Annotated in this window: 54 protein-coding genes; 25 read left to right on the top strand and 29 right to left on the bottom strand. The window is 50.6% G+C overall.

Translation table 11 applies throughout. The features are described from left to right. The first annotated feature begins 56 nt into the window (after window positions 1-56). Window positions 57-716, top strand: a complete 660-nt coding sequence (hxpB, locus tag B0I18_RS12405; protein WP_106523042.1) for a hexitol phosphatase HxpB — start codon at window positions 57-59, stop codon at window positions 714-716. A 125-nt stretch (window positions 717-841) separates the two neighbouring features. On the opposite strand, the gene B0I18_RS12400 is transcribed toward hxpB, so the two are convergent. From B0I18_RS12400 to B0I18_RS12360, 9 genes are all read right to left on the bottom strand, one after another. Further along, on the bottom strand, window positions 842-1,828 hold the full coding sequence (locus B0I18_RS12400) for a hypothetical protein (protein WP_106523041.1): 987 nt from the start codon (window positions 1,826-1,828) through the stop codon (window positions 842-844). Between the two features lie 10 nt (window positions 1,829-1,838). After that, window positions 1,839-4,943: a thioredoxin domain-containing protein gene (locus tag B0I18_RS12395; protein WP_106523040.1), complete on the bottom strand. Its 3,105-nt coding sequence runs from the start codon at window positions 4,941-4,943 to the stop codon at window positions 1,839-1,841. 21 nt (window positions 4,944-4,964) lie between these two features. After that, window positions 4,965-5,435 carry a DUF4280 domain-containing protein gene (locus B0I18_RS12390; protein ID WP_106523039.1) on the bottom strand — a complete coding sequence of 157 codons (471 nt, stop codon included), beginning with the start codon at window positions 5,433-5,435 and terminating at the stop codon, window positions 4,965-4,967. 4 nt (window positions 5,436-5,439) lie between these two features. Further along, window positions 5,440-6,393, bottom strand: a complete 954-nt coding sequence (locus tag B0I18_RS12385) for a hypothetical protein (RefSeq protein WP_106523038.1) — start codon at window positions 6,391-6,393, stop codon at window positions 5,440-5,442. 35 nt (window positions 6,394-6,428) lie between these two features. Beyond that, on the bottom strand, window positions 6,429-7,385 hold the full coding sequence (locus B0I18_RS12380) for a DUF2931 family protein (RefSeq protein ID WP_219905970.1): 957 nt from the start codon (window positions 7,383-7,385) through the stop codon (window positions 6,429-6,431). Window positions 7,386-7,496: 111 nt separating this feature from the next. Beyond that, entirely contained in the window at window positions 7,497-8,870 is a 1,374-nt protein-coding gene (locus B0I18_RS12375) for a T6SS phospholipase effector Tle1-like catalytic domain-containing protein (protein WP_106523036.1), read from the bottom strand. A gap of 58 nt (window positions 8,871-8,928) precedes the next feature. Continuing rightward, window positions 8,929-10,812 (bottom strand): phage baseplate assembly protein V, encoded by a 1,884-nt coding sequence (locus B0I18_RS12370; protein WP_106523035.1) that lies wholly within the window; start codon window positions 10,810-10,812, stop codon window positions 8,929-8,931. A 289-nt stretch (window positions 10,813-11,101) separates the two neighbouring features. Further along, on the bottom strand, window positions 11,102-11,440 hold the full coding sequence (locus tag B0I18_RS12365) for an MmcQ/YjbR family DNA-binding protein (RefSeq protein ID WP_106523034.1): 339 nt from the start codon (window positions 11,438-11,440) through the stop codon (window positions 11,102-11,104). An 81-nt stretch (window positions 11,441-11,521) separates the two neighbouring features. Further along, window positions 11,522-13,030: a phytoene desaturase family protein gene (locus tag B0I18_RS12360; RefSeq protein ID WP_106523033.1), complete on the bottom strand. Its 1,509-nt coding sequence runs from the start codon at window positions 13,028-13,030 to the stop codon at window positions 11,522-11,524. Window positions 13,031-13,217: 187 nt separating this feature from the next. On the opposite strand from B0I18_RS12360, the gene B0I18_RS12355 reads away from it, so the two are divergent. Then, complete coding sequence (locus B0I18_RS12355; RefSeq protein ID WP_106523032.1) at window positions 13,218-14,252, top strand: PhoH family protein; 1,035 nt, start codon at window positions 13,218-13,220, stop codon at window positions 14,250-14,252. A 34-nt stretch (window positions 14,253-14,286) separates the two neighbouring features. On the opposite strand, the gene B0I18_RS12350 is transcribed toward B0I18_RS12355, so the two are convergent. The 6 genes from B0I18_RS12350 to nusB form a co-directional block, all read right to left on the bottom strand. Beyond that, the gene (locus B0I18_RS12350; protein WP_106523031.1) at window positions 14,287-15,120 is read right to left on the bottom strand and encodes an endonuclease/exonuclease/phosphatase family protein; all 834 of its coding nucleotides are present in this window, start codon (window positions 15,118-15,120) and stop codon (window positions 14,287-14,289) included. A 131-nt stretch (window positions 15,121-15,251) separates the two neighbouring features. Then, a complete protein-coding gene (locus B0I18_RS12345; protein WP_106523030.1) occupies window positions 15,252-16,016 on the bottom strand; it encodes a methyltransferase domain-containing protein in 765 nt (254 codons plus the stop codon). A 40-nt stretch (window positions 16,017-16,056) separates the two neighbouring features. Continuing rightward, window positions 16,057-16,554, bottom strand: coding sequence for a 6,7-dimethyl-8-ribityllumazine synthase (gene ribH / locus B0I18_RS12340; protein ID WP_106523029.1), 498 nt, complete (start codon window positions 16,552-16,554; stop codon window positions 16,057-16,059). Between the two features lie 83 nt (window positions 16,555-16,637). Next, complete coding sequence (coaE, locus tag B0I18_RS12335; protein ID WP_106523028.1) at window positions 16,638-17,234, bottom strand: dephospho-CoA kinase; 597 nt, start codon at window positions 17,232-17,234, stop codon at window positions 16,638-16,640. A 34-nt stretch (window positions 17,235-17,268) separates the two neighbouring features. Beyond that, window positions 17,269-17,625, bottom strand: a complete 357-nt coding sequence (yajC, locus tag B0I18_RS12330) for a preprotein translocase subunit YajC (RefSeq protein WP_106523027.1) — start codon at window positions 17,623-17,625, stop codon at window positions 17,269-17,271. 206 nt (window positions 17,626-17,831) lie between these two features. Next, window positions 17,832-18,764 carry a transcription antitermination factor NusB gene (gene nusB, locus B0I18_RS12325; protein ID WP_245882096.1) on the bottom strand — a complete coding sequence of 311 codons (933 nt, stop codon included), beginning with the start codon at window positions 18,762-18,764 and terminating at the stop codon, window positions 17,832-17,834. Between the two features lie 156 nt (window positions 18,765-18,920). Between nusB and B0I18_RS12320 the strand changes: the two genes are divergently transcribed. The 6 genes from B0I18_RS12320 (at window position 18,921) to B0I18_RS12295 (ending at window position 24,278) form a co-directional block, all read left to right on the top strand. After that, complete coding sequence (locus B0I18_RS12320; RefSeq protein ID WP_106523025.1) at window positions 18,921-20,195, top strand: hemolysin family protein; 1,275 nt, start codon at window positions 18,921-18,923, stop codon at window positions 20,193-20,195. 18 nt (window positions 20,196-20,213) lie between these two features. Further along, window positions 20,214-20,675, top strand: coding sequence for a peroxiredoxin family protein (locus tag B0I18_RS12315; RefSeq protein ID WP_106523024.1), 462 nt, complete (start codon window positions 20,214-20,216; stop codon window positions 20,673-20,675). Between the two features lie 72 nt (window positions 20,676-20,747). After that, window positions 20,748-21,125 (top strand): hypothetical protein, encoded by a 378-nt coding sequence (locus B0I18_RS12310; RefSeq protein WP_106523023.1) that lies wholly within the window; start codon window positions 20,748-20,750, stop codon window positions 21,123-21,125. A 352-nt stretch (window positions 21,126-21,477) separates the two neighbouring features. Beyond that, a complete protein-coding gene (locus B0I18_RS12305) occupies window positions 21,478-22,293 on the top strand; it encodes an MbnP family protein (RefSeq protein ID WP_106523022.1) in 816 nt (271 codons plus the stop codon). Window positions 22,294-22,298: 5 nt separating this feature from the next. Then, window positions 22,299-23,345, top strand: coding sequence for a cytochrome-c peroxidase (locus tag B0I18_RS12300; protein WP_106523021.1), 1,047 nt, complete (start codon window positions 22,299-22,301; stop codon window positions 23,343-23,345). A gap of 12 nt (window positions 23,346-23,357) precedes the next feature. Next, window positions 23,358-24,278 (top strand): hypothetical protein, encoded by a 921-nt coding sequence (locus B0I18_RS12295; RefSeq protein WP_106523020.1) that lies wholly within the window; start codon window positions 23,358-23,360, stop codon window positions 24,276-24,278. 86 nt (window positions 24,279-24,364) lie between these two features. Here B0I18_RS12295 and B0I18_RS12290 read toward each other — a convergent pair whose 3' ends face one another. Beyond that, entirely contained in the window at window positions 24,365-24,994 is a 630-nt protein-coding gene (locus B0I18_RS12290; RefSeq protein ID WP_181358444.1) for a murein L,D-transpeptidase catalytic domain-containing protein, read from the bottom strand. A 166-nt stretch (window positions 24,995-25,160) separates the two neighbouring features. On the opposite strand from B0I18_RS12290, the gene B0I18_RS12285 reads away from it, so the two are divergent. The 4 genes from B0I18_RS12285 (at window position 25,161) to B0I18_RS12270 (ending at window position 28,442) form a co-directional block, all read left to right on the top strand. Continuing rightward, complete coding sequence (locus tag B0I18_RS12285; RefSeq protein ID WP_106523018.1) at window positions 25,161-25,946, top strand: M48 family metallopeptidase; 786 nt, start codon at window positions 25,161-25,163, stop codon at window positions 25,944-25,946. 139 nt (window positions 25,947-26,085) lie between these two features. Beyond that, window positions 26,086-26,682 carry a hypothetical protein gene (locus B0I18_RS12280; RefSeq protein ID WP_106523017.1) on the top strand — a complete coding sequence of 199 codons (597 nt, stop codon included), beginning with the start codon at window positions 26,086-26,088 and terminating at the stop codon, window positions 26,680-26,682. A 28-nt stretch (window positions 26,683-26,710) separates the two neighbouring features. After that, window positions 26,711-27,934: a beta-ketoacyl-[acyl-carrier-protein] synthase family protein gene (locus B0I18_RS12275; RefSeq protein WP_106523016.1), complete on the top strand. Its 1,224-nt coding sequence runs from the start codon at window positions 26,711-26,713 to the stop codon at window positions 27,932-27,934. A 73-nt stretch (window positions 27,935-28,007) separates the two neighbouring features. After that, complete coding sequence (locus B0I18_RS12270) at window positions 28,008-28,442, top strand: hypothetical protein (protein ID WP_106523015.1); 435 nt, start codon at window positions 28,008-28,010, stop codon at window positions 28,440-28,442. Between the two features lie 89 nt (window positions 28,443-28,531). Here B0I18_RS12270 and B0I18_RS12265 read toward each other — a convergent pair whose 3' ends face one another. The 8 genes from B0I18_RS12265 to B0I18_RS12230 form a co-directional block, all read right to left on the bottom strand. Beyond that, window positions 28,532-31,054, bottom strand: coding sequence for a TonB-dependent receptor (locus tag B0I18_RS12265; protein ID WP_106523014.1), 2,523 nt, complete (start codon window positions 31,052-31,054; stop codon window positions 28,532-28,534). A 147-nt stretch (window positions 31,055-31,201) separates the two neighbouring features. Then, the gene (gene lysA, locus B0I18_RS12260) at window positions 31,202-32,413 is read right to left on the bottom strand and encodes a diaminopimelate decarboxylase (protein WP_106523013.1); all 1,212 of its coding nucleotides are present in this window, start codon (window positions 32,411-32,413) and stop codon (window positions 31,202-31,204) included. Between the two features lie 239 nt (window positions 32,414-32,652). Further along, on the bottom strand, window positions 32,653-33,282 hold the full coding sequence (locus B0I18_RS12255; RefSeq protein WP_146146732.1) for a toxin-antitoxin system YwqK family antitoxin: 630 nt from the start codon (window positions 33,280-33,282) through the stop codon (window positions 32,653-32,655). A gap of 83 nt (window positions 33,283-33,365) precedes the next feature. Then, on the bottom strand, window positions 33,366-33,713 hold the full coding sequence (locus B0I18_RS12250) for a HesB/IscA family protein (RefSeq protein WP_106523011.1): 348 nt from the start codon (window positions 33,711-33,713) through the stop codon (window positions 33,366-33,368). A gap of 27 nt (window positions 33,714-33,740) precedes the next feature. Beyond that, window positions 33,741-34,232, bottom strand: a complete 492-nt coding sequence (locus B0I18_RS12245) for a hypothetical protein (RefSeq protein WP_106523010.1) — start codon at window positions 34,230-34,232, stop codon at window positions 33,741-33,743. A gap of 35 nt (window positions 34,233-34,267) precedes the next feature. Then, entirely contained in the window at window positions 34,268-34,921 is a 654-nt protein-coding gene (locus B0I18_RS12240) for a phosphatidylserine decarboxylase family protein (RefSeq protein ID WP_106523009.1), read from the bottom strand. Window positions 34,922-35,003: 82 nt separating this feature from the next. Then, entirely contained in the window at window positions 35,004-35,837 is an 834-nt protein-coding gene (locus tag B0I18_RS12235) for a phosphatidate cytidylyltransferase (RefSeq protein WP_106523008.1), read from the bottom strand. Between the two features lie 19 nt (window positions 35,838-35,856). Further along, the gene (locus tag B0I18_RS12230) at window positions 35,857-36,807 is read right to left on the bottom strand and encodes a CPBP family intramembrane glutamic endopeptidase (protein ID WP_106523007.1); all 951 of its coding nucleotides are present in this window, start codon (window positions 36,805-36,807) and stop codon (window positions 35,857-35,859) included. A gap of 291 nt (window positions 36,808-37,098) precedes the next feature. Here B0I18_RS12230 and B0I18_RS12220 point away from each other — a divergent pair, with 291 nt between their 5' ends. The 3 genes from B0I18_RS12220 to B0I18_RS12210 all read left to right on the top strand — a co-directional run bounded on the left by B0I18_RS12220 (window position 37,099) and on the right by B0I18_RS12210 (window position 42,458). Continuing rightward, window positions 37,099-39,309, top strand: coding sequence for a hypothetical protein (locus tag B0I18_RS12220; protein WP_106523005.1), 2,211 nt, complete (start codon window positions 37,099-37,101; stop codon window positions 39,307-39,309). Between the two features lie 9 nt (window positions 39,310-39,318). After that, the gene (locus tag B0I18_RS12215) at window positions 39,319-41,544 is read left to right on the top strand and encodes a hypothetical protein (RefSeq protein ID WP_146146731.1); all 2,226 of its coding nucleotides are present in this window, start codon (window positions 39,319-39,321) and stop codon (window positions 41,542-41,544) included. 125 nt (window positions 41,545-41,669) lie between these two features. Continuing rightward, on the top strand, window positions 41,670-42,458 hold the full coding sequence (locus tag B0I18_RS12210) for a PPK2 family polyphosphate kinase (RefSeq protein ID WP_106523003.1): 789 nt from the start codon (window positions 41,670-41,672) through the stop codon (window positions 42,456-42,458). 557 nt (window positions 42,459-43,015) lie between these two features. Here B0I18_RS12210 and B0I18_RS12205 read toward each other — a convergent pair. Continuing rightward, window positions 43,016-44,347, bottom strand: a complete 1,332-nt coding sequence (locus B0I18_RS12205) for an MATE family efflux transporter (RefSeq protein ID WP_106523002.1) — start codon at window positions 44,345-44,347, stop codon at window positions 43,016-43,018. Between the two features lie 114 nt (window positions 44,348-44,461). Here B0I18_RS12205 and B0I18_RS12200 point away from each other — a divergent pair, with 114 nt between their 5' ends. Next, window positions 44,462-45,271: a DUF3822 family protein gene (locus B0I18_RS12200; RefSeq protein ID WP_106523001.1), complete on the top strand. Its 810-nt coding sequence runs from the start codon at window positions 44,462-44,464 to the stop codon at window positions 45,269-45,271. After that, window positions 45,259-45,816 (top strand): RsmD family RNA methyltransferase, encoded by a 558-nt coding sequence (locus tag B0I18_RS12195; RefSeq protein ID WP_106523000.1) that lies wholly within the window; start codon window positions 45,259-45,261, stop codon window positions 45,814-45,816. The genes B0I18_RS12200 and B0I18_RS12195 overlap by 13 nt, the downstream gene beginning before the upstream one ends. Window positions 45,817-46,436: 620 nt before the next feature. On the opposite strand, the gene B0I18_RS12190 is transcribed toward B0I18_RS12195, so the two are convergent. Further along, entirely contained in the window at window positions 46,437-47,714 is a 1,278-nt protein-coding gene (locus tag B0I18_RS12190; protein WP_106522999.1) for a DUF2130 domain-containing protein, read from the bottom strand. 214 nt (window positions 47,715-47,928) lie between these two features. Between B0I18_RS12190 and coaD the strand changes: the two genes are divergently transcribed. Next, a complete protein-coding gene (gene coaD / locus B0I18_RS12185; protein ID WP_106522998.1) occupies window positions 47,929-48,387 on the top strand; it encodes a pantetheine-phosphate adenylyltransferase in 459 nt (152 codons plus the stop codon). Window positions 48,388-48,405: 18 nt separating this feature from the next. On the opposite strand, the gene B0I18_RS12180 is transcribed toward coaD, so the two are convergent. After that, a complete protein-coding gene (locus B0I18_RS12180) occupies window positions 48,406-49,041 on the bottom strand; it encodes an NUDIX hydrolase (protein WP_181358443.1) in 636 nt (211 codons plus the stop codon). Window positions 49,042-49,166: 125 nt separating this feature from the next. Here B0I18_RS12180 and pyrE point away from each other — a divergent pair, with 125 nt between their 5' ends. Next, window positions 49,167-49,796: an orotate phosphoribosyltransferase gene (pyrE, locus tag B0I18_RS12175; protein WP_106522996.1), complete on the top strand. Its 630-nt coding sequence runs from the start codon at window positions 49,167-49,169 to the stop codon at window positions 49,794-49,796. 186 nt (window positions 49,797-49,982) lie between these two features. Here the strand turns inward: pyrE and rpsP are convergent, their stop codons facing one another. After that, on the bottom strand, window positions 49,983-50,513 hold the full coding sequence (rpsP, locus tag B0I18_RS25420; protein WP_106522995.1) for a 30S ribosomal protein S16: 531 nt from the start codon (window positions 50,511-50,513) through the stop codon (window positions 49,983-49,985). Window positions 50,514-50,651: 138 nt separating this feature from the next. Further along, window positions 50,652-51,494 (bottom strand): pantoate--beta-alanine ligase, encoded by an 843-nt coding sequence (gene panC / locus B0I18_RS12165; RefSeq protein ID WP_106522994.1) that lies wholly within the window; start codon window positions 51,492-51,494, stop codon window positions 50,652-50,654. Window positions 51,495-51,773: 279 nt separating this feature from the next. On the opposite strand from panC, the gene B0I18_RS12160 reads away from it, so the two are divergent. The 6 genes from B0I18_RS12160 to rplS all read left to right on the top strand — a co-directional run bounded on the left by B0I18_RS12160 (window position 51,774) and on the right by rplS (window position 57,027). Beyond that, window positions 51,774-52,601: a glycogen/starch synthase gene (locus B0I18_RS12160; RefSeq protein ID WP_245882090.1), complete on the top strand. Its 828-nt coding sequence runs from the start codon at window positions 51,774-51,776 to the stop codon at window positions 52,599-52,601. A 118-nt stretch (window positions 52,602-52,719) separates the two neighbouring features. Further along, on the top strand, window positions 52,720-54,042 hold the full coding sequence (locus B0I18_RS12155) for a DUF4270 family protein (protein ID WP_181358442.1): 1,323 nt from the start codon (window positions 52,720-52,722) through the stop codon (window positions 54,040-54,042). Between the two features lie 12 nt (window positions 54,043-54,054). After that, complete coding sequence (glmS, locus tag B0I18_RS12150) at window positions 54,055-55,896, top strand: glutamine--fructose-6-phosphate transaminase (isomerizing) (protein ID WP_106522992.1); 1,842 nt, start codon at window positions 54,055-54,057, stop codon at window positions 55,894-55,896. A gap of 135 nt (window positions 55,897-56,031) precedes the next feature. Beyond that, window positions 56,032-56,229 carry a 50S ribosomal protein L35 gene (gene rpmI / locus B0I18_RS12145; protein ID WP_106522991.1) on the top strand — a complete coding sequence of 66 codons (198 nt, stop codon included), beginning with the start codon at window positions 56,032-56,034 and terminating at the stop codon, window positions 56,227-56,229. Between the two features lie 51 nt (window positions 56,230-56,280). After that, entirely contained in the window at window positions 56,281-56,625 is a 345-nt protein-coding gene (rplT, locus tag B0I18_RS12140; RefSeq protein WP_106522990.1) for a 50S ribosomal protein L20, read from the top strand. A 45-nt stretch (window positions 56,626-56,670) separates the two neighbouring features. Then, window positions 56,671-57,027 carry a 50S ribosomal protein L19 gene (gene rplS, locus B0I18_RS12135; RefSeq protein ID WP_106522989.1) on the top strand — a complete coding sequence of 119 codons (357 nt, stop codon included), beginning with the start codon at window positions 56,671-56,673 and terminating at the stop codon, window positions 57,025-57,027. The last annotated feature ends 644 nt before the right edge of the window (window positions 57,028-57,671 follow it).

The raw sequence follows: 57,671 nt of genomic DNA, 5'->3' as shown, positions 1-57,671 counted from the left end.
CGGCGCGGCTTAGCGCCCATTTATCTTATCTAAAAAAATTACCGTAAACATTGATCATGGCCGCGATATTCGACATGGATGGTCTGTTGCTCGACACAGAACCATTATGGGGCGTCAGCATGCTTAAAATAGCAGAACAATACCAGGTACCGGTAGGTCCCGACTTTTTTAAATATACCACGGGTCTGCGGATCTACGAGGTAACCGAATTCTGGAAAGAGCGTTTTCCCTGGCCCGGTGCGGCAAGCGCCCGGCAACTGGCCGATGATATACTCGACGATATCATAGCCCTCTCAAAGGCCGAAGGCGGCGTAATGCCGGGCGCCCTGCAAAGCCTGCAATGGTTGCGCAGCGCAGGTATCAAGATCGGCCTGGCCACCTCCTCGCCTACCCGTATGCTGGATGCGCTGATCGACCATTTCGACCTGCGCAGTTATTTCGATGTACTGACCTCGGCCGATACCGCGCTGTTTGGCAAACCACATCCCGAAGTGTATATGCAATGCGCCCATGCCCTGAACGAAGCCACCTGGAATTGCGTGGCGCTCGAAGATTCGGTAAATGGTATGATATCGGCCAAAGCCGCAAGGATGAAAGTGATCGTGGTACCTGAAGAGGCCCGGTTCGACGATCCGCGGTTTGGCCTGGCCGATGCCAAACTGCATTCGCTGGAAACATTCGGAGCGCAGGTATGGCGCGAAGTACAACTAAAATAAAAAACGACAGCCGGAGTAAAAACTCCGGCTGCGCTATGAAAAAGACCCGGCCCCTATTCCGGTCTGTCATATACTATCCTGTACTGGCCTGCTAAGGGGGCTCCCGGCCCCGCCTGGCCCGTATTTTAACTATGATCAGTCATGTAATACCAGATGGCCTCCAGGCGATCGGAACCTGCGGGCTTATGGAAATAGACATCATAGATCATCACCCGGTCACGGTTCATCTGGCGGTAGGGGAAGCGTATCACCCCTTCGCCCCGGTTATCGCCATCTGTACGCCGGAGGTGCACCAGGCGGCCATTTCCGCCTATTTCCAGTTCGTAGTTTTCCAGCGGGGCGATCGGTTTGTCGCCGCTGTTTACAAAGGCGATCCATTCGGCACGTTTTTGTTTGGCCTCTTCGGGCCGCAGGTAACTGGCCTGGAACACCATCATATCCGCTACATCAAAGGTGCCCATAAAGGCTGCGCCGTCTTTTCTCCGGTAAGCATCGATCATGCGGTTATACGCAGCCACCACTTCTTCTTTCAGCCGGACATCGTTGCGTAAAGGCTGGCTGTTGGCCCAGCCCGGCAGTTTATACGGCACCGTGGCCTCGAAGCTCAGGGTATGACTGAACACCTGGTCGTTGCCTTTAAACTGCACCTGTTTACCATCGCTGAGCTCCGGCAATGCATAACCGGCCACCGGTACCGGCGTGGTCATACCGCCGCCCTTTTGCCAGGCGGTACGGGTAATATCGATCTTAAAATCTTTACTGTCTGAAAGCCTGGCCTGGCCCGGGCGGGGCATTAAACGTACCGTCAGGCTCTGGCTGCCGCTTTGCATAATCGCTGCGGTAATAAAAAGGGTAATGGTACCGCCATATCGCCCCGAATGGGTATATATCGTAACATCGTTCACCAGTACCTGGTAACCGAAGCTTTCGCTGTTCACTTCCATCTGGTAGATCGGTTCCTGGTCGTATTGTTTTAAACGGTTAAAGTCAAGTACGGGTTTAGCCGTTTCTGTTTGTGCCATAGTGGTATTGTGTTTCGCTTGCTGGTCTTTATTTTGCGCGCACCCCGCCAGTGCATGCAGGGACAGCAGTATAAAGAGGGTTCGCTTCATTGATATATGCTTAAGATTTGAATAAAGGTATCTTCCAATCCGTAAGGGGCCATTCGTAGGCATCCATTACGATCACTTCGCCGCTGGCCGTATAATGAATGCCATCGCGGCTTTCGGCGCTTTTCTTCTCTGCACCGGGGGTACTGAATCCCACACCGCCTTTCGCATCGAACTTCATCGTTACCCCCAGGAATTTGATCGAGGGTTCGAGATAAAGACCATCGTCAAAGGCTTTGGCATTGCCTTCGCAACTGATCCCGCTTTTCACTTCCCCGGATACGGCGCCATAGGCTTCATATTTACCAAACAGGAAATTGCCGATCTCAGCAGAGCCTTTTACTTCGGCCTTAAAGGCGATCTCTATTTTGCCTTCGATCTTAAAGGGACTTTCCTTGTCGGCTTTAAGGCGGTTGCTGTAAGAGCTTTCTGCCACGGTGCTCATACGCCCCTGCCCTTCTGCACTCAGTTCGCCGCTCACGGTCATATCGATACTGATGTCGAAGTTATCGCCCAGCACATAATCTGCAGCCTGTATAAACAACACCACCGCTTTAACGACAGGGTGCGGGATTTTGCCCAGGAGGTTGAAGATATCGTACTTGATTTCGAAGCCCATAAGCGGCTCTGCCTTTATGATACCCTCGATCATCATACCCATAGCAGGCGTACTGACATCGGGCGGATGCTCGGCATACCAGCCTATCGACCAGGCCACGCTCGGAGGTTTGAACTCGAAGCTCCAGGCCGATTCTTTCTTGCCCGCCTTTTTCATTTCCTCCAGCTTCTTGCGCATATTGGCCATGCGCTTTGCATCTTCCTTCGGCGTTTTCTTGGTGGCCTGCTCATCTACCCCGTTGATGATGTTGTCGATCTTCTCTTTGATCTCGGCCAGCTTTTTAAAGAAAGCCGTGATTTTCGGAAAGGCCGACGATACTTCCATGCTTTCGTAAGGCCGGTCGAACTCGCATACCAAAGCGCCCTTACACTCTATAATGCCTTCTATCAGGGCATTCTGGGGGTTCAGCAGTTCGTAGTGTTTCTGCGTCATACCGTTCCAGCCGGTCTTATTGCGGGCATCGCGGATAATGGCATCCTGTGCTGCCACACGTTTTCTGACACCTTCTGCGGTACCCAGTTTCTGTCGTTGCAAACGCCGCTTCTCCTGCTCCGCCATCATTTCCTTTACCTTGTAATCGTCGTGGTAGGCTTCTTTTACTTCTTTAAAGCGCTTGCCATCGTAGTTGAACGCCAGTTGGAATACCCACTTCACATCGGGATATACCAGGATGTTCATGGGCTTGGAATAACGGCAGGTATCGAGCGTTACGGGATAGCGCTGTACGATACGGCTATTGGTAGGCCATAAAGCCGCAGCCAGCCCTACAAGCGGGTCTACGCTATTGCCATGCGAATAGTCGTAAGCCACCTGCATATTAAACTTCTGATCCGACGACTCGAACACAAAGGGCGTATACTTTTCCAGTATTTTATAGGCCGACTGTATCTTGATATCCGTGCCCTCCGATTTGATGCTCAGCGTTTCCTTGATCTTATTGATACCCGACAGGCTGGTATCTTTTTTATCGCTGGAATAGGTGGGCTTGGCATCTTTCTTTTCTTCTTTCTTGAGCGGTATGCCCATTTCTTTCAGCACATCTTCCGTATCGTAGGTACGGTACTGTCCCGAGGCCTTGCCCCGCCCGTTGCGCAGCAGGTAAGCGATTGCCGAAAGATTGATCACATGATCCTTATGAAACACCTTGGGTTCCTTGACATACCGGCATTCGTCGGTAATAGGATCCAGCTGTACCACCAGGCTGGCGATCGCTTTGTTTACCCCGGCTACGATCGGGAACTCGAGCAGCTCCGCCATCTTGCTATGGATGTCTTTTTCATCGAAGATCGTGACGTCCTGTATCGTTTCCGAACCGCGGTATACCACACCTTTTACTTCAGTGTATTTACAGGGATGGAAAGCATCGGGGTCTACTTCTACCTTACCCGTAACCAGCGGGTTATTGGAGGTAATTTTGTTGGGCGTAACCTTGGTGCCGTTTTCCGCTACTTCCAGGTATTTACGGGTAAACCCTTCAAAGTATTTCTTGGTCTTCAGCGATTTCACCGTGGGATAAATTTTGAGTGAGCTGCCCGCTTCTTCAATCCAGGCGGGGCTTACAAACACTTCTACCACTGTCTTCTGTACATATACGAGGTCCTCGGCCTTGCCATCCGCCTTATTCTGCTCCTGCTTTTCCAGGCCGCCCAGGGTATAGGTTTTCTTCTTTTCGAAAGACAGTGCCTGGCTCACATCCACCTCGCGCGTAAAGGCGGCTTTATTACTCACCTTCGGATCGTTGGTAATGGTCAGTTTATCGTCGGGCGAGAAGATATCGTAATCGATCAGCTCCACATCTACTTCCTGGCCGTAAAGGCCTGCAGTGTAGATATGCAGCAATACGCCGGAGCCAAAGGCAACGGTACCCGTTATCGGGTTATTGTCGGCGTCGGTCCATATAGTATCGATTACCTTAGCCGTACCCATAGCCGAAATAAAGCAGCCATGCGGTACCTCGCCTACCGGTTTTTCAGCTTCGTGGTAAGGCTCGAGCCATACCAGGCCGCCGCCTTCGAGCAATGACGGGAAACTCAGCTGGCGTTCCCCGGTACGGGCAATATCGTTGGCAATGCCTTTGCCCAATCCCTCCGTAAAACTCAGCGTCGCTTTATCCAGCCCGGTACCCGCCAGCTGCCATACCCAACGGATATCGCTATAAGTACCGTTCAGGGTTTCCTGCTCTTTATTCAACACCGCGATCTCGCCTTTGATCCGTTTATCGGTACGGTCTCTTGCGGCTACATTGGCTTTATGCGATTCGCGTTCCTGGTCGGTCCAGCCGCCCTCGGCCTTCTTATTGAAGATTGCCACCGCCTTCTCGTACTCCGCCTGGTTTTCATCGTTCCTGGCCTTTATCTTGCCGTCGATAACCGCTTTGGCTTCGAGGTACTCTTTGATGCTTACAAACACCGGGCCCGCCTTCGTCAACTGCAGGTGGTTCTCTGCATATACCTGCCCGCTCCGGGGTTTTACTTCAATGTGAATGGTTTTGTCTGACATGGGTAACAGATTTCAGGTTGATCAGGCTCCGGCCGTACGGAGTATTTCACGCAATGCACTTTTCATGTCCACTACCGGCAGCAACTGCGCCATTACATCGTCGTTGCTTTTCTTTACGTTGGCAGTGCTTACTTCGGCCACCTGTCCGTGATTGGTAATCTGGATGCAGCCGCTGCCGCCTATGGGACAGGTCGCCTTACTATCCTCCAGCAGCGGGTTGCCACCATTGGTCAGTGTAACCCTGTCGTAAAAGCCCTGCCACTGCAACACCACGGGCTTACAGGGACTGTTGTTCATTTTGGCGCAGGAGCCAAAGGTATTTTTCTGCAGGGTGGCGCCGCCGGTATCCTTGGTGCTGGCAATCAGCTTACGCGCACCGTTGATATCGTTGGCGTACTCTTTCTTATTGGTTTTAACCATCAGCACATCGGGCGCGGTACCAAACTGGCACTTGCATGTAGCCCCTTCGACAACGTAATGTTTTTCGCTCATATCGTTACTTTTTAAACAAAGCCCAGAACGGCTTACGGGTTACGACTTGCTCTTCTTCTATAATATTCTGCTGCGGTTTCCGCTGTGCGCGGGCTTCTGTATTATTGCCCGGCTGGTGAAACAATTCTATGGCGATACTCCTGCTCTGCTGCCCGTCGGACAACTGTACGAAACCGACTATAGAATAGATGATATGCGTTTCGGGATAGAACTTATATACCAGGTCTATATTGCCCCGCACTTTAGACCCACCGGGGTCGGAAGCCAGGATTTTTTTATTGATGATATCCCGGAAGCTGCGGTCATCCTTACAGGCGCCTTTAAGCTGTATGCCGATCTTGCCATTTGCCGCCTCTTCGGGCGAGGCCGTAACCGCAAAGCCCACGGGTGTACCAAATGCGGTAAAAGGGAAATGCAGTTCGGTGCGGCTGCCGGCGCCGGTTAAGCGGTGGTCGTACATGCCCTGGAAATAAAGCGCAAAAAAAAGATCCTTTTTCAAACTGCCGGTTATATACCTTTCCGACGACAGCTGCGCCTCCATCAGGTTGAATACAGAATCGGCGACATCGCCTTTGTAATACTGTTCCATAGCGGGTTTCGCCTTGCGCCACCGCGCCTGTATCTCCGCATCGTTCAACACCGCTCCCATCGAACCATTGGCATGTACCTGTACCTTTACGGGGAAGAGGCATTTGCCCATGGCATCGGCCATTTGTTCGGCCAGCAGTTGCGGCGCCTGGTTATTGATGTATATCTGCTCCCTGTCTATCGTTACTGCCGCCAGTCCGCCCGCTGCATCACCCACACCGCTCAGGCTAATCCCGTAGTGCAGTTTCAGGGTTTCGGCTTCTCCTTCAAAATAGCGGATCAGCATACCATAGCGGTGTTTCAGCAGCGATGGCCGGTACCGCAGCCTCTGGTCCTGTTGTCCTTTCGTCTCCCGGGCGGTTGTTATCATAAGCTCTCGTTTTCGTTACTGTGTCTGTAAAACCCCTACTCTGTATATACCCGCAGACTGCAATGCCGGAAGGGTATGTCCTGTTGCCGGTAACGTAGTACCAGCGCGGCTTCCTGCTCCCGCTCGTCATAACTTATGATCATGGATGCTTCGTCGTCTGTAGCTATATTTTTAAACAGCTGTACCATTTCCTGTTCGTCCCATACGATATCGATCCTCACTTTCTTATCCCGCTCAAAAAACACGGAAGCCTCACGGGGCAAGGGTTTGGCTGTAGCCAACTGCAACAGTTGCTTATTGGTTGGCAACCGTTCCTGTTCGCCGTTCCAATAACGCACCGAGTAATCTTCGAATTTATCACCGGCTGTTGTTTTCAGGATCCACTTATATTTTTTACGGTATTGTTCCCACTGACCCGCATTGAGCGTATGTTGTTTTACCTGTTGCTGCACCGCTGCCGGCAGCTTTTGCTGTTCTTCCTTTACATCGCGTGCCCGGTCGGCCTTACCATAACTATTACCACCTACCGACCGGTAATAAAATTCATCCCAATCCACCTCTGTTTCCTTTGCCTGGAAGCGGGCCAGCTCTACCTGGTTCTGCCCCCTGAGCCACACGACCAGCATGCCGCCCGGCGCCATACCCACTACAAAACGGTCATAGGTTTCTTTCTTTCTTTTATTGTAATATCCTTCGCGGAACAGGTCAGCAATCCGTTGCACGGGCAAGGGAAAGTCGCCGGTATAAAATTTATTTTCTGCAAAGGAAAACCAGGTCAGGTGCAGCTTTGCAGGCAGCGCTTTCGTATCCTCATCGGCAATCCAGGTAATGAGGGAGGTACCCCATCCATCCTGCAGGTAATGCCCGTTGGGTATAGTAGTAGCCTTACCTGCCGCATCGGTAAAGCGCCCCTGGTACACCTGTACCGGGTAACCTTTAGGCGCCGTGGGCGATGCATCCCAGGCATATTTTTCTGAAGTATGTTGTTCCATAGTCTGGCAGGAAGCCAACCCATTGCTTATTGATAAAAACAGTAACAGCGCGTATTTCCTCATCGTGTTCAAGACCTGCACTACAGGCCGGCATTACGTTCTGGAATAAAATCAGCCGGCATGGATTACCCGGTAAGGCTTGCCATCCTTATAGCGGCCCAGCATCGCCAGGCTCGAAGGATTGGCCGACCGGTGCAGGTACTTATTCCGCAGGGGCCGCAGCTGTTCCGGTGGCAGGCTCAGCGCTTTCTTATGCGCGCCGTCGCCGGCAACCCCCTGCTGTACCAGTGTGCTTTTGACCTGTTCCATATCCGGCGGCACTTCGAACCGTTTGCCCATATCGTTGAACTGCATGCCATTCTTCTCCGCCAGTTGTTTCATAATATTCATCGGGATATACTGGTAGCCGCCGGTTACTGTACGTTTGCCGTACAACCGTGTGACCATGGTATAATAGTTATCGCCCATAGGCTGTAAGCGTTCGTACAACTGGTCTTTGGTATACCAGCCTTCGCGTACGATCGCATCGCGTGCACCGGCAATCACCCCCTGCCCTTCCAGCGCCGTTTCGATCAGGCGTTCTTCTTCCTCCTCCGCTTCGTAACCGCCACCGATATCCGAATGCGCACCGGGCAATTCCAATTCATATCCAACACCTGCGCCGATGGAACTGCGGATATCCGTCAGCGAAAACACTTTGCGGTGTTCATCTGCGGCTGTAAGCTGTACTACTTTTTTGGCATTGCCACCGATGTCCATGCCCAGATCTTCGGTATCGTTGCTGAACGAAAGGCCATAAGAGGATACGGTATCGAACAAGCCTACAAACCGGTAGATCACCTTAGTCTTCGCGATCTGCAACTGTTTGGCAGCCGCATCCTGAGCCAGGTGCACGAAGTTGCGGGCAGCCGCAGCGCCCCGGCTGAAGCCGAATGCGTCTACTTCTATCTTTTCGATATATTCGATCTTTGGGTCTACCATACGGTAGATCTCCGTACACATGGCGTTAATCCCTTTTTTCACTTTCGCGGGGATACCGGTGCTGCCGGTGCCTATGGCAGAGCCGATCAGCGAATCGCCTTTATTATCTTCCGTACCGATACCTTCGATGTAAATGGATAGTTTACGTTCTTCAGGATCGCGGAAATTATACCGTTCCAGGATACCTACATTACTATACCCGTTGTTAAAGCTGACTTCGTTTTTGTGCTTTTTATACACCTCGTTATCGGCTTTACGGGCATCGGTATTGTTGCGGTTATTGCGGGTACCGTCAAAGAAAAGAGAGACAGTAAAGGTGAGTGGTTTTTTATTTTTGGTAACTTCTTTAGGTTCGTAGTCGGCGAAGAACACGCCATTGGCCTTACCGGTTTCCAGCACGTTATTGGCTGCTGTACTTACGATCTGCGGGGCGCGTAACTCCGCGTCTGCTTTTGTGTTCATTACGACAGTCCTGGCGATCTTCCTGATGCTTCCTCCGGGCATATACAATAGGGATTAGGGTTTACAATAGCCGGCGCTCAGCCGGCTTCCACGCTATACGCTAGAACAGCAGGCCTTTAGAGCCGCTGTTGTTCCGGATCTCCTGTTCTGCATGCTTTTTGATAGAGCCTTCCACGCTGTTGATGTTCAGCTCCTGGGAGGCCGTATGTTCGGAGGTTACCGATTCGGAGGTAAAGCTTTCCAGGGCTTCTTCGCGTATATCTGTCGCCGTAAGATCATAGTTCTTACCCACGCTCACGCGTTTATGTTTGCCTATGGATTGCGCTTTGTTTTCGCCCGCCCTTTCGGTTATGTTTTTGCCCACCTGGATGTCCATGTTTTCTTCTACCTGTATCTTCATATTCTTCGAGATCAGGGTCATGGTTTCGGGTGTGGTAATGGTGATGTTGCGGCCCTGGGTATCGAGGTAGATCTCATTGCCGGAAGGATCGCGCAGTATGATATGCGTGCCGTTGTCGCCGTCGTTGATCTCGAAGGTATGCCCGCTGCGGGTCATGATGCTTTTGGTATTGTTACCGGTACCGCCGCCTTTACCATTCTTACCGTGGAAGATGCTGCCCTGTACAAAGGGCCGGTCGGGATTACTTTGTTCAAAATCGACCATCACCTGGTCGCCTGGTTCGGGTATAAATACATAACCGCGGTTCTGACCTACCACATCGCTGCTGCCTGCATCCGGCGTCAGTATCCTGATCCAGTCGGTTTGCTGCATGCTATGGTCCTGCCGCCAGCCCAGGAAGCGCACCTGTACCCTGCCCTGCCCCATCGGGTCTTTATTGTCGATCACCTCGGCAGGCATGGAATGGGTACGCGGTTGTTCGAAGCTGATGGCGGGCGGCATATTGCTTTCAGCGCTTATGGCTTCAAAGCTATTGACATAGTGCCCGGTGGCATCGAGCTCATGCACGATAGCCGTAATCCTTATCGGTGTATGTTCTACAGAAACGCCGGCCCGCCTCATTTTCAGGTTGGCGATCATACCCACACGCAGCTCATGCAGGTTGCTTTCGCCGCTGATATGATACATGTCGGCCGCCGTGGTATTGGCTTTGCTTTTACCGGCCACAGACAACAAACGAGCATCGGCCGGTAAAGCTACGGGATGGGTAAAGCTATCTTCCCCATAAATTCCCTTGGCTTTGCCAAAGGCAAAACCCCGGTCCGAATCCGCTACGTCGGTATCATTACTGGCGGCAACGGCGATCGGGTTATGCCCGGGCGCTTCGTAGTCGAAATAGCCGCCCAGTACGGGTTTGGCCAGCATACCCAATACCAGGTTAAAACAATTATTACCATACACGAGATCGCGGCTCTGCTGGGTTTCGGGTTTGCCGAACACCAGTTCGCGACCGCTGAAGTAGAGCCATTGCCCGGTTACCGCACTGATGCGTTTCAGGAAGTTCCAGCTGCTTTCGTTGTAGCGGCTTACATAACTGATGGTATCGTCGAGTGTAGGATCTGCTTTGATTTTGCTTTTGAGCCGTTCGAGGGGTTTGCTTACCGTTTTTGCGATCGTAGAAAGACTTTGCCGGTAAAAGCTTTCATAATGGGGGGCCCCATCGAGGATATAGGTAGGTGCGAAGCCTTTCAGTACCAGGATACCCTCATTACGGGAACTATGATCGAAGCTTACCTGGCTGATTACGAACAGGTGTTCGAGCCTTTTGCTATCGTCGGCTGCATTATGGTCGCGGACAACGATCTCGGCCACCTGCCCCAGTAGTTTCTCCGCGCCTTCGAAGATCATCGCGCCTTCCTGCTGCACCTGGTCCTGGTAAAAACGCAGTTCCAGCTCGTCGTGACCGGCGTGCCGCTGTGTGATCTTCAGGGAATGTATGTCTCTTATATTTTTATCGCCGATCCAGATATTGGCGCCGATATTAGCGGGGATCAACGTACGGGATATACCGGATGTTGCTATCATGATGGGAGTAGTTTATGGTTCATCTTAAGTAGGATTTCGCGCTCACTGTTGTAATACCAAATCAGAACTTAAAAGTCGTTGTATTGCAATAATAATACAATTTAAAACGACGAAAGGTTATGCCAGAATGGTATTAGAAAGAAATTAACAATGGTTTTAGCCCACGTTAAGAGATTAAAAACGGCCTCCCGCCCCGGCAACGCCCACGATAAAACAAACAAGCCTGGAAATCAATACCATAAAGATTTCCAGGCGCTACTCCGGCAACAACTACCGGAAAACAGGTATATTACTTGCTCTTTTTCTTAGCGGGCTTAGCCACAAGCCCGTACGACTCGTCGATAAGCGCCTTGAGTTCGCGGGCCGGCAGGCTGCCATCGACCACCACCGTGTTCCAGTGTTTTTTATTCATATGATAACCGGGCAGGATGCAGGGATATTGCTCCCGCAATTCAATGGCATGATCGGGATCGCATTTCACATTAAAGGTATGCGGCGCGGCATCAAGACTCAGCAACAGGAAGATCTTCCCGCCGGTCTTGAACACCAGGGTCGTTTCGCCAAAAGGGAAACCTTCCTCTACCGCTTCTTTACCCAGGCAATAAGTCCTGATTGCTTCTATATCCATAACGTTATTTTTTATTAATGACCTGTTTTATAACCTGTTACTATAATCCTTGTTCCCAGGGACTTTGAGCCGGTAGGGAGTTTATGTCCGGTTGATCTTTTGCAGCAGGTAATCCATGCCCAGCAATTCGGCCGTAGCGGCCACCGCGTTGATACTTACGCCCAGCACACCATGCACGCCTACATTCTGCCCGGCCAGCAACAGGTTCGGTATTTTGGTCCGTATAGGCACACGGGTCTGCATGGGCTGATGTACGTCGGGCATCATGCCGTATATGCCGCCGTCCGGCGAACCCATATAATCGCGGAAGGTAAGCGGGGTAGCTGTTTTGAAAGAAAGTAAGTATTGTTTTATTGCAGGGTACCGTTGTGCTACCGTATCGATCAGCTGTGCCGCCTTCTGTTCTTTGAATTCGTGGTAGGCCGCTTCGCGCGACGAAGTCTCCGCGGTACGGTTATGGGTATGTTGCCATTGCGCCATCTCTTCGTCGTGCATATAGGTGAGCAGGGCTACCGTATCGGCAAAGCCGGGTCTTAAGGCATCTTCGCCATAATACAGGGCGTAATTGGCCGGCCATTCCCCGGGTCGGTAATGCACCGCATCGAAGGACTGACCGCTACGGTTCCAATAGGTGTTGCGGTTGGCATAAGGAATCCTGCCGGGCTCCAGCACGATATTGACCATAAAGGCCGATATGGAGGTGGAGATACCCGCGATCCGCTTACGGTACCCGGGTTTGATCTGGTTACTATCGAGCCAGGACATTACCGTAGCCGGGTGTACATTGGCGATAAACTGGCGGCCATGGTATACAGCACCCGATGCCGTTGTTGCAGCCTTCAGCAGGCCCTGTTCCTCTGCCAGGCCGGTAACCTTTTCGTTGCGGAATACCTCGCCGCCGTAGGCCTGCAAACGCTTCCAGAGCAATTTGGCGATCTGCGAACTGCCACCGCTACATTTATAGGCACTGTCGATATAACTTTTGCAAACGAGGGCATGCAGGTAAAAGGGCGTATGGTCGCGGGTTCCGGCGTACAGCAGGTTATTACCTGCCAGTACATTCCGCAGCCGGGCGTCCGGCACAAGCCGCTGCAGGGTCTCGTAAACCTCCCAGTGGCTGACGAGGTCTTTTTCGGATTCGCTGCCGGTACGCAGTTCGTATAAAGGAAAACTGCCGCCCACCTGTTTCAGGCTTTCCATATAGTGTTCGAGCACTGGTTGCTGCCCGGGAAACAGGGGCGCCAATTGTGCGATAAAATTGCTTGCGCCCTGTGCCTGGGGATACACCTGCGGATCGTCGCCAAAGATGATCTCGTCGAAGCAATCGTTATCCATGCGCTTCAGCTTCAGCTCATCCATGATGCCCGCATAACTGAAAATGCGGTGCTGGGTTTGCCCCTCGTCTACGGCGCCGATATAGTGCACGCAACTGTCGAATATTTTCTTGTCGAAAGAGAAGGTCTGCAGGCATCCGCCCACTTGTTTGTTCTGTTCTATTACGGCAACGCTCATGCCTTCTTTGGCAAGCATCACAGCGCTCAAAAGCCCGCCCAGACCGGAACCGATAACGACTACATCAAATTGCCGCATGTGACAGGTAAAAATAAAATCAAAATAAAATTATTGTTTATTGGTGGTTTACCGGGTGAAGATGAAACTATTTTTCCACATTGCAAGAACAGAAGGTGCATAAAATTTGTTAACCTTAAAATAATGATTTTTCAGAGAAAAAATATCCCTACTTTTATTATTATCTATTATCAAAACTGATCCTACCTTGACAGAAGCAATCATTAACCTGGAGACCGTTAATCCCATCGAATTCTTTGGCGTTAACAACAGTAAGTTCGACATTCTCAAGAAAAAGTTTCCGTTGTTAAAAATATTATCGCGTGGGCAACAGATAAAACTCGCAGGACAGCCTGACGAAGTGGAAAGCGCACGTGAAAAGATCGACCTTATTGTAAAGTATCTCGAACGTAACGGACATCTTTCAGAAAATTATTTTGCACAGATACTTGGTGATGCGGAGGACGAAGACGGTAGCGGCGAAAACGCTAACATAATAGACGGCAACGACGTGCTGGTATTCGGCCCCAACGGTAAAGTGATCCGTGCCAAAACGCAGAACCAGAAGAAGATGGCTGCCGTAGCCGAAAAGAACGACATTATCTTCGCCATCGGGCCTGCGGGTACCGGTAAAACCTATACTGCCGTAGCGCTGGCGGTAAGGGCTTTAAAGAACAAAGCCGTTAAGAAGATCATCCTGACCCGTCCGGCGGTAGAAGCAGGCGAAAGCCTCGGCTTCCTGCCCGGCGATCTGAAGGAAAAGATCGATCCCTACCTGCGCCCGCTCTACGATGCCCTCGACGATATGATCCCCAGTGATAAACTGAGTTATTATATGGCCAACCGAGTGATCGAAATCGCGCCCCTGGCCTATATGCGCGGCCGTACGCTGGATAACGCCTATATCATACTCGATGAGGCACAGAACTCGACCGACCTGCAGCTGCGTATGTTCCTGACCCGTATCGGGCCCTCAGCCAAAGCCATCATTACCGGCGACCTTACCCAGATCGATCTGCCTAAAAACCAGAAATCGGGCCTGGGCAAAGCGGTGCGCATCCTGAAGAACATTCCCGGCATTGCCCATATCGAGCTCAGCGAAAATGACGTAGTGCGTCACCGCCTGGTAAAACAGGTGATCAAAGCCTACGAAAAAGAAACCGAGCGTGAAGAACAACTGGAAAGCGACAACCTGGAACGCAGGCGCAGAACACTGATCAATTCCGGTAATACCGAACAATAAGCAAACATAAAAACACGAACAGGCCGTTCCTCCCTTATGGGTGGGGAACGGTTTTTTCTTTAACGGTAAGCTCCACGAAAACCGGGGCATGATCGGACAGCCGGCGGGCCAGCTTCATGTCTCCGTTATAATGCCGGTAGAAAGGCAATACCCCGCTATCTTCCAGGCGGAAGCCGGCATCGGGGAAAAAGATATTATCGTACTCGGAAGCCATACATTCCCCATCCTTGCATTCCTGCCGCAGCGTGGTCCGTACGCCCATGAGGGCAGGCCGGTAACCACCGGCCTTAAGCGGGTTGAATACCGTATGGCTTTGCGGGCAGTTAAAATCGCCCAGGAAAATAAGCTGTTTACCGGCATATAACCCCGGGAAATAACGCAGGTAGCGGATCTCCGTTTCCGGTTGTTTCTTTTTGGGTAATGCATGAAAATTGACCAGGGTAAACTCCATACCCTCTGCCCTGAAGGTACAGAGAAAAGGTTCGCGGCTTATCGAGTCCTGGTAGGGCAAAGCAAGAGTATAAGCGCCCTTGCGCTGTACCCGCGATTTCTTCCAGATAAAGGCATAACGTTCCTGCTCCTGCTGGTTTTCAGACCGCGTAGGATCGCTGATCACATAATCCCATTGTACGGCGCCCTCATTGAGCCGGGCTACAAGCCGGGCCACAGCCCTGGCCCCGCCCTTGCTGGTCAATATTTCCTGGAGCGCAACCACATCGAGATCGCGAACGGTATGGGCAATAACGGCCAGTACGGAATCCGGCTTTTTATCGCCGAAGTTTTGCAGGTTCCAGCTACCGATACGCACACCGGCGTGCAACTGTATACAGACCAGGAGACATGCCGCAAGTAGCAGTATTTTTTTCATAAAAGAGGACAAACAAATTAAGCGGATACCGCAGGGACTGTGGCGCAAGGGATTATGCCACCTGCAATCGGTTACAGGTAATCCTTACAGGCCTGTATGCACCTGTCAACAGTAACCGGCGGTACGGTATATCAATACTGCGCGTACAAAAGGATACGCTTAAAGGCATACAGGGCCGGCACTACAGGAAAAGTTGCCGCGATACGTTGCCTGAACGTATGCACGAACTGGTCCCTGACCGGGCCTTCCAGCCTGTCGAGATACGGGATCAATGCCGAACCGGAAATAAACTGGAACAGGTCGTCGTGGCTGGCAGCAATCAAGGGGTATACCTTTTGCAGTACGGTGATCTCCTGGCCGCCCTGTGCAAACAACAACTGGGCGTAGTCGTCCATGCTCAGCACGGGCGACCGGCGGTTCCAGCCCTGCAATGCCGTACAGAAAGGCTCTTCGCCGGCCAATGCATACAGGAGCCGGTTCAGGAGGTTATCTTCCTGGCAGGGCATCTGTATCGCTACCTGGCCACCGGGCTTCAGCCGCGCCAATAAGGCCGGGAACAACTGTTCGTGGTTATCGACCCATTGCAGGGCGGCATTCGAGAAGACCAGGTCCCATTGCTTGCCCGTGGTTATCGTCTGCTCGATGGTCTGTAAGGCAAAAGAGACATTGGTTTTACGGAAAGACTCAGCTTCTGCAAGCATTTCGGCCGAACTATCGATGCCGAGTATATGCATATCGGCAAACTGGCCGGCCAGCATAGCGGTTTGTTCGCCGGTACCGCAGCCCAGGTCTACCGCTTCCATACCGGGGCGGTCTTCGATCAGCGCGGCAAGGTCGAAAAAGGGTTTAAACCGTACCGATTTAAATTCATTGTACTTTCCGGGATTCCAGGCCATAGCGTTGTATTTTTTAAGGAAACAGCCGATGTAAGGACTGTTACAATTCGTTTTTCATCCGGATCATTTTCAGGGCGGCGATCATTGCCTCTTCGCCCTTATGCCCGTGTACGCCACCCAGGCGTTCCCAGGCCTGCTCCTCGGTATCGAGCGTCAGCACGCCGAATATAACCGGTACAGGCAGCATCAGGTTGAGCTGCAGGATGCCTTCGGTTACGGCCTTGCATACATATTCGAAATGGGGCGTACCACCGCGGATCACGGCGCCGAAGGCGATAATGGCTTCGGGCGCTTCGGAGAGGTTCTCTTTGTTGTCCCATATGGCCTTGCAGGCAAAGGGAATTTCAAAACTTCCGGGTACCAGTACTTCGTGGGCAATAACAGCGCCGGTTTGCGCGGCGATACGTTTGGCGCCGGCAATCTGTTCGGCCACGATCTTATCGTTCCACTCGGTAGCTACGATGGCTACGCGGGTATCTTTCATTTGGGTGAGCGCAGAAATATCGAGTAAGGTATTACTATCTGATGATTGAGCCATTGGGCAGGTGTTTAAATGAGTAAGGATCCGGTCATCGCCGGGCATAAGCTTACAGACCGGCGTTTTTTTGAAAATAAAAAAAGCTATAACCTGCCGGACGCCATAGCACAAAACTGACGGTGCAGATCGAGCACCTGGTTGATGACAGACATACTGCCGTCGTTCCGGATAATGTAATCGCAACGCTTCATCTTTTCTTCTTCGTCCATCTGCTGGGCCATGCGTTGCTTTATCGTATCCCCGCTGGCCTGGTCGCGCTGCATAGCCCGCTGCAGGCGCAGTTCGTAAGGGGCATATACGCCGATCATTTTATCCATTTCCTTATAGCTGCCGCTTTCGAAAAAGATTGCGGCTTCTTTAAGCGTATAGGGCGAGGACTGCCTTGCGGCCCATTCCTTCCCGTAACGTAATACTGCGGGGTGTACCAGGCTGTTGAGCCCGGCCAGTTTCTCCTTGTCGGAAAAAACAACGGATGCTAAAAACGGTCGGTTAAGCCGACCGTTTTGATATACTTCATTTCCGAACATGCGGCTTATGGAGGCCATAAGGTCTGTATCGTGCTGCATCAGGTATTTTGCAGTATCATCTGCATGTAATACCGGTATACCCAGCACCTCGAACATACGGGCTACCAGGCTTTTGCCCGACCCGATACCGCCGGTAATTCCTACTTTAAGCATGTATAAAGTGTTTAAAGCCGGGACAAACCCGTTCTTATTTGGTAACAGCTGCTGCCGATGTATTACCCGTACGCTTATTAAAAGCGGCAGTCATCTCCATAGAGATCGCCTGGCGTTCAATAGTGATATTGGTATTACGGTCAATTTCAATTACGAGGGTGCCATCGTCATTAGAGCGAACGATACGTCCGTGCATACCGGAAGTGGTCACGATCTTGTCGCCTGTACCCATACTTTCGGCAAATTTCTTTTGCTCTTTAGCACGTTTCTGTTGCGGGCGGATCATGAAGAAATACATCACCACGATCATACCTACCAGCATGATAGGCATCATCATACCTCCACCGGGCGGTGGCGCCTGAAGCACAATACTTGCAAAGGTTGTTGTCATTTGATTAACTTTAATTTAAAATGAGGTGCAAAGGTACGTAATATAAGGTTTCTGCCGAAATCGTTTTTGTTATCCAATCTTAAAGATAAAGGTTATTTATCGGCACGTCCCATATCCATACAAGCCGCTAACAAACAGTATTTTAAATAAAAAATAAGCGAAAACGGGTTATCGTTTTCGCTTATTCCGCAGGGTATTTGCCCGGCTTATTTGGTACGTTCTATTTTACGGATCTTGTTTTCGGCCGTCAACTCCTTCAGCAGGTTATCCAATACGCCGTTTACAAACTGGCCGCTTTGCGGGGTGCTGTAGTTCTTGGCGATCTCGATGTATTCGTTGATGGTTACTTTGGTCGGGATGGTAGGGAAGTAAAGCAGCTCGGCCACACCCATTTTAAGCAGGATCAGGTCGATAAGCGCCACACGGTCGGCATCCCAGTTTTTCAACTTGGGTTTGATCAGCTCCATGCAGTGGTCGTCCTTCTGCAGCACGGTTTTCAGCAGGCTATAGGCATACTCGCGTTTTTCGGCGGAGATAAACTGGAGGAAGTTGACGTTCTTGTGGTTGCGGAAATAGTTTTCCATCAGCATCACGACCATTTCCTGGTCATCTTCCCAACCGCTCCATTCGTCGCCGATATACTCCAGGAAGTCTTCGTTTTCGATCATTTCCTTACGCCAGATCTGCAACATGATCTGCTTTTCGGCGGCATTGCTGCGGCTCTGCTCGGCGGTATACTCCTGGTAGGCTTCCGATGCTGTAAGTTGCTGGTACATTTTCTTTACCCGCTCTTCATCGATAAAGCGCTCCAGTTTGTCCTCCTTCACTTTTTCCTGGAAGGTGGCATTTTCGAGCAGTTCCCAGAGAAAAGTATTACCGGCTATTTTGGTACTTACCTGCATATCGGCCTCCGTAGGCAGGTATTTCGAAGCACGCTGGCGGGCGCTGGTCTCGGCAAACTGGGCCACTTTACTGATATACAACAGCATAAGGGCAAACAGATCGGAGGAGCGCTGGATCTTTTCCACCAGCACCCTGATCCCGTTTTTTTCCAGCTCTTCGAGAGAGGGAATACCGCCCTCCGGTTCTTTTTCACCGGGGGCAACGGAGTATGCATCCAGGGCGTAAATGGACTGCATCACTTTAACTCTGATATTTCTACGACTGATCATATTTTCTAAAAAAGAGGCGCAAAGGTAAGCTAATTTAAAAATTAAGTATCGAAAAATAAGCGAATGGGCTATATAACCTAAAAACTATTATTTTTGTCCTGTACCCTTATCCTGTAACCCTATATGAGTATTACGGCCATATTGATCCTGCTCTGCCTGATTTTCATCGTTATTCTTACCGGTGTGGAATATGCGTTCATTGCGTCCAATAAGCTCACGATCGAGCTCAAACGGAAGCAGGGTCGTATTTCGGGTAAGATACTCGGCTCCTTTTTCGACAATCCCGAACGCTTCTGGAGCGCCACGGTGATCGGCTTTTATATGTTACTGGTATGCTTTTGCTTCCTGCTGACCAAGCTCACCACCCGCCTGCTCGATTATATTCCCAGCACCTTTAGCGGCGCGCTTAAGGAATTCGATTACCTGCAGATGATCCTCGACTTCGTGATCGCCACTTTCGTGATCCTGGGTACGATCGGCGTGATCGCCAAACGCAGCTTCGAACTGCACCCCGAAGCCAAGCTCAATACCTGGAGCCGGTTTATCAATTTCGTATGCGATATTACCGCGCCCTTTGCCCGTCTTTTTACCGGTGTTTCGGAGTTTATACTGAAATACCTGTTCAATGTAAGGATCAATAAAAAAGAAAGCATTTTCGAACGCATCAATACCAGCCAGTTTTTCCGCCAGTCGATGCAGGGTCATGCCGATATCGAAGAGACCAATAAGGAACTGTTTGAAAGAGCGATACAACTGACCAAGGTAAAGGTACGCAAATGCATGACGCCGCGTAACGAAACCACGGCCATCGATATCAATATCTCCGTAAAGGACCTGCGCGATAAATTCGTGGAGACCAAATTATCCAAGATCGTGATCTATGACGACAACCTGGATAATGTAGTCGGTTATACGCACCACCTCGACCTGAACCGCCGTCCTGATACGATACAGAGCATCCTGCACCCGATACCGACCGTGCCCGAAACCATGAGCGCTATCGACCTGATGCATAAGTTTACCAAGGAGCGCAAAAGCATTGCCTGGGTAGTAGACGAGTTTGGCGGCACCGCCGGCTTCGTTACCATGGAAGACGTGCTGGAAGAGATCTTCGGCGATATCAAAGACGAATACGATACCGAAGAATTTACCGAAAAGCAGATCTCCGAAAATGAATACATCTTCTCCGGCAGGCTCGAGATCGATTACCTGAATGAGAAGTATGACCTGGAACTGCCTGCCGACGAGGCCGATACCTTATCCGGCTTTATCATCGCCAACCACGAAATGATACCCAAGCAAAAGGACCGGATCATTATCGATAATTTCGAGTTCGAGATCCTGCTGGTAACCGATACCCGTATCGAAACCGTGAAGCTGAAGATCCTGCATATATAACTTTCTTAGGTATCCCTTATGAAATACATGATTGCTGCGCTGGCAGCGCTTTTGATCGCTACCGGCGCTCCGGCGCAAAACATGCCCGGGCTCAGTTTCCAGGACACGGAAGGCCACAACCTGAGCACCCAGGATATACCTAAAGGCAAGGCCCTGATGCTGGTTTATTTCCGCTCCGACTGCGATCATTGCACACATACCGCACAACAGTTAAAGACTACCGCTAAAGCTTACCCGGCCACAATATGGATGGTAAGCGCCGAAACACAACCGGCAATCCGTATGTTCGAAGAAATGATGGACCTCTACGATATCAGCAACCTGCGCGTGCTCCGCGATTATACCGAAAGCATGCACCGCTGGTTCGACTTCAGTCAACTGCCATTTATCGTGCTCTACGATAAAAACAGGAAACAGCTCAAAACCTTTGGGGAACTGCCCTCTGTCACATCAGTAAAAAAGATATTGGCGCAGAAATAACTTTTGTCCCTTACCTTTGCAGCACCGTTACGGTTATCCGTTCTTTAATGATACCCTGACCTGCATTTCTTTATGTTCCGGCTTTCCCTGGTTATATTACTCATCACGGCCCTACTCACGCAATCGTTGAGCAGGGGCATTATTGTGCTGAGTTATTTTACCAACAAAGAAGCTTACGAACGTTATTGCGTAAACAAGGCAAGACCCCAGCTGCATTGCGATGGTAAATGCCAGGTAGCACAAAAGATCAAGCAGGAAGAAGAAAGAGACCAGAAAGATCCATTAAAGAGCAGCCGCTTCTCCGAAGTGGTATTTATCGACCAGCATTCTTTTGTACGCATAGAGCCTGTATTTACCGGCCAGCCTGCATCCCAGTATCATCATCCCTTATCCATCGGCCATACCTCGGCCTTTTCCCGTAGCTGCTTTCATCCGCCGGACGCCTGCTGATCTGCAGTGCGCCGTATTTCCGTGGGTTGGCTTATGCCACTACCCTATTGTTTCGTACCCGGGTACGAACAGGACCTTTGTTGCCTGAAATGCGCTATACAGGCGACTTACAGGCCCTGCAGCCTTTTCCTTTTTCTTGTTAATCCTTACCGATCCCGCAGACGTTATACGGCTGTAGCAAGGTCTGTTATTGCCCTGCCGCAAGTACACCGGCCGGCAGCAATAACCTGGCCTGCCGCAGACCTGTACTGCCTTTAACCTGTTGCCGACCGGCATAACCGGTCCTGTTTGTCCTGCCATCAAATGCTTGCTGGTACAGGGCTTCCCATATTCACACTTTAAAAAACCAACAATGAAATTCCATAAACTTGCCTTATTTATCGCTTGCCTTACCCTTACCTTATCGGCTTGCCGCAAAGAAAAAAACGAACCCGTATTCAACAACCAGGACTTAGCTCCGCTCTCTATCGAATTCGATAATATCGTTGGCGGACAAAACCTCTATCTCAATACCGGCAACTATGTCAATGCCAAAGGCGAGGCTTTTAATGTAACCCTGCTGCAGTATTTCATCAGCAATATCAAAGTAAAAAAAGCCGACGGCACAGAGTATGTAGTGCCCCAGGACAGCAGCTATTTCCTGATCCGCGAAGGGTCGGAAGAAGAAGGTTCAGCAAGGGTAAATGTACCCGAAGGCGACTATACCTCGCTCACCTTTACCATTGGTGTGGACAGCCTGCGCAGCACGATGGATGTAAGCCGCCGTACCGGTGTGCTTGACCCTTCGGGTGGTATGGAAGACGGTATGTACTGGGGCTGGAACAGCGGTTATATCTTCTTTAAGATGGAAGGCATATCCGGCGCGGCGCCTGTAGATCCAAGCGGCCAGCAAAAATATCGCTTCCACATCGGCGGCTTTGGCGGCTACTCCGCACCAACGGTCAACAATATCCGTACCGTAACCATGGACCTTAGCCAGGCCGGCGTAGCCCAGGTACGTAAAGGCCGCAAGAGCAATATCCACCTGATGGTCGATATCGCAAAAGTGATGAACGGCCCTACCCAGGTCAGTATCGCCGAAAACCCTACGGTTATGTTCAGCGAGTTCAGCCTCCTGATCTCGGCCAACTATATGCAGATGTTCCGTCATGACCATACCGAAAACTAAACCTTATGAACCGCAATATCATCAAGGTTACCCTGGGCATCCTGATGGTGCTTACGCTTGCAGCATGCCGCAAGGAGATCATCGAGCAGGTGGTGGCGCCTTTCCTGGGTTTCCAGCGGCCGGCCAACTTCCCGGAGCCTGCGTATCATTTTGATACCAATCCCGTAACCGAAGCGGGCTTCGAGCTGGGGCGCAAACTCTTTTACGAGCCCAGGCTGAGCCGCAACAATACCATCAGCTGCGGTAGTTGCCATATCCAGTCGGCAGCCTTTACACACCACGGCCACGATGTGAGCCATGGTATCGACGACCGGCTGGGCAAACGCAATTCGCCGCCGATCATGAACCTGGCCTGGAACCCGACCTTTATGTGGGACGGCGGTATATTCGACCTCGACCTGCAACCCATTGCACCGATCACGGCACATGAAGAAATGGATGAATCGGTAGACAATGTGCTCAGCAAATTACGCGCGCAACCGGCCTACCCGGAGCTGTTCCGGAAAGCCTTTGGCAGCACGGAAATTACCTCGGCCCGCTTCCTGCAAGCCTTGTCGCAGTTTATGGTCATGTGCATCAGCAGCAACTCCAAATACGACAGCGTGCAACGGCATGAAGGCGCGGTATTTACCACGCTCGAAGCACAGGGTTATCAGCTGTTCCAGCAGAAATGCGCCGCTTGTCATACCGAACCTTTGTTTACCGATCACAGCTTTCGCAACAATGGTATCGGCATAGGTTTCAATGGCGATCCGGGCCGCTACGACATTACGCTGCAGGATGGCGACAAGTACAAGTTTAAAGTACCCAGCCTGCGCAACCTGCAGTACACGGCGCCTTATATGCACGACGGGAGGTTTTATACCCTGGAAGCCGTGCTGGACCAGTATTCCGGCAATGTGCAGCACAGCCCTACCCTGGACCCGCTGCTGCAGCAGAACGGTGTATTGGGCATACCGCTGAACGCCGATGAAAAGAACGCGTTGCTGGCCTTCCTGCAAACCCTGAACGACCGGACCTTTATTACGAATAAGATGCTCGCAGAGCAATAAAAAAGATAAGCTATGAAGAAAATAACAGTACTGCTGTTCCTGTTGCTATACAGCATGAGCACATGGGCCTGCGATATATGCGGCTGCGGTGCAGGCAGTTCGTATATCGGCATACTGCCCGAGTTCAATACCCAGATCATAGGATTGCGTTACCGGTATAACCAGGTGCAGACCCACCTTGGACCCGGCGGTGCGCCCTCCTACCTCACAACCGACGAAGGGTATCATACCGCTGAACTGTGGGGCGGCTGGACCTTTGGCAACCGCGTACGCCTGATGGCTTATGTGCCGCTGGCTTTTAACACCAAACAAAGCCAGGAAAAGAACGACTCCAAGACCGGCCTCGGCGATGCCGCGATACAAGGCTTTTACCGCCTGCTGAATACCCGCCGCACCGTAGGCAAAAGCAAGCTGCTGATCCATGACCTGTGGGTCGGTGGCGGTGTAAAATTGCCGAGCGGCAGGTATGAACCGGCAGATAAAGACGAGACTGGCCGTAGCGCAAACCTCTTCCAACTGGGCACAGGCAGTGTAGACTTTATGCTTACGGCCATGTACGATATACGCCTGCAGGATGCAGGCCTGAACCTGACCGGCAGTTACAAGATCAATACCACCAATAGTTACGACTATTATTACGGCAATAAGTTCAGCGGCAGCGCTCAGCTGTATTACAAATTCAGGATAAAGGATGTGGCTACGCTGGCGCCCAATGCCGGTATCAGTTATGAAAACTCCGTGCATGACCTGGACGGTGGCTACTCGGTATACACCTCGGGCGGCACCATCCTGTTCGGCACCTTAGGCGGCGAACTGGTCTATAAGAAGATCGCGCTGGGCGGCAACTGGCAGCCTCCCTTCAGCCAGAACCTGGCCAACGGCGCCGTAAAGGCACACAACAAAATGATGGTACACGTAGCCCTGATGTTCTAAGCATTAACGCTGTATACCCCGCCGGAAACACAACGGCAGCCTGCAATCCCGTATAGCAACAGCTATGCGGGATTGTTCTTTACAGGTCAGTAATAGATCCAAAGCAGCACCGGTCTGCGTTTTGCACGTAGCAGGCCGTCCAGTTGTTCCATAACCGTATTGGATACTGCAGGGCAGCCCCAGCCTTCCGGTGTGCCGCGCGGGTACACGGTTTCGTCGGGCACATCTTCCCAGCTATGCAATACGATCTCACGCTTTAAAGCATTGCTGTTGCTGCTGTCCAGGCCAAGCAGCAGGTAATTGACGCCTATGCCCCACTGGCTGTTGCCCCGGCTGCCGATCTTGTAGCGGCCAAGCGCCGAGCAATGACTGTTGTCTTCGTTGCTGAATACCGGCTGATCGCGCGAATGATCTTTGCCCCAGGGCCCGCGACCACAGCCATGGCTTACCAGCGCGGCCAGCTGTATGGTATCTTTTGCAAAGTTCCAGAGCAGCAATCGCCGGTTACCGGAATGCACGCGCATATCCACCAGGATACAGTGCGTGGTATCGAAGCGCCGTTTGACGCAAAAGGCTTTTGCCGCCCGTACCCGTTGCTGCAGCCGGGCAGGATGGGAGCCTGCCTCCTGTTCTGCTACGGCATGATTGCCGGGGGCCTGCCCTTTACAGGCGGCAAACGTTACAAGCAGGAACAGCAGGAAACACCTGGTTTTCATGGCAAAGGAGGCTATACAGTTAAAGAAAAGAAAACGGATTATGCCCAAAGCTCCGCGAATTGGGGAAGAAATGCAAAAGATATCTAAAAAGCTTTGCCGGTATGTTTCCTTCATTCATATTTGCGTCTGAAAACAATCATCATTTAAACGAAAAAACTCTTGAATTATGATCCGGAAATCGATTTTCACGTGTATCGTTATTGCTGCAGCAGCGGGCACCTCATCGGCCCAGCTCCTGAAAGGCAAGCTCAATTCCAAAACCATCAGCGCAGCTGAGAAGGGCGTACAGGCGGCCACCTTCAGCGATGCCGATGCTGCAAAAATGGCAAAAGAAGCCGTAGACTGGATGGACCAGCACAACCCGGTTGCCGATGCCAAAGACCCTTACGCCATCAGGCTGAACAAGATCTTCGGCAAACACAAAAACGAAGACGGACTTACCCTGAACTACAAAGTGTACAAGGTTGTAGACATCAATGCCTTTGCCTGTGCCGACGGCAGTATCCGCGTGTTCTCTGCCCTGATGGACATGATGACCGACGAAGAGATCCTTGCCGTGATCGGCCATGAGATCGGCCACGTTAAAAACCACGACAGCCGCGATGCGATGCGTGATGCGCTGAAACGCTCTGCCATTGCAGATGCCGCTTCTTCCCAATCGGGTGTTGCCGCACAGCTTACCGACAGCCAATTGGGTGCATTGGCGAATGCCATGCTGGAATCGAAGTACAGCCGCAAGCAGGAATCACAGGCCGACGATTATGGCTACGACTTCCTGAAGCGTAACAACTATAACGTAATGGCTATGTCCAGTGCCTTTAAGAAACTGGAATCGCTGAGCACCGGCGCTAAGCAAAGCAATATGGAAAAAATGCTGAGCTCGCATCCCGACAGCGGCGCCCGGGCAAAAGCAGTAGAAGAGAAAGCAAAAAAAGACGGCTTGTATAAATAAGCTATGGCCTCAATGGATATAAACGGAGACAAGATTCTTGTCTCCGTTTTTTCATGAGACAGGCCCGGTTGTTATGTTATGTTGCGGCGATTGCCGTACTTTGCTTCCTGATTAGCGCTAACAAGAAAAGCAGTATACTTTGTATATAGAACATTACCTGAACTGGCAAAACAATAGCCTGTCGCGCGACGGCAACCTGTTGCTGCAGCTAAGCGATACGCTGGTACCCGATATCCCGCTCCGTGTTTACGAACAGGCCGGTATCAGTTACCCGAAATTTTTCAAAATGGACCTGCTCAGCCGGGTGGCCTTTCTAGCTACGGAATTGCTGGCGCCCGATGTAAGGGCTACCGATAAAAGCAAGGTGGCCGTGGCCCTGGGCAGCGCTTCGGGCTGTATCGACGTGGATAAAAAGTATGATGAAAGCCGCAAGACCCTGGCCAGTCCCGCCTTGTTTGTATACACCCTGCCCAATATCATGCTGGGTGAAATCTGCATCAGGCAAGGCTTTAAGGGCGAACAGGTGACGACGATAAGCGAACAGCCGGATATAGACTGGCTGCAATTTTATGTGGAGGACCTGCTACGTTACCGGCATGCATCCGCTTGCCTGGCCGGTCATGTAGAGGCCACGGCAACCGCTATACGCGCTACCCTGCTCTGGATAAGCCCCAGCCGGCAAAGCAGCGCCGCTACCGGTTTTGAGCGGTCAGCACTGGAACGTATATTTCAATAAACCCACGCGGGTTTTAACCTAACCGAATATGTCGAAAGCTTATATCGCCGGCAGCGGGATCATTACCGCAACCGGCAACAACCTGCAGGAAAACCTGGACGCCTTCCCCGCCGGAAAGGATGGTATCAGCCAGCCAGAGATCCTGCAAACCAACCATAACCTGCCTGTTGGCGAGATCAAGATGACGAACGAAATGCTGGCACAGTACGCTGTCGGGCATTTCAGTCATGCCGCAAGCCCACACCTGCTGGAGCAGCTGAGCACCTGGCCCCGTACCGCGCTGCTGAGCCTGATCGCCGTACAGGAAGCCTGGGTACCGCTTGCAGCAAAGACTACAGGCCTGCGTATTGCCTTTATATCGGCCAATACCGTGGGCGGCATGGACCTGACCGAACATTTTTATGCGGGTTATAAAGCCGATGCCGACAGTGCCGACCTGGAAGCCGTGCGGCATCATGAATGCGGCGCTATTACCGAACTGGTAGCCGATGCGCTGGGCCTGCATTGCTGGAGCACCACCATCAGTACCGCATGTTCTTCCTCGGCCAACAGCATTATGATGGGCGCCAAACTGATTGACCAGGACCGTTATGACCTGGTTATAGCCGGTGGCGCCGACAGCCTTTCCAAATTTACCCTTAATGGTTTTAACTCGCTGATGATCCTGGATAAAGAGCCCTGCCGTCCTTTTGACGAACACCGCAGGGGCCTGAACCTGGGCGAGGGCGCGGCCTACCTGGTACTGGCCAGCGATAAGGCTATGGCACAACTGGAGCAGAAACCGGGAGTAGTGGTATCGGGTTATGCCAATGCCAACGATGCACACCACCAGACCGCATCTTCACCCGAAGGCAAAGGCAACCGCCTGGCCATGTCGGAAGCCATACGGGTAGCGGGTTTACAGCCGGCCGACATCAGCTATATCAACCTGCATGGCACCGGCACCGACAACAACGATGCCTCCGAAGGCGCCGCCATAACCGCGCTTTTTGGCGACAACCCACCGCCGGCCAGCTCCACCAAAGCCTTTACCGGACATACCCTGGGTGCGGCGGGGGCCGTGGAAGCCGTATATGCGCAACTGTGCATCGAAGGCCAGTTTGTATTGCCTCACCTGCGCCTGCAAACGCCCATGAGCAGCCTGCCCTGGCAACCGGTGGTCAAGATGGCGACACAAGCCGTAAACCACGTGCTCTCCAACTCTTTCGGCTTTGGCGGCAACTGCTCGGCGCTCGTCTTATCGAAAGCCTGAGCCCCATACCAACCGGCATGAGTTTTTACCAAATGAATTTTAATATTATATTTACCCTATAAACATAACAACAATGGAACAACACAAACTGGACGTATTTGACACCGGGGGCCTGGACGAGCGCTCCAAAGCCTATTTACTGGAAACCACCCGCTGGACCAAATTCCTGGCCATTATGGGCTTTATCTTTGTGGGGCTTATGATCATTATCGCCCTGGTACTACTGGTGGCAGGATCGGCGCTCAGTGCTTATTCCGGTAGTGGCCTGGCTGTATTGGGCGCTACGGGCGGCAGCATTGTCATGCTCGTAATCATCGCGCTGTACGTATACCCGATCTACGCCCTATGGAAGTTTTCGACCAATATGAAAAGCGGTATCAATACCGCCAACCAGGAACAGATCATAGAAGGCTTCCGTTACCAGAAGAATATGTACCGTTTTATGGGCATCCTGATGATCATTGTCCTGGCTTTCTATTTACTTACTATTATCGCTTCTGTCTTCTAAAGTCGTCATCGGCTTCAGCAGGGAATATAACCAAAGAGCAGGCGCCTATAGACGCCTGCTCTTTGGTTATTATTATTTATGACGGGAGCTTACCTGCCGCCGCCGCCCATCTGGCCGCCTGCGCCTTGCTGGCCACCGCCTTTGTTCTCTTTAAGATCGTCGTTGTCGATACTTTTCTTAGGCCCGGTAAAGCTCATTTTACCAAACCTGTAGTTGAACGAGATCCGGAAGCCGCGGGCATAGACCATGTTCTCGCTGCGGAAGTTGGCATTGAGATAAGTATAGTCGGTTACCATTTTGATTTTGGGGGTAAAGAAGTTCTCCGCTACCAGGGTCAGGTCGCCCTTACCTTTGAGCACGGTACGCTTCAGCCCTACGGTGTAGAAGTACCATCCCGTTTGCGTTCCCTGCAGCATTACCTGCTGACCAGCATACATACCGAAACCTTCGGCCGATAATTTATCCGTGATCTTAACGGAGCTGTACAGGTTGAAGTCGTACTGTACGCCTTTGTTTTCGATACCGAGGCCACCGCTCTTCAGCATTTTATAATACAGGTTACCGTTCAGGTTGATGGTCCAGCGTTCAAACAGGCGGGTAGATCCGAAGAGGTTCATACCAAGCGTATTGTTGACCGCTACGTTGCCATAGGTGCTGCGACTTACGCCATCGCTGCCCACCTCGGTATAGGCTTCGATCGCATTGCCTGTTCTGCGGTAGAAACCGGACAGGTTAATGGTGCTGTTGCCCAGCATGGTGCTGTATCCCAGCTCGATGTTATGCGTTTGCTCCGGCGCCAGCGAAGGGTTACCGGTACTGACGTTCAGCGGATCGCTAAAGTCGGTATAAGGGTTGATATAAGTAATGGAAGGCCTTTCGATACGCTGGTTATAACTCAGCTTCAGTTTATTGAAGTTTTTCAGATCCCAGGAGAGAATGGCATTGGGCAATACATTATCAAAGCTGCTGTTGAACTTACCACCACGGTCGCGCAGGGAACCGTCGATGGCCGTATGCTCGTAACGCAGGCCTACGATAGCGCTCAGCTGTTTGCTGATATTGGTCGTAAACTGGGCATAGGCAGCCGCCACCTGTTGGGTGTAACCCAGGCGGTTGGTACGGGCCGGATCAGGAATAAAATCGCTGCCGGTACCCATGGTCCAATTGGAAAGCGCGTAGTCACTGCTTACATTACGATTGATGTACTTGAGACCGGTTTCCAGTTTCTGGTTATGTTTGGCAAAAGGGTGCGTGTAATCGGCCTGCAGGGTAAACTCTTTGTTGACCGATTTGTTTTCGTTGCGCTCCTGGTAGTCATTTACCTGTTTCACATTGTTCCACTGGGTGAGGTCGTACTTACTCGTATTATTGTCGATCGAGTACATGGAAAGGATGTCCAGTACGCGTTTCGGGTTACTCCTGAATTTCTTGGAATAAGATCCGTTGAAGGCGTAGTTGGAACGCGGCGTTTCCGAATTATTCACCCGGGAATAATCGAGGCCCATTTTAGGATAGGAAGTATGCTGATCGAGATCGTTCTTCCAATTGCCGGGGTTTACATTGAAGCCGGCCTGTACCGATTGCAGGGAATCGATATCGTAGTCGGCCGTAAGGCTGCCCCACATAAAGGGTCCGCCGCCGGTATTATTGTTGGTCTGTTTCAATACGCTTTCCTGCGGTGTGCCCGGGAAATCGGTACGCGTGGTGGTGCCTTCCGATTTGGAGGTCCAGCGACCGCCGCCCAGGTTACCGGTCAGGCCGAATTTCTTGTTCCTGTAGCTGGCGTATACGCCGCCATAACCGTTTACCGTCTTTTGCTCCAGGCGGTAGTTCAACCCGGAATAGATTGCGCCACTCAAACCTTTCATCAGGTTTTTCTTGGTAATGATATTGATTACACCGGCCGTACCTTCGGCATCGTATTTGGCGCCGGGACTGGTAATCACTTCTACCGATTTAATGTTTTCGGAGGGGATCTGCCGCAGGGCATCTTTTACCGTTGCCGCGATAATGGTGGAGGGCTTACCATCGATCAGTACTTTGATATTGCCGTTGCCACGCATCTGTACATTACCGTCCAGGTCTACCGTAAGCATCGGTACCTTGCGCAACAACTGGTCGGCCGTAGTGCCTTTGTTGGTTGCGTCCTGGTCGGCGTTATACACAATACCATCGGGTCTTTGCTCGATCAGCCGGCGGTAATCGGTTACCTGCACTTCTTTCAGCTTTTGGCTACCGGAGTACATACCGATCATACCCAGGTCGATGGCCCGGCCCGAAGAGTCGACTGTAATGCTGCGGTCTGCACGGTTATAACCAACATAAAATACAGAAAGGGTATACTCGCCCGGTTCCACTTTGGGGAACTCGAAATAACCGGCGCTATCGGAGTTAATGCCATCTTCTGCTTTAGTGCCTTTGCGGGCCAGGGTTACCGAGGAGAACTCGAGGGCTTCTTTACTTACGGAATCTTTTACCGTACCAGATACTTTGACGGCATAACTGATATTCTGCTGTACCTTCTGGTTTATTTTACTCAGATCAAATTCCTGGGCTCTCGTTCTCGACTGGAAAACGAAGTACAATGGAATAATCAAACACAAGCGTTTCATGCTAAATGGGGATTTGTCATGCAAAAGTAAAACTTAAGTCCAGAGGGCGGCTAACGCCTTTGGGGTGAAAATTGATTGGGATAAAAAAGGCGGAGCGGGCCGTATTATCACGCCCGCTCCGCTTGTTTAAGCCTTCCTGGCCGGCAATTATAAGCCGGCCTGTGTGGCCAGCACGTCTTCCAGGGTTTCGCGCCGGCGGATCAGTTTTACCTTATCGCCGTCGACCAGCACCTCGGCAGGGCGCAGCCGCGAATTATAATTAGAGGCCATGGCAAAACCATAAGCGCCTGCATTGTGGAAACAAAGAATATCGCCTTCGTTTATTTCTTTCAGAGGCCGGTCCCAGGCAAAGGTATCCGTCTCGCAGATATAACCCACTACGGTATACACCCTTTGTTTACCATGGGGGTTGGACAGGTTGGTGATGTGGTGGTAGGCATCGTATAAAGTAGGCCGCATCAGGTGGTTAAAACCGGTATCGAGCCCCGCAAATACAGTAGCCGTGGTCTGTTTGATCACATTGACCTTTGCCAGGAAATAACCCGATTCGCTCACCAGGAATTTGCCGGGTTCGAAATGGATCTGGATATCGCGGCCATAATCTTTACAGAATTTCTTATAGCGCGCCGTCATTTTTTTGCCCAGCAGTTTAATATCGGTGGTAACATCGTCGGGTTTATAAGCCACTTTAAAACCACTGCCGAAGTCGATGTACTGTATATCCGGGAAGTCGAGCGCCAGGTCGAACAGGATCTCTGCGCCGTTCAGGAATACATCCACATCGAGGATATCGCTGCCTGTATGCATATGGATGCCTTCCACCTTCAGGTTCAACGATTTGATCAGCCGCTCTACATGGCGCATCTGGTGGATCGATATACCGAATTTACTGTCGATATGCCCGGTCGATATTTTGTAATGCCCGCCGGCCATGATATGCGGGTTTACACGGATACATACCGGCACCGTGGCGCCGTATTTGTTGCCAAACTGTTCGAGGATGGAGATGTTGTCGATATTGATTTTCACACCCAGCTCCACACAGGCTTCGATCTCTGCAAACGAAACACAATTGGGCGTATACAGGATCTCTTCCGGGCTGAAACCCGCCATCAGACCAATCTTCACCTCTTCGATGGATACCGCGTCGAGACCGGCGCCCAGCTCACGGAACAGGCGGAGTACCTGCAGGTTGGTCAGCGCCTTGGCCGCATAGTGTATCTTTACATTGCATTCCTTAAAAGCGTCTTCCATCTTACGGTATTGCCTGCGCATCACTTCTGCGTCATAAACATAAAGCGGGGCCCCGTATTCATCGGCCAGGGCGATCAGTTGCTGTTGGGTGATCGATGTACTCATTTTTTGCGTTGCTTATTTTTTTAACGGACATAAAAAAAAGCTTACCTATCCAGGTAAGCTTCAAGTATTTATTGAATTCAGGCTACAATAAAACAGCGGCTCACCTTTCGGGGTAAAGCTTTATCTTTTTTATCTGTTTTGCTGTAGGAATGCTGATCATATTTCTATTCGAACGGGGCCAAAGGTAATCATAAATTTCAAATATGGCATTTCTGTCCTGTTTATTTTCCGGCCTGCGTTTAGTAAATATTGCTTTTCACCTTGCGCTCCGGGCTTTTGGTCTTGCGGTTATGCGGCATATTGTCTATACGTTGTTTGAGCCGCAGGCTATCGGTATGGGTTACATACTGGAAGTCTTTTTTAAAGATCAGGTCGTCGACCTGGTATTCTTCTTCGCGGGTAAGCTGGCCTGTACGGGCGTCGTAATAACGCCATAGGCCATGCTTCATGGTACCGCGCTCGCTGGGTACCACCACCATTACTTCCTGGTCGCTCAGCGGGTCGGTTACCCATATCGAGTCTACTTTATTGTCGGGGTTAAGACCGCGGTAGGTGCCGATACAGGTCAGCTTGCCCTCTTCGTAATACTGCGATTCGCCGTTGAGTACCCCGCGCGAAAAATTCTCGATCGATACCAGGCGGTTTTCGCCGTCCAGCTTGATCCAGCGACCCGTTTTACGGTCGTCTTTATAATTGCCGAATTCCGAATATGCCGGTTCGCCGCGGAGCGCTTCGTGCCGGTAAAACCAGGTGCCCTGTTTCTGTTTCCGTTCGTCGGTCCTGTTCAAACTGTCTTCCGGTTCTTTTTTAACCGGCTTCGTCTTTTTCGTTTGCCCCAAAGCAACAAGGCAACCCGAAAGAGTTGCCAAGAGTAATAAATATTTAATGCTGTTCCAGCCCATCCGGAGGGAAATTTTAAACACCGAATATACGAAAAACGGCGTAAAAAAGGTTATACCGAAAAGGATTCGCCGCAACCGCAGGAACTGCTGGCGTTGGGGTTGTTAAAAATGAAGCCACGGGCGTCCAGGCCGGTTCCGTAGTCTATTTCCATACCCATCAGGTACAGGCCATGGGCCTTTTTCATAATCACTTTAAGTCCCTGTACTTCGCTTTCTACATCGTCGGCTTCTTTTTTATCGAAACCCAGTACATAACTCAGGCCCGAACATCCGCCGCCTTTAACGCCTACACGTAAAAACATTTCCGGGTCGAAATCGGGCTGTTCCCGCAGCCTGTTCAGCTCTGCCGCTGCACGCTCGGTAAAACTTACCGGAGCTACCATTTCTGTTGTACTCATATCTTCTGGAATTAAAAAATGTTCTGGTTATTGTTTCTGTCCCACGGCCTGCTGATCACCATCATCTTCTTTGGGTTCGCCGCCTTTTTCCCCGTTATCCGGTTCGATAATAAACTGCGGGAAAATCATGTTCTGACCCTGTGCCTGGCGCAGCTTTTCGTCGAGGAAAGCGCTATAGCTGCCATACTGGTTCATCAACTGGTAACCCGAGTTGGTGAGGGTGAGCTTGCCCGCATTGCCGAAGCCGATCACGGGGTTTACCAGGTTGGTGCTGAGCAAGATATCCCAGAGGCGTTCTACCTCGTTTTCGGGAAGGCTAATGCTGTTGGGGATCAGGATCTCATCGTTTAAAGCACGTGTGGTCTTATCGCCATTATTATAGAGCGCATTCAATGCGACATCGATCATGTGTATGTCCTGTTGTTTCTTATCTGCCATAACGGTTTGCTGGCAACGGTTACGGAACCGTTTTACAATTTGTCCTTTTTTATTGTGACTCGAAAGATTTTTAATTGCCATAGTATAACTTAAAACGAAGGTTATCAATCAGCGGATCATATCCTTGCCAGGATCGTCTGACCGCCCTTTACCGCCTCCCCGATCTTTACATCGATCTTGGTCCCTACCGGGAAATAGACGTCAACCCTGGAACCGAAACGGATAAAACCGAATTCGGCATTCTGCCCGATCGCATCACCATCCTTTACATAGTACTTGATACGGCGGGCCATGGCTCCGGCTATCTGGCGCATCAGTAAAGTTATGTTATTATTGCTTACCACCACAGTAGTCCTTTCATTTTCAGTAGAAGATTTGGGATGCCAGGCTACCAGGTATTTGCCCGGGTGGTATTTTACATAATCTATTTTACCGGCAATCGGGCTACGGTTTACGTGCACGTTCAGGGGCGACATGAAAATAGAAACCTGCAGCCTTTTGTCCTTGAAATACTCTGTTTCCGTGGTTTCTTCGATCACGACCACTTTTCCGTCGGCCGGCGCCACGATCAGGTTTTCACCTTCGGAGAACTTGCGTACCGGGATGCGGAAGAACCAAAGCACCCAAAACCACAACGCGAAAAACACGATCTGTATCAACCAATACAATACCGGTATAGAATAAAGAAAATGAAAATTGAGCCAGCTGATGCCTGCCCAGAGTATGGTTGCAATAAGGATGTGTATATAACCTTCGCGATGGATGTACATAGTACCGTTTTGGGTTTTAGAATGTGAGGTTTAAAAAATTTTGAATAAAGATCAGGTGTGTCTGCGCGGGCAAAGATACGGGCTAAGTGTGTACCATAAAAAATGCCGCGTAACAAAATGCAAAAGGCAGGGTAACCAGTAACGAATCGAAGCGGTCGAGCGCGCCGCCATGGCCGGGCATGATATTGCCGGAGTCCTTAATACCCGCCATACGCTTCAGTTTGGATTCGAGCAGGTCGCCGGCAGTACCGGCTACGGCTGCGCAAAAGGCAAGCACCATCCAGTCGGACATATGGTATTGTTGTAAAGGCGAAAAATAGCCCCATACCGCAGCGCCAGCAATCGTCAACAGGGCGCCCCCGGCTGTTCCCTCCCAGGTCTTCTTCGGCGATATCGGCGAAAAAGGAGTACGCCCGATAAACGAGCCTACGATATAAGCCATGGTATCGTTCATCCAGATCATCAGGATGAGCGCCAGCGGGATAGCGAAATGAAAACTGCCCGCTCCGCCCCGCAGGGTAATCAGGCAGGCCATGGGTATGGAAATATAAAGCAGGGCGGCCAGTGCGGTGAAACCCGCTGTGAGCGCCGTTTTCTTTTGCAGGATGGTAACCAGCAGGATAAGCACCGGCAGGATAAAGGATACGACGAAAAAGCCCGGAATGATGGCCAGTAAAGGCACGGAGAGCAATACCACCACACCGGCCACCTGGGTAAGCATGGTTAACCAGGATGGGAAATAGGCTTCCGGAAAGATTTTGGCCACCAGGGCCATAAACTCGCGGATGCACAGGAACTGGATGAGCAGGGCCAGGCCGATAATGGCCATGGGATGGCTGTACAGCAGCCCGAACATCATAATAATTGCAAATACGATTGCAGAACCTAAACGGGTGAAAAATACGGGCCAGTTCATGTTGTCGATTTAAAATAAGTTAAGCAGGCGATTGGTCGTTGGACTGCAGCTCGGTATCGGGATACACCACGCTCCAATCGGCCGGTAAAGGGGTACGCGCCCGGTTAAGCTGCCAGATCGCCAAAAGAGCCACTACCAGTCCGCCGGCAAAGAACCCGATGGTGGCGCCGGTATTTTTATCCAGGGCCTGGAGCTGCGGCGATGTGTTTTCATAAGTGGCCAGCACCACCTGCAGCGCGTTAAAAATCAGGTGCAGCAATATATTCAACCACAGGCTGGAGGTAATATGATAGACCCAGGCCAATACTGCGCCGGCCAGCATAATAGGCAACAGCTGGTACAGGGAAGCATGGAATAGGGCAAAAATTATCGCCGATACGGCAATGGTCAACCCGGTTTTCCTGAGCCAGGTATGGGCAAAGCGCTGTACTACACCGCGGAAAAACACTTCTTCACAGATCGCCGGTATAAGCGCAATGAATACAACATTGCCCAGTAAATCGAGCACGGTGCCTGATTGCAGGTAAAGCTGGATCATTTGCTCCCGCCGCTTTTCCATTTCGTCGGCCACTTCACCCAGGTCCAGCTCTTTGATCCAGCTCCCCAGCACCGATACCACAGGTAACATGGCCAGGGCCAGCAGTACCACCCAAAGGAGCTGCCCCTTCCGTTTCGGCTTTACAAAACCGAGATAACGGAATGGCTCCGGAGCTGCAAGGTAGGCAAAGACGACTGCGGGCAGGAGAAAACCGACCAGGGCGCCAAGCGCTTGCATCCAGATCATTAGTTGCGGGTAATTCTGGATTTGTGTATTGTAAAACTTGCTGAAATCGGGGATAGTAAGACCTGTGCTGCGCTGCGCAATCAAGGGAAGTGCCGCCGTAAACAAAAGCTGTAATACCGACCAGAATGACAGGAATATCAATAGCTGGATGGCCGACGGCTGTACCCTTAGATATTTTTTGAACATGGAGGTGACTATAATTCAGGACAAAAGAAATAACGTTATCTTTATCTTTGATTCCGTTATTTTTACTGATAAAGGCTGCAAAAATACGCTTTCGCCGGGCAAGCTGCAAAACAAAAAATCAGGGCCCGGCAACAGGAGCGGACCGGTGCAGGCCGGTTGTTCACACATCATGCTTAAATTATTCCTAAAAGCCTAAAAGCCAGTTATCTTTCACTTAATTTTACCCATATACCTGCTGTTGTGCCGCGTACCCGGAACAGCAACAGGTTATTATCGTACCAAAAGTCATATATGAATAAAAAATTTGCCGCTACCCTGGTTGCCGCTACCCTGCTTTCGGGTGTGGAAACTGCTCCTGTTTTCGCACAAAAACATAAAAAAGATCAGAAAGAAACCCACCCGGCGCTGCAACCCTGGCAAGTGGACACGCTTATGCATCCTATTCCCTTTAACCGCCAGCTGTTTACCGACAATGTAGCCAAACAGGTAAAAGCGGCAGACGCCCGCGATGGCGAAGTGGATGGCAAAATAGAACTGGAAGATGCGGCCACATCGGCGACGCTGACCAAAGCCCTGCTGGTGGACATCCCCCTTATCGATATCCATATCGAGAACCTGGATGCCGAGCACCAGACCAAGATCAAATACCACCGCGCGCTGGAAAACCTGGCCCGCAGGCTGAACGGTAAAAGTTATACGGCCGATAACGCGATCTATATCAAAAAAATGGTACGCAATTTCGAAGACATGGTTATTGCCCTGGAACAGAAAAGGCCGATGGAATTTGCCAAAGAAAACGCCAATATCTACAGCCTGGACAACAGCGAACTGCTCGATGCTTACCCCGAAGTAAAAGCGTATGTATTTGAAGAGGTGGGCAAGGCCAACCCCGAAATGATGATCAAAAGGCTGAAGGACTTTGCCAAAGAGTCGTATGCCGACCCGATCGTAGCGGCCGCCGCACGCGTGGTACCCGGCACCATACTCACCTATGCCACCTCTACCAGCAGCCTGAGCGCCGTAGTAAAACGCAATAAAGATCCGCTGGTGCAAACCATTGTGCAGATTGCCACCGAGTCGCGTACCCCATTGCGTGCCCTGCCCTTCCTGAAGGATATCTACAACAAGAAAAAAACCATAGCCGAGGTCGATGCCATTACCAACGACCCGGTAGCTTATTATAAGAACCTGGTACGCCTTAAGATCGAAAACAACGAAGGCGTGTCGGACCGTGCCATCGAGCAGGAGCTGAACTACCGCGGCCTGCAGTTTGTACGTGTGGTCAACGAACTGCACGACTCCCCGGCCCCGGTGCGTTTCAAATCCCTTTTGAACTTTAACGCCGAGGAGCTTTACTTTATGATGATCGGCAGCCAGGACGAGATCTATACCTCCAGCTTTACCTGGATGTGCAACCGTATGATCGAGCAGATGAAACCGCAGACCGGCGATGAGTTGCTGACCAAGGTAAATAAAAGCCACTTCCGTACCTTCCTGCGTATGTGTGCCGGTTACAATACCCTGTCGTCGTTCCTGGCCACCATGAACGATAGCCGCAAGACCGACCTGATGAAAGAGTTTGTGGCCAACCTCGAAAAGGGTGGTCCTGATGACCTGGAAGACGCTGTGGACGTGGCCGACGCCTTCGGCAGCATTACCGATCCCAACCTGATCAGCTTCCTGCAACAGGAGGTAAGAAACAATTACGAACGGGCTTCCAACAGCGAGAAAGGCATTATCGTTTATGGCCTGCTCACCACCATCTTCAAAGGCGCCGATAACTCGGCCGCACTCAGTGGCGACCTCCGCGACCTGATCCCGCCGATTACGTATGTGCCGCGCAGCAGCCTGCAGAACGACAAGGGAGAAGTGATCGAACAGATCTTCTTCTACGGCGATAAAGACGGTATGGGCGCTTATAACAACTACCTGAACACTTATAAGAACAATAAGTGGAAAATAGCCACCAACGAATATTGGAGCACCATTACCTCCGTTGGTCCCAACCCGGTGATCATTTACGCCAACCGGCCGTTGCCGGAAGAGAAAGGCGAAGATGAGATCGCACAGAAAAAACTGGCCGCCTATCTCGCAGAGAACAACATCGTGCCTACCGTGATCATTCACCGCGGGCACAGCTACTTCCTGCCCACTACCCTCGAATACCTCAGCCCGGCAATCAAGATCGTTATGCTGGGTTCCTGCGGCGGCTACCACAACCTGGCCAATGTACTCAATACGGCCCAGGACGCGCATATCATTTCCTCCAAACAGGTAGGTGCGCTTAATGTCAATATGCCGATCATTAAGGCGATTGACGACCAGCTGCTGTCGGGTAAAGATGTAGACTGGATCCAGATGTGGGAAGGCTTATCCAAATATTTCTCCAGCCGCGGGGCCCAGGAAAAAGACCTCTTCAGCGACTACGTGCCACCGAATAAAAACCTTGGCGCCATCTTTATTAAAGCTTACCGCAAGCAATTGCAAAAAATGGAAGGATAACAACCGATGATGAACTTACCGAAAAGAACGGCATGGTTGCTGGTAGCAGTTACAGGCATATCGATGCTGAGCTATACCGATACCTTTGCCCAGAAAAAGAAGAAGAAAAAGAAAAAAGAAAAAACCGAACAGCTACAGCCCTGGGAGGTGGATACGCTCATAAAGCCGATCCCCATTAACCGCCAGCGCTTTACCGACAACGTGGCCAAACAGGTACGCACAGCCGACCTGCGTGATGGCAGCGTAGACGGCAAGATAGAGCTCGACGACAAGGCCACCTCGGCCGTGCTTACCCAGGCCCTGCTACGCGATGTACCGCTGATCGAGATACACATTGAGAACCTTGCCGGTACCGGTGCTGCCGACCAGACCAAGGTACGCTACCACCGTGCCCTGGAAAATATGATGAAGCGGCTTAATGCCAAAACCTTTACCGTAGCCAATGCTACCTATATCAAAAGATCGGTACGCAACTTCGAAGAGATTATTATAGCGATCGAAGAGAACCGGATCATGGACTATGTAAAGGAGAATGCCAATATCTATACGCTCGACAACAGCGACCTCCTCGATAACCACCCGGATGCCAAGGGTTATGTATTTGAAGCTATCGGCAAACAGAACCCCGAGATGATGATCAAACGGCTGAAAGAGTTTGCCAAAGAACCTTATGCCGACCCGGTGGTAGCCGCTGCCGCGAAAGTGGTGCCCGGCACTATTCTTACCTACGCCACCTCCACCAGTATGCTCAGTAATGTGGTACGGCGCAATAAAGATCCGCTGGTGCAGACCATTGTACGCATCGCCTCCGAATCGCGCACCCCGCTGAAAGTATTGCCCTTCCTGGGCGACATCTACAACAAACGGAAGACGGTTGCACAGATCGACGCGATTACCAACAACCCGGTAGCGTATTATCAGAACCTGGTACGTCTTAAAACCCAGGGCGAAACTATAGCCGATAAAACCATCGATGCAGAGATCAATTACCGCGGGCTCCAGTTTGTGCGGGAAGTAAACCGCCTGCACGATGCCCCCAATGCCACGCGCTTTAAGTCCCTGCTGCCTTTTGGCGCCGAAGACCTGTACTTTATGATGATCGCCAGCCAGGACGAGATCTATACCAGTAGCTTTACCTGGATGTTTGACCGTATGCTGGAACGTATGAAACCCAAAAGCGGCGACCAGTTGCTGGAGCAGGTTAAAAAATCGCACTTCCGCACCTTTATCCGTATGGCTGCAGGGTACAATACGCTTTCCTCGTTTCTGGCCACTATGGAAGAAAGTAAAAAGATGGCCCTGATGAAAGAGTTTGTTTCCGACCTGGACAAGGGCACGGAAGATGAGCTGGAAGATGCCGTGGATGTGGCCGATGCCTTCGGCAGTATTACCGATCCCAAGCTGGCGGCTTTTCTTAAGGACGAGGTGATCAGCAATTACGAACGTAAGAACCAGACCAAAAAAGGCATTGTCGTATATGGCCTGCTCAGTACTATTTTTAAAGGTGCAGAAAACTCGGAGGCCCTGAGCGGCGACCTCGACGACCTGATACCACCGATTACCTATGTACCTTACGATGCCCTGCGCAATGCCAAAGGCCAGGTGGTGGTGCAAACGTTCTTCTACGGGGACGAAGATGGCAAAACCTCGTTCGCCAGCTTCAAATCCAACTTCCCGGCGGCTAAATGGAAAAGCGTAACCAATAAACAATGGATTACCTATACGTCTACCGGTGCCCACCCGATTATTGTTTATGCCAACCTGCCGCTGAGCGAACCTAAGGATGAAGAAGCACAACGCGCGCTGGCTACTTACATGGACGAACACGATATCGTGCCCACCATGGTGATCCACCGCGGTCACAGCTACCACCTGGGCGGTTCGCTGGAAAGACTTACCCCCGACGTAAAAGTGGTGATGCTGGGCTCCTGCGGCGGTTACCATAACCTGGCTACCGTACTCGATAAAGCCCCCGATGCCAATATCATTTCGACCAAACAGGTAGGATCGTATACCGTAAACGAACCGATCATCCGTAATATGTTCGACCAATTGCTCGAGGGCCGTAATATCGACTGGATCAGTTCCTGGACTACGCTGGGCCGCTACTTCGCTTCGAAGGGCAGTCATGAAAGAGACCTGTTCAGCGATTATATACCGCCCAACCGCAACCTGGGCGCCATCTTTATCAAAGCCTACCGCAAACAACTGCAGAAACTCGACGAAAACGACTAAGCTTTTTCGCCCTGCGGACAACATAAAAGGACAAGACCTGTTAGTATCTACTGCTGACAGGTCTTGTTCTTTTTAAACAGACCGGTACGGTTTTTGCGTATTTTTATACCAACAATCTTTTTATTATGGCCAAAGCAAAAACGAAAACAAAAGTAAAATCCCGCGTCCCTGCAGGTTACGACCTGTCAAAGATCGATACCCGGGCGCCTAAAGAACTCGACAAAGACGAGATTAAAAAGAAAACCCTGGCTATCGTACAGGAATTGGATGAACTGCAGAACCTGTTGTATGCAGAAAGCAAACATTCGATCCTGGTGGTGATACAAGGCATGGATGCTGCCGGCAAGGACGGCCTGATCCGCGATGTATTCGGACAGATGAACCCGCAGGGCGTTAAGGTGAGTTCGTTTAAAGTGCCTACTGCCGAAGAAACGGCACACGATTTCCTCTGGCGTATACACAAACAGGCCCCGGAAAAAGGCATCATCCAGGTGTTTAACCGCTCGCATTACGAAGACATACTGGTAACCCGTGTACACGGCACCTGCGACGACCATACGGCTCTGGAACGAATGAAAGCGATAGAAGACTTCGAACAGTTGCTGAGCCGTCACAACCATACGCAGATCCTGAAGCTGTACCTGCACATCTCGCACAAGGAGCAACAACAGCGCCTGCAGGAGCGTATTCATATTCCCCGTAAAATGTGGAAGTATAACGAAAGCGACTTCAAGGAGTCGGAGCGCTGGGATGATTACCGTAAATATTATGAAGAAGCCTTTGAAGGCTGTAGCAGTATACCCTGGCACATCATCCCTTCCGATCAGAACTGGTACAAATCCTACCAGGTGGCCACCCTGCTGCGCGACACCTTAAAAGGGTTGAAAATGAACTACCCGGGGTTGAAGAAGTAATTTTGAGTTTTGAATTTTGAGATGTTAGATGTGAGATATTAGATATTAGAGGGAGACTATTGTCATCCTGAGCGCAGCGAAGAATCTTAATAGAGGGCGAATGAGTAGCAATAAGCCCTTACCTTACCGAGGGAGTTATTGTCATCCTGAGCGCAGCGAAGAATCTTAATAGAGGGCGAATGAGTAGCAATAAGCCCTTACCTTACCGAGGGAGTTATTGTCATCCTGAGCGCAGCGAAGAATCTTAATAGAGGGCGAATGAGTAGCAATAAGCCCTTACCTTACCGAGGGAGTTATTGTCATCCTGAGCGCAGCGAAGGATCTTACCAGAGGGCGAATGAGCAGCATAAGCCCTTGCCTTACGGAAGGAGTCCATTGTCATCCTGAGCGCAGCGAAGGATCTTAATGGAGGGCGTATAAGCGGCAAAAAGCCCTTACCTTACGGAGGGAGTCATTGTCATCCTGAGCGCAGCGAAGGATCTTAATAGAGGGCGTATAAGTGCAAAAGACTCGGCATAACATCTCATATCTAACATCTCCTATCTAACATCCTGATACTAAATTTGCTTCCCCTTCCACTTGCCGGACAGGAGGTAAGTGCCGGAAGTCAGCAGCAGGCAGGTCCAGTAGACAAATTCGGAGGCCCAGGCCATATACAACGGCGCCCGCATACGTTCTACCACGATGGTAATATATACCACGTACATACAAACGCAGAACACTTCGATAGAGAGGTTGATCAGCGTATTGCCCGTACCGACCACAGCGTTAAAACAGATCGTGGCCAGCGACATAACCAGGGAAGAAAGCGCCAGTACCCGAAGGCTGGACATCCCCATATCGATCACCGAAGCGTCATTGCTATAAGTGCTCAGGAAGGCATGAGGGAAGATCATCAGGAAGATGGAGATCAGGAAGGCATAACCAAAGCTCAGCACCAGTATTTTGCGTACCAGCAGTTTTACATGCCCGGCCTTACCCTGCCCGATCACATTGCTGACCATCGTGTTACAGGTAGAAGCGAGCGCCCAGGTGCCGATGCTGACGATACCCAGTACGCTACGCAGGATATGCGATACTGCCAGTTCGGTAACCCCGAGATGCTCTACATAAAAGTAAAAAATCTGCCAGCCGCCGATGCTGAAAATATACTGCACAATAAGCGGTGCGGCCACCTTCAGCGTCTGTTTGGAAATGTTGATATCGAAATGCAGGTAACGGAATACAGGATATTGCTCATACAGCCGCTTGGCGAAAAACAGGCCGTACATCACAAGAAAATACATGATCTCGGCCACGATCGACGCTATGGCAGCACCTTTAAGACCCATATTGGGAAAGCCCCATTTACCAAAAATAAGACAGTAGTCCAGCCCGATATTGACCAGGTTGGCCATTAATGCGCCATAGATCAGCAGGCGCGAGCGATTGGTAGCAATGTAAAAGGCGTTGACCAATTGGGTCAGCATCAGGAATGGCAGGCCCCAGATACGCAAATACAGGAAATCGATAGTGCCGTAAAACACGGCATCGTCGCGTAGGCTGTACCCGAACAGGTAAGGCACCATCCAGAAAGAAAACATCATGAGACCAAGCGAGCAAAAAGCCGCCAGGAATGCGCCATTGGTCAATGTGCGGGCAAGCCCCTCGTTGTCGCCCTCGCCGGCACGCCGCGAAAGCTGTACCATGATCCCGTTGCTGAGGCCGAAACCGATAAAAGTGAGCAACAGGTAAAAAATACTACACAACCCGTTAATCACCAAAGGCATCTGCCCGAGCCGGCCCAGGAATACGGCATTGGCCATAAAGCTGACCTGCGGGATAAGCAGCGACATCGATATGGGCAAGGCAAGCTTCAGGATCTGGCGGTTGGAGACAGAAAATTGCATTGGACGGTTAATGGTATTTATTAGCGCCGACAAAAATATTCTATTAATTTTGCGCTGTATCACTTTGGGGCATAAATATTTTATACAAGAGAGGCACTAACCGAAAACGATAACATGAAACAGGAATTTCTGCAACCGGTCTGGAATTACAACACACATACGGATCCGCTTACCAATATCCACACTTTACACCTCGTACTCTGGGATAAGGGATTATGTATTGCCGGTTACGATATAGCTTGCACGCCGCTTTCGGTCAAAGTATTTTCGTTTGCCAAAGCCTGGGATACCGACCAGGTCGAAGCGATCTTTGTTAATGAGCCGCTGGTGGCCGGTCCGCAGCCGGTAACCCATATCTGGATCGCCGACGAACGAAACTTCCTCGTACCGGAGGCCCTGTTCAGCACCGAAACCGCAGCCCTGTGGATGCAGCAATTTCATTTTGTAGAGAGTTCGGAGTCGGTTTTGTACAGCACCGTGGCTGCGCCATTGCCGGCCCGCGTGGCCTTCCCGGTCAGCAATAAACTCGGGGCCATGTTCAATAAATATTTCCAGGAAGCAGCCCTGAATGCGGTTACAGGTCCTGCCCTGCAGGCTCCTGCCCCCAACGGGCAGTCCTACCACGCCGACATCATTTGCCTGGCGGGTACCATGATCCTGAGCATGTACCATAAGGGTACACTGATCAATCACCAGGTTTGCACCTTCGATTCGGTAGAAGATATCGTGTGTAAAATAGGCGGGGCCACGGCTGGCGCGGTTCCCAAGGCCGAAGATGTTGCCGTGCACCTGTCGGGTTATGCACCCGCGATCAGCGCAATAGGCAGCGAGCTGCAGGCTTATTTTCCCCATGCCCATATTCCCGGCGCTGATGCCGATGCTTCTTTTCTCTTTTTAAACAGGTTATTATCATGCGTATCATAGGCGGAACCCATGGCGGCAGGAGAATCAATCCGCCGGGTCAGATGCCGCATACCCGGCCCACTACAGACATTGCCAAGGAAGGTTTGTTCAATATACTGCAAAACTCGATCGATTTCGAAGGCATTAAATCGCTGGATATTTTCGGCGGTACCGGCAGCATCAGCTACGAGCTGGCCTCGCGGGGCGCTACCGATCTTACCATTATTGAAAGGGATAAAAATATGGCTGCGTTTATCCGTAAAACGGCAGCAGAATTCGGTTTCAGCCAGATCAAATTATTGCAGGTCGAGGTATTCAAATTCCTGAAACAATGTAGCGACCGCTACGATTTTATATTCGCCGGCCCGCCTTATGCCCTGGTTGAGATCGATATGATACCGGACATCATTTTCGAACGCGACCTGCTGGAACAGGACGGCCTGTTTATCCTGGAACATACGCCCCGTAACAATTATGAAGACCATGCCCGCTTCCTCCGTGTAAAAAATTATGGCACGACGCTGTTTTCTTTCTTTGGTTACGAGGAGGAGGAAGAGGGAGCTTAGATGTTAGGTTTTAGATATTAGATGTTAGATGTCATCCTGAGCACAGCGAAGGAGCTCATTTTCTAGTATCAGGTATCAAGTAGCAAGTATCAAGAGGACGATTGTCATCCTGAGCGCAGCGAAGGAGCTCACCGGTTAGCCGGCTTTACCAGCGTGAAAGCATCAAGCACCAGGAGGACCGCTGTCATCCTGAGCGCAGCGAAGGATCTCAGCAGTTAGCCGGCTTTACCAGCGTGTAAAGGATCAAGTACCAAGAGGACGATTGTCATCCTGAGCGCAGCGAAGGAGCTCATTTTCTAGTATCAGGTATCAAGTAGCAAGTATCAAGAGGACGATTGTCATCCTGAGCGCAGCGAAGGAGCTCATTTTCTAGTATCAGGTATCAAGTAGCAAGTATCAAGAGGACGATTGTCATCCTGAGCGCAGCGAAGGAGCTCATTTTCTAGTATCAGGTATCAAGTAGCAAGTATCAAGAGGACGATTGTCATCCTGAGCGCAGCGAAGGATCTCAGCAGTTAGCTGGCCGTATTAACGTGTCACGCATCAAGCACCAGGAGGACCGTTGTCATCCTGAGCGCAGCGAAGGATCTCATCGATTAGCTGGCTTTACTAAAGGGCAACTACTCCATAAGTAAATCGCCGCCATCCCCTTCATCGAGCAGGTTCAGGTTAACGGAATCGGCGCCGGCAATGCCTTCTACCGAACCACGGATATGGGCCGCATTAAGCAGTACTTTTTCCAGTTGTTTTTCGCGGGCTTTCCACAAGCGCTCCATAGCGTCGCGCTCCTTCTGGATACTCAGCTTCATACTCATAAACCCTTCCCGTATCGCTTTCCATTGCTCGCCAAACTCATGTCCCGTCAGGTAATCGTACAACATGACCATCTTATCCCCTTTGTTCTCCCCGCTTATCCGTACGTCGGCCACCTTAAGCAACCCGTTGCGCAGCAGCAAGGCCACACTTCTTACTTCGGCAAACGAACAGATGTATACCCCGTCTTTCTCCCCGAAGCGGTCCATATCTTTCGGGAAAGCCTGGGTTACGATCACGGCAATGTCGGCGCCCAGTTGGCGCATATCGGCTTTCAGTTTTTCGATCCAGTCATTGGCAAAATCCTTGGTCCTTTTACTTTCGTAAATGATCTTACCCGCTTCTGCCCCATAACGGTTACGTACCGTCTGGATACAGTCTGCGCCTCTTACACCCTTACCCACTTCGCTCACCAGGTCGAAAGGGAAAGTAGCCTGCAACATCTCTTCCAGCAATAACTCCTGTACCTCGCCCTGCATCTGCATACTGCCCTGCTCTGCCTTGCGTTTCATTTCGTCCACCAGCTTTTTCTGGTCTTCGATCTGTTTTTCCAGCTCTTTGGTACGCAGCTGAAACTCCTGTTCCTTTACCTGCATGCGGTCGGCCTGTTCGCGCGCTGCCTGTTCCTTCAGCTTTTCCCGTTCCGTCATCAGCTGGCGTTGCAGGGTCAGTTCCATTTCGGCCTCTTTTTCCTTCAGCGCTTTTTCCATCTGCAGGAAGGCGATTTCCTTTTTGCGGGCCTCTTTCAGTTTTTCTTCGTTATCGGCGGCATTTTGATGCAAAACCTGCATCTGGTGCTCGAAGTCGGCGGTAAGTTTTTTGCGCATAGCGGCTTCCACCTGCTCGTTCTGCTGGCGCAGGGCGGCTTCCATCTGCTCCCGCAACTGGGTTTCCTGTTGCTGCATCTGCCGCCTGAACTGTTCGTCTTTCTGCGACAGCTCTTCTTCCTTCACTTTTTTATAATCGAGCATTTGCTTACGCAGCGCCTGCTTTTCCCGTTCGATATTTTCCTTCAACTCATCGTTTAATGCATCTTCCAGGGGGAAATCCGAACTACAGTTCGGGCATTTTATCATAGTAGCCATATTGCTAAAAAGATTTGAAATTCAATTACAACCACACCCCGTTTACCAGGCCGCACACCACATTGCCGGCACAAATTTACGGGAAACCAGTCGGGATCGGCCGGGTGTATAAAATGGGTATCGGCCTTGCCGCAAAACCACCACCGTAAGCCGCACTAAATTAAAAGGGGAATGCTTACCTTGCAAACATTTAAAAATCAGCAACCTGAAAATCATGCAGCGCACCTGTTTATTTCCCGGCTCTTTCGACCCTGTTACCAAAGGTCATATCGATATCATACAACGCTCCGTGGCCCTTTTCGACAAACTGGTGATCGGCGTGGGCATCAATTCCAACAAGCAACCCATGTTCTCGGCCGAACAGAGAGTAGGCTGGATCCGCGAGGTATTTGCCGGCGACTCCCGCATCGAGGTGGTATCCTACGAGGGGCTTACCGTCGACTTTTGCAGGAAGATCGGCGCCCAGTTCATTTTACGGGGCGTAAGATACGTGAGCGATTTTGAGTATGAAAAAGCGATCGCAGATATGAACCGCATGCTGGAAAGCAGTGTAGAAACCATTTTCCTGCCCTGCACCCCCGAGTATTCGACGATATCTTCTACCCTGGTGCGTGATGTGATCCGCAATGGCGGCAATGTAGACCTGTTTATCCCTAAAGAGGTAAAATGGTAAATCAGTAATACCGGCCCCTTACCAGCGTTTGCCCGAGGCGCGCAGCACCTCTTTGATCGCTTCGTAGGACTGGTGCATGTATAAGCCGATTTTTTTCTCGGCTACCCAGCGGGCTTCGAGTATGTTCTCCTCTTTTTGCGGATGCAGCTCGAAGTTCTTTTTTGATTTCATATTGTACCAGTGGGTGGTCTTGAGCAGCTCCACACCACCCTGGGCATATACGTGGAAGGTCTCGCAGATCTTGTCTACGATCTTCAGTTCCGGCAAACCGGTTTCTTCAATAATTTCACGTACGGCGCAGTCCTCGATACTTTCGCCCTCATCCCGTTTGCCCTTGGGCAGGTCCCATTTACCCCGCCGGTAGATCATCAGTACGCCGCCATCGGGGTTAACCACTACACCGCCCGCCGCTTCGATAGGCTCGTACGCTTTATGCAACTCTTCCAGCAGGGCCTCTACCGATATATCTTCGATAATGGCGCCCAGGCTCCGCATCTGTCCCAGGTGCTGCTGCGCCTGGCGGAAATGCCGGCTGAAAGCGCCGGTAAGCAACAGGTAACCGGAAGCAATCGGGTGTTCGGTTATATATTTGTCGGCTGCATTGGTGAGGATTAAAAGCTTGTTGTTGATATAAATTTTACGGACGAAGATCATGTAGCAGATGTATTTACGGGTATACTGTCTGTTCGTATACCCTTCTTGCGAAGGTAGGCAATGAAGCACGAAAAAAAATAATAATAATTCCCCTATTGCCGATAAAGCTGTAAGTTTGCCCCTTAATGAGTACAGCATCCATTTTCGCAGAAAAACTGCTTCAGATCAAAGCACTAAAGGTAAATATTGAGGAACCCTATACCTGGGCTTCCGGCTGGAAATCGCCCGTGTATTGCGATAACCGTAAAATCCTTTCCTTCCCGCATGTCAGGGACTATGTAAAAAGTGAACTGGCCAACACCATCCTGGAAGCCTTTCCCGATGCCGAATCGCTGGCTGGCGTAGCTACTGCCGGTATCCCGCATGGTGCACTGGCTGCCGACCTGCTGCGTCTTCCATTTATTTATGTAAGAAGCAAACCCAAAGGACATGGCCTCACCAACCAGATCGAAGGCGTGCTGACACCCGGGCAGAAGGTAGTCGTGATCGAAGATCTCGTGTCTACCGGAATGAGCAGTCTCGAAGCGGTACAGGCCTTACGCGATGCCGGCGCCGATGTGATCGGTATGTGCGCGCTCTTTACCTATGGATTCCCGCAGGCCGAAGAAGCCTTTGAAAAAGCCAATGTAAAACTGATCACCTTAAGTAATTATACCGCCCTTATGGAAGTGGCGACCAGCCTCAGCCTGGTAAAAGCCGAAGACAGCGAAAAGCTGCAGGAATGGCGCCTCTCGCCCGCTACCTGGGGAAAATAAATACCGACTTGTACGTAATATCAATAAAGCCCCGGCCGCATACCGCAGCCGGGGCTTGTTATTATTAGTTCACCGATCCACTCCCATCCGCAGGGCGCGCAGCCTCCTGCTACCGCCCATAAAAACAAAGAGGATACAGTGTCAGCACTGTATCCTCTTCTTTTAGCTTCGTTGTGAACCCTGAAATTATGCTTCAGTTTCAGGAGCTTGTTCAGCAGGAGTTTCTTCGTTGTTTTCAGGAGTTGCTTCGGCAGCAGCAGCAGCAGCTTCTGCAGCTTTAACAGCTTGTTTTTCTTCAACGCGACGTACAGATTCCTGGGAAACACTGTGACGTTTGTCCTGTTTGTGCTTGCGGTGAGTTTCTTCACGTTTAGCAACCAGTTGCTCGTGCTCAGCATTCCATTTTTCGAATTTCTCGTTGGCTGCAGCCTCGTCAAACAGGCCTAAAGATACACCACGCATCAGGTGCTTCATGTACAGTACGCCTTTGAAAGAAAGGATACGACGCACCGTATTGGTAGGCTGAGCGCCTTTCTGTAACCAGTCAAGCGCACGCTCGTTGTTAATACGGATTGTTGCAGGAACGGTCAGTGGGTTGTAAGTACCCAGCTTCTCGATAAATTTACCATCACGGGGTGATGTGCTGTTTGCAGCTACGATGAAATAGAACGGGCGCTTCTTAGACCCGTGGCGTTGCATTCTGATTTTAACCGCCATAGAAATGGAAATTGTTTAGGGTAAATAAATAAAATTCGGACGGCGAAGGTAGCACTTTTTTTCGAAACTAAACCCGGTTGATTTTAAAATAATTTATAAATCCGGATGATATTTCCCAGGCTCCGATTCGCCTGCTTTTTATAAAATAAGGTTATCGATCAGCCGTATATCGCCTATAAAAGCGGCAATCAGCGCTACTACCGGCCTGTTCGCGTCATACTCCTCCAGCAGTTCGAGCGTATCTGCATCGGCCAGCTGGATATAATCGGGGCGAAAGCCTTTTTTCTCTAATATTTCCCGGCATTCTTTCTGTACAATGGCAAAAGGCTGCAGGTTTTTCTTTACCTGTATCGATACCAGGCATTGGTACAGCAGGCCGGCCAGGGCGCGTTGCGGCTCGGTAAGCCTGCGGTTGCGCGAGCTCATGGCCAGGCCGTCGGCCTCGCGCGAGGTAGGTACAATATGGAGCGTTACGGGCAGTTGCTTCAGTTCGATAAGGCGTTTGAGCACCATGCATTGCTGGTAATCTTTTTGCCCGAGGTAAAGGCGGTCCGGCGCGGTAAGCAGCAACAGGCGTTCTACGACCTGCGCTACGCCCTGGAAATGCCCCGGGCGGAATGCCCCTTCCAGCACAGTTTCCACGTACCCCAGGTCATAGGGCTCCTTCAGTTGCTGTCCGTCGGGATATACTTCATCTACTTCGGGCAGGAATAAGGCATCGCAGCCGGCTTCGATCAGCAAAGCAATATCGGCTTCGATCGTACGCGGGTACTTGGCCAGGTCCTGGGGATCGTTGAACTGGGTGGGATTAACAAAGATGCTACAGACGGCTATCCCGTTTTCTGTACGGGCCTGGCGGATCAGCGAAAGATGACCCTGGTGCAGGGCGCCCATAGTAGGTACGAATCCGCTGCTGTTACCGGCGGCCTTTTGCTCGTCCAGGTAGGCTTTCAGCGCTTCGCTTTTGTGAAAAATATACATGCAGGATTATTTAATAACCAGGTACAGCCTGCTTTTCCTCCCATAGATAAAGGAAGAGGCCTCATAATTTATAATATTTTCGTACCTTTGCCGCCAAACCTACGTGAAATTGATTATATTATTTACATTTTCGGTAAAGTTTTTTTGACGAAATGCAGATAAAATAGTCACCGGAACACGGAAATATTACCTAAATCGCTATGAAGGATAGGTCTTCCCGGTAAGGGAGTACGCATTTAGTAATATTCAAAATTCTTTTGGAAACAATCACATTTGTTCATGTCAATACAAAGCAAGAAGCGCATACTCATCGTTACCAACGAGTTATCACCCTATTTAGAACTTACGGATTTTGCAACTATTTTAAATAAGCTTTCGGTTAAAACATTTGACTCCGGTATGGAGATCAGGGTTATTATGCCGCGTTTCGGCATCATCAACGAGCGCCGGCACCGTTTGCACGAGGTAGTTCGTCTTTCAGGGATTAACGTGGTAGTAGATAAGGAGGACCATCCATTGCTGATCAAGGTCGCTTCTTTGCCCAACGCCCGTCTGCAGGTTTACTTTATGGATAATGAAGATTTCTTTAAACGTAAAGCCGTATTCCGCGACGAACACCAGCACTTCTTCGACGACAATCCCGAGCGTCTTATCTTTTTCTGTAAGAGCGCCCTGGAGATCGTTAAAAAATTCGGCTGGCCGCCCGATGTTATCCATTGCCATGGCTGGATGACCTCGCTGGTACCGTTATTCCTCAAGACAGCGTATAAAAAAGAACCCGTTTTTGTACATTCAAAAACCATTTTCACGGCACAGCGCCCCCAGTTTGAAGAATCGCTGGGAGAAGGCTTTGTTAAAATGGTAATGAACAGTGCCGCCATCAAGGACAAAGAACTGGAGCCCTACAATAAAAGCGATAACGAGGCGTTAATTTACGGAGCCTGTAAATATGCCGATGTTATCGTGCACGGAGAGCCCGGCCTGGAAGATACCTCCCTGTCCGAATTTAAATCGGGCCGGCATAAAAAAGTGGTATCCTACAGCGACGAATGGATGGAAAATATCGATCCGCTTTTTGAACTTTACCAAAGCCTAACACAGGAATAGCACCAGATTAATCACATTTGCAAAAAATAGAAGATTGAAAACCACATTTAATAGTAGTTTAAAAGCCTTTACGCTATGCGCAGGCTTTTTTTCGTTGGTTGCCTGTAGGGAAAAAAGCGTGACCAAGCCCGGCCGTCTTATTCCTGATATCGATAATATACACACCTTTGGCCTGAACGAGTCTTTCTTCACGCCGAACCTGGCCGTAACGCAATACGATTCCCTGATCACGAACGACTCTACCTACTTCTATGCCGGCATCGGCAAAATTTCGGACGACCCGTTTTTCGGCAGTTCGGAGTCGGGCCTGTTTGTACAGTTCATACCTTCCATTTCTTTTACCCAGTTCCCTACCGATGTCGTGGTTGACTCGGCAAGCATTTGCCTGCCTTACGTATCGAATGTGTATGGCGATACCAGCCGTACAGCGTCCAATGTCATCAACCTGAGTGTATACCGTGTTACCGACGACAATTTTAAAAGAGGAACCGGTCTGCCTTATTATGCCTTTACCGATTTTACCCATAATACGACACCGATCGGCGGCGGGTCTTTCGACTACAAAAGCACGTTCGATACCATCCGCACGCCTATCGATACCATTGCCGGGCAAATGCGGATCCCGTTAAACCAATCGTTCATCAATGAGCTGGTAACGGCCGATACCAGCAAGTATTCCAGTACCGCGGCCTTCCTTTCGTTTGTAAAAGGTTTTTATATCGCGCCTACTCCGGGCTCCTCCCCGCTGCAACGCAGGGTTTCCTACGTTTCGCTGAACGGCAATACGACGAATACTACGGCAAGGATCGATTTCTATGTCCATAACACGACAACAGGCAGTCCCCGGAAAATCACCTTCCCGTTCAATTACACCAATTGCGCCTTTTCCAACCGCATCGTACGGAACCGCCTCAGTACGACTTCGGACAAATATGTAGGCAGTACCAATGCTACGACCAGGGATTCTATAATCATCCAGGGCTACCCCGGCTTCTATTCCGAGATCACGATCAAGAATATCGACCAGATACCACCATCGGTTATCAACAAGGCCGAGTTAATACTTACCTGTATGCCACTCGGACTGGACAACTATTACACCGGTCCTACACAGCTTGTGCCCATGGGCGTTAACCCCGATGGTACCCGCTATACCCTGGCCGACCTGCTGACCAATGCCGGCAGTCCTTCGGCCAACGGTTATACCTTTGTAGACGGTAAGCCGCGCGATGTAACTATTAACGGTACAAAATATACCCAGTACTCCATTAATTTCCCAAGGGAACTGCAACTGGCGCTCAATGCTGGAAAAAAAGAATTAAAATTGCGTATCAGTTCGTCTACCGCCACGATCGGAGCCTACAGGATGGTTGCCGGCGGGCTTAACGGCGCTGCTGATACAAAACTCCGTCTGGACGTCATTTACACCAAAACAAATTAAACCTCGAACAATATGTGTGGCATAGTTGCTTACATAGGTAAAAAAGAAGCCTACCCTATCCTCGTTAAAGGACTCCAAAGACTGGAATACAGGGGTTACGACAGCGCAGGCGTTGTTATGTTGAACCAGGGCGACCTGAACCTGTACAAGAAAGCGGGTAAAGTAGCCGACCTGAAACACTTTGCAGGCGACCAGGATATTGCCGGTACCATCGGTATCGGGCATACCCGCTGGGCTACCCATGGTGTGCCCAACGATGTTAACGCGCACCCCCACCTTTCGCACTCCGGCCGGCTCGCGTTAATCCACAACGGCATTATCGAAAACTATGCTACGATCAAAGAACAGCTGAAAAAACGCGGGTTCGAGTTCAAGTCCGATACCGATACCGAAGTATTGGTCAACCTGATCGAAGAGGTACAACAGAAGGAAAACCTTTCGCTTGAAGATGCCGTACGTATCGCCCTCAACGAAGTTGTAGGCGCTTATGCCATCGTTGTGATCGACCGTACAGATGAGAACGTACTCGTTGCCGCCCGTAAAGGCAGCCCGCTGGTAGTAGGCGTAGGCAAAGACGAATACTTCGTAGCCTCCGATGCATCGCCGATTATCGAATACACCAAAAATGTAGTTTACCTCGACGACCAGGAGTATGCTGTAATTCCCCGCAACGGGAGAATGCAGGTAAAGACCCTGGGTAATGTAGAGAAAACACCGTTTATAGAAGAACTGGAAATGGACCTCGAAGCCATCGAAAAAGGCGGGTTCGAACATTTCATGCTGAAAGAAATTTACGAACAGCCCAAAGTAATCGCTGATGCGGTACGGGGCAGGATGAGCGCCTCCGAAGGCTGGATCAAGCTGGGCGGAGTAAGCGAATACATCAACCGTATTAACCAGGCCAAACGTTTTATCATTACGGCCTGCGGTACCTCGTACCATGCCGGTTTGCTGGGCGAATACCTGATCGAAGAACTGGCCCGTGTACCGGTAGAAGTAGAGTATGCTTCCGAATTCCGTTACCGTAACCCCATCATTACCGAAAATGATGTGGTACTGGCCATTTCCCAATCCGGCGAAACTGCCGATACCCTCGCAGCCATCGAAATTGCCAAAGAACGCCAGGCCCTGATCTATGGTATCTGTAACGTAATCGGCTCTTCGATCCCGAGGGCAACACACGCAGGCTCCTACACCCACGCGGGTCCGGAGATCGGTGTAGCCTCCACCAAAGCTTTTTCTACCCAGGTCGTGATCCTGACGCTGATGGCGCTGCAAATTGCCCAGCATAAAGGCTCCATATCCACATCTTACCTGCGCCAGGTACTGTACGAACTGCAGAACATCCCGGAAAAGATCAAGCTGACCCTGAAGCTGGATGCCCAGATCCAGGAAATCGCTTCACGCTTTAAGGATGCCACCAACTTCCTTTACCTGGGTCGCGGTGTCAACTTCCCTGTAGCTATGGAAGGCGCCCTGAAACTGAAGGAGATCTCTTATATCCATGCCGAAGGTTATCCTGCTGCCGAAATGAAACACGGCCCTATCGCCCTGATCGACGAGCAGATGCCGGTAGTGGTGCTGGCGACCAACGAAAGCGCTCACGATAAGATCGTATCCAATATACAGGAAGTAAAAGCCCGTAAAGGCAAGGTGATCGCCGTGGTGAACGAAGGCGATGTAGAGATCAAAGCCCTGGCCGATTATACCATCGAGATCCCGGCTACGGAAGAGATCCTGAGCCCGCTGCTGACGGTAGTGCCGCTGCAGTTGCTGTCTTACCATATCGCCCTGATGCGTGGTACCAATGTAGACCAGCCGCGTAACCTGGCTAAATCAGTAACAGTAGAATAACAATACTTTATACGTATAATTAAAATTTAAGATTGGAGGTCATACGACTTCCAATCTTAAATTTAAAAATATTTTTATCAATTTCCGGTAATTGGATGAAATTTTGATTACCTTTGCACTCCCAAATTAAATAACATGCCAAAAGTAAAAACACACTCAAGGGCTAAAAAAACATTTAAAGTTACCGGTACAGGTAAGATTTCCCGTCGTAAGGCGTTCAGGAAACACCTTCTGACTAAAAAGTCTGCAAGCCGCAGGCGTAGTCTGGATGGTTCTGTATTTGTACATAGTGCCAACCTGCCTTTGGTTAAGAGAATGTTGAACATGAGATAAGCCGCTGCTTACTCTATTTAAGAATCAGTAAATTTTAAAAACAAATAAATTATGCCACGTTCAGTAAACGCTGTAGCATCGCGTGCAAGGAGGAAAAGAATACTTAAGCAAGCGAAAGGCTTTTATGGCAAACGCAAAAACGTCTATACGGTAGCCAAAAACGTATTAGAAAAAGGCCTTGGTTACAAATATGTAGGTCGTAAATTAAAGAAACGCGAATACCGCACCCTGTGGATCGCCCGTATTAACGCAGCAGTTCGTGAGGAAGGCCTGAGCTATTCCGTGTTCATGAATAAACTGTCGGTAAAAGGTATCGACCTGAACCGTAAAGTATTGGCTGACCTGGCGCTGAATGAGCCGGAAAGTTTCAAAAAATTAGTAGCTGAGGTAAAATAATTTTTTTACGTAAAGCCTTTACCCACATATTAAAATTATAAAAAAATGGAAGCTATTGCCTTTGTACACGAGCAATTGAATACCAAAAAAGAAATTCCTGCCTTCAAAGCCGGTGATAATATTACTGTTAACTACAAGATCATCGAAGGTGCCAAAGAGCGTATCCAGTCGTTCAAAGGCGACGTGATCAAACGTCAGGGCCAGGGTGCTACACAAACGTTCACAGTGCGCAAGATCTCTGACGGTGTTGGCGTTGAGCGTCTGTTCCCTTTATTCTCCCCGAACATCGATTCCATCGTGGTGAATAAAAAAGGCCGCGTTCGTCGTGCTAAACTTTACTACCAGCGCGAACGCTTCGGTAAATCTGCCCGTATTAAAGAGAAAAAACAAGCTACTAAATAAGCTTCGTTATTTCGAAATAAATTTGATTGACCCTGCAGTACCTGTACTGCAGGGTTTTCTCGTTACCTGCCCTACCCTGATCCCGCTGATCACCACCCGGCCCCGCAAGCACCAGGCATCGTGCACCGCCAACGCCTGTCTCAGATCGACCAGCATAGTGGTGCTATTTACAGGCCTTACTGCAGCTGAAATACGCTGCACACCTGCAGACACCTACAGCCCCTCCCATACAACCCTAAAGACAACATATAATCACAATTGGTAGTATCCGTAGACGCAAGCTCCTGCCAATTACCCTGCCTTATTCCTCCCCTATTCGTAGCGTCTCGCTACGAATAAAACGGGGCACTACCGCGAGCCCTCAAACAGGTCGGCCGACTTTCGTCGCGATAGTTACTGTAAGGGACATCGCTGTTTTTGCCAGCCTGCCGCAGGGTCCCTTTGCAGGAGACCCTGCGGCGACATCTAAAAAAAGGTAAGGAAGCATATTGGGCCAGACAAAGCGATCCGGTTAACCTGTTCCTATTTATTTTTTCGCAGCGCCGCGGCCCTTTAGATAAAAAAGAGATAAATAAAAGAAGTAGGAACTTTGAAAAGGAAACGGGGTGAACTTGGCTGCGGCACAGATATCAAGGTCTACGCGG

Source organism: Taibaiella chishuiensis (assembly GCF_003014535.1).
GTDB classification, from domain to species: Bacteria; Bacteroidota; Bacteroidia; order Chitinophagales; family Chitinophagaceae; genus Taibaiella; species Taibaiella chishuiensis.
The sequence above is the reverse complement of the archived record's forward strand: the minus strand, read 5'-3'. Positions and strand labels throughout refer to the sequence as shown.

Coding starts and splice junctions, on each gene's coding strand:
- B0I18_RS12385 (WP_106523038.1), bottom strand. CDS start 6,393: ATGATAACAACCGCCCGGGAGACGAAAGGACAACAGGACCAGAGGCTG.
- B0I18_RS12200 (WP_106523001.1), top strand. CDS start 44,462: ATGAAACAGGAATTTCTGCAACCGGTCTGGAATTACAACACACATACG.
- B0I18_RS12270 (WP_106523015.1), top strand. CDS start 28,008: ATGGAACAACACAAACTGGACGTATTTGACACCGGGGGCCTGGACGAG.
- B0I18_RS12210 (WP_106523003.1), top strand. CDS start 41,670: ATGGCCAAAGCAAAAACGAAAACAAAAGTAAAATCCCGCGTCCCTGCA.
- yajC (WP_106523027.1), bottom strand. CDS start 17,625: ATGACAACAACCTTTGCAAGTATTGTGCTTCAGGCGCCACCGCCCGGT.
- B0I18_RS12195 (WP_106523000.1), top strand. CDS start 45,259: ATGCGTATCATAGGCGGAACCCATGGCGGCAGGAGAATCAATCCGCCG.
- rplT (WP_106522990.1), top strand. CDS start 56,281: ATGCCACGTTCAGTAAACGCTGTAGCATCGCGTGCAAGGAGGAAAAGA.
- B0I18_RS12190 (WP_106522999.1), bottom strand. CDS start 47,714: ATGGCTACTATGATAAAATGCCCGAACTGTAGTTCGGATTTCCCCCTG.
- B0I18_RS12160 (WP_245882090.1), top strand. CDS start 51,774: ATGTCAATACAAAGCAAGAAGCGCATACTCATCGTTACCAACGAGTTA.
- hxpB (WP_106523042.1), top strand. CDS start 57: ATGGCCGCGATATTCGACATGGATGGTCTGTTGCTCGACACAGAACCA.
- B0I18_RS12235 (WP_106523008.1), bottom strand. CDS start 35,837: ATGAACTGGCCCGTATTTTTCACCCGTTTAGGTTCTGCAATCGTATTT.
- B0I18_RS12265 (WP_106523014.1), bottom strand. CDS start 31,054: ATGAAACGCTTGTGTTTGATTATTCCATTGTACTTCGTTTTCCAGTCG.
- B0I18_RS12215 (WP_146146731.1), top strand. CDS start 39,319: ATGAACTTACCGAAAAGAACGGCATGGTTGCTGGTAGCAGTTACAGGC.
- B0I18_RS12305 (WP_106523022.1), top strand. CDS start 21,478: ATGAAATTCCATAAACTTGCCTTATTTATCGCTTGCCTTACCCTTACC.
- B0I18_RS12390 (WP_106523039.1), bottom strand. CDS start 5,435: ATGAGCGAAAAACATTACGTTGTCGAAGGGGCTACATGCAAGTGCCAG.
- B0I18_RS12350 (WP_106523031.1), bottom strand. CDS start 15,120: ATGAAAAAAATACTGCTACTTGCGGCATGTCTCCTGGTCTGTATACAG.
- B0I18_RS12295 (WP_106523020.1), top strand. CDS start 23,358: ATGAAGAAAATAACAGTACTGCTGTTCCTGTTGCTATACAGCATGAGC.
- panC (WP_106522994.1), bottom strand. CDS start 51,494: ATGTATATTTTTCACAAAAGCGAAGCGCTGAAAGCCTACCTGGACGAG.
- B0I18_RS12275 (WP_106523016.1), top strand. CDS start 26,711: ATGTCGAAAGCTTATATCGCCGGCAGCGGGATCATTACCGCAACCGGC.
- B0I18_RS12320 (WP_106523025.1), top strand. CDS start 18,921: ATGAGTATTACGGCCATATTGATCCTGCTCTGCCTGATTTTCATCGTT.
- pyrE (WP_106522996.1), top strand. CDS start 49,167: ATGAGTACAGCATCCATTTTCGCAGAAAAACTGCTTCAGATCAAAGCA.
- rpsP (WP_106522995.1), bottom strand. CDS start 50,513: ATGGCGGTTAAAATCAGAATGCAACGCCACGGGTCTAAGAAGCGCCCG.
- rplS (WP_106522989.1), top strand. CDS start 56,671: ATGGAAGCTATTGCCTTTGTACACGAGCAATTGAATACCAAAAAAGAA.
- B0I18_RS12220 (WP_106523005.1), top strand. CDS start 37,099: ATGAATAAAAAATTTGCCGCTACCCTGGTTGCCGCTACCCTGCTTTCG.
- B0I18_RS12250 (WP_106523011.1), bottom strand. CDS start 33,713: ATGAGTACAACAGAAATGGTAGCTCCGGTAAGTTTTACCGAGCGTGCA.
- glmS (WP_106522992.1), top strand. CDS start 54,055: ATGTGTGGCATAGTTGCTTACATAGGTAAAAAAGAAGCCTACCCTATC.
- B0I18_RS12370 (WP_106523035.1), bottom strand. CDS start 10,812: ATGATAGCAACATCCGGTATATCCCGTACGTTGATCCCCGCTAATATC.
- B0I18_RS12310 (WP_106523023.1), top strand. CDS start 20,748: ATGTTCCGGCTTTCCCTGGTTATATTACTCATCACGGCCCTACTCACG.
- B0I18_RS12360 (WP_106523033.1), bottom strand. CDS start 13,030: ATGCGGCAATTTGATGTAGTCGTTATCGGTTCCGGTCTGGGCGGGCTT.
- B0I18_RS12315 (WP_106523024.1), top strand. CDS start 20,214: ATGAAATACATGATTGCTGCGCTGGCAGCGCTTTTGATCGCTACCGGC.
- B0I18_RS12300 (WP_106523021.1), top strand. CDS start 22,299: ATGAACCGCAATATCATCAAGGTTACCCTGGGCATCCTGATGGTGCTT.
- B0I18_RS12285 (WP_106523018.1), top strand. CDS start 25,161: ATGATCCGGAAATCGATTTTCACGTGTATCGTTATTGCTGCAGCAGCG.
- B0I18_RS12380 (WP_219905970.1), bottom strand. CDS start 7,385: ATGGAACAACATACTTCAGAAAAATATGCCTGGGATGCATCGCCCACG.
- B0I18_RS12345 (WP_106523030.1), bottom strand. CDS start 16,016: ATGGCCTGGAATCCCGGAAAGTACAATGAATTTAAATCGGTACGGTTT.
- B0I18_RS12400 (WP_106523041.1), bottom strand. CDS start 1,828: ATGAAGCGAACCCTCTTTATACTGCTGTCCCTGCATGCACTGGCGGGG.
- B0I18_RS12180 (WP_181358443.1), bottom strand. CDS start 49,041: ATGATCTTCGTCCGTAAAATTTATATCAACAACAAGCTTTTAATCCTC.
- rpmI (WP_106522991.1), top strand. CDS start 56,032: ATGCCAAAAGTAAAAACACACTCAAGGGCTAAAAAAACATTTAAAGTT.
- B0I18_RS12240 (WP_106523009.1), bottom strand. CDS start 34,921: ATGTACATCCATCGCGAAGGTTATATACACATCCTTATTGCAACCATA.
- B0I18_RS12205 (WP_106523002.1), bottom strand. CDS start 44,347: ATGCAATTTTCTGTCTCCAACCGCCAGATCCTGAAGCTTGCCTTGCCC.
- B0I18_RS12395 (WP_106523040.1), bottom strand. CDS start 4,943: ATGTCAGACAAAACCATTCACATTGAAGTAAAACCCCGGAGCGGGCAG.
- B0I18_RS12365 (WP_106523034.1), bottom strand. CDS start 11,440: ATGGATATAGAAGCAATCAGGACTTATTGCCTGGGTAAAGAAGCGGTA.
- B0I18_RS12245 (WP_106523010.1), bottom strand. CDS start 34,232: ATGGCAATTAAAAATCTTTCGAGTCACAATAAAAAAGGACAAATTGTA.
- nusB (WP_245882096.1), bottom strand. CDS start 18,764: ATGCAGTCCATTTACGCCCTGGATGCATACTCCGTTGCCCCCGGTGAA.
- ribH (WP_106523029.1), bottom strand. CDS start 16,554: ATGGCTCAATCATCAGATAGTAATACCTTACTCGATATTTCTGCGCTC.
- B0I18_RS12230 (WP_106523007.1), bottom strand. CDS start 36,807: ATGTTCAAAAAATATCTAAGGGTACAGCCGTCGGCCATCCAGCTATTG.
- B0I18_RS12375 (WP_106523036.1), bottom strand. CDS start 8,870: ATGCCCGGAGGAAGCATCAGGAAGATCGCCAGGACTGTCGTAATGAAC.
- coaD (WP_106522998.1), top strand. CDS start 47,929: ATGCAGCGCACCTGTTTATTTCCCGGCTCTTTCGACCCTGTTACCAAA.
- coaE (WP_106523028.1), bottom strand. CDS start 17,234: ATGCTTAAAGTAGGAATTACCGGCGGTATCGGGTCGGGCAAAAGCCTG.
- lysA (WP_106523013.1), bottom strand. CDS start 32,413: ATGAGTACATCGATCACCCAACAGCAACTGATCGCCCTGGCCGATGAA.
- B0I18_RS12290 (WP_181358444.1), bottom strand. CDS start 24,994: ATGAAAACCAGGTGTTTCCTGCTGTTCCTGCTTGTAACGTTTGCCGCC.